The 55,527-nt window shown below is 65.6% G+C and carries 53 protein-coding genes (1 of these 53 only partly in view); 28 read left to right on the forward strand and 25 right to left on the reverse strand.

The window, feature by feature from the left end; genetic code table 11:
- Positions 1 to 388 (reverse strand): aldehyde dehydrogenase family protein (locus ACIP1U_RS29210; RefSeq protein WP_400322547.1); only part of this gene is annotated, 388 nt, incomplete at its 3' end.
- 237 nt (positions 389 to 625) lie between these two features.
- Positions 626 to 1,618, reverse strand: coding sequence for a LysR family transcriptional regulator (locus ACIP1U_RS29215; protein WP_400322549.1), 993 nt, complete (start codon positions 1,616 to 1,618; stop codon positions 626 to 628).
- 126 nt (positions 1,619 to 1,744) lie between these two features.
- Between ACIP1U_RS29215 and ACIP1U_RS29220 the strand changes: the two genes are divergently transcribed.
- Together ACIP1U_RS29220 and ACIP1U_RS29225 are read left to right on the forward strand one after the other, a co-directional pair.
- Positions 1,745 to 2,443 (forward strand): hypothetical protein, encoded by a 699-nt coding sequence (locus ACIP1U_RS29220; protein WP_400322551.1) that lies wholly within the window; start codon positions 1,745 to 1,747, stop codon positions 2,441 to 2,443.
- 27 nt (positions 2,444 to 2,470) lie between these two features.
- The gene (locus ACIP1U_RS29225) at positions 2,471 to 3,772 is read left to right on the forward strand and encodes an NAD(P)/FAD-dependent oxidoreductase (RefSeq protein WP_400322552.1); all 1,302 of its coding nucleotides are present in this window, start codon (positions 2,471 to 2,473) and stop codon (positions 3,770 to 3,772) included.
- A 138-nt stretch (positions 3,773 to 3,910) separates the two neighbouring features.
- Here the strand turns inward: ACIP1U_RS29225 and ACIP1U_RS29230 are convergent, their stop codons facing one another.
- The 7 genes from ACIP1U_RS29230 to ACIP1U_RS29260 form a co-directional block, all read right to left on the reverse strand.
- Positions 3,911 to 5,251 carry an MFS transporter gene (locus ACIP1U_RS29230; RefSeq protein ID WP_400322554.1) on the reverse strand — a complete coding sequence of 447 codons (1,341 nt, stop codon included), beginning with the start codon at positions 5,249 to 5,251 and terminating at the stop codon, positions 3,911 to 3,913.
- A 642-nt stretch (positions 5,252 to 5,893) separates the two neighbouring features.
- Positions 5,894 to 6,814 carry a LysR family transcriptional regulator gene (locus tag ACIP1U_RS29235; protein WP_400322555.1) on the reverse strand — a complete coding sequence of 307 codons (921 nt, stop codon included), beginning with the start codon at positions 6,812 to 6,814 and terminating at the stop codon, positions 5,894 to 5,896.
- A gap of 175 nt (positions 6,815 to 6,989) precedes the next feature.
- On the reverse strand, positions 6,990 to 7,838 hold the full coding sequence (gene phaZ, locus ACIP1U_RS29240) for a poly(3-hydroxyalkanoate) depolymerase (protein ID WP_400322557.1): 849 nt from the start codon (positions 7,836 to 7,838) through the stop codon (positions 6,990 to 6,992).
- A 62-nt stretch (positions 7,839 to 7,900) separates the two neighbouring features.
- Positions 7,901 to 8,332 carry a phasin family protein gene (locus ACIP1U_RS29245; protein WP_400322559.1) on the reverse strand — a complete coding sequence of 144 codons (432 nt, stop codon included), beginning with the start codon at positions 8,330 to 8,332 and terminating at the stop codon, positions 7,901 to 7,903.
- A gap of 62 nt (positions 8,333 to 8,394) precedes the next feature.
- Complete coding sequence (locus tag ACIP1U_RS29250) at positions 8,395 to 10,065, reverse strand: alpha/beta fold hydrolase (protein ID WP_400322561.1); 1,671 nt, start codon at positions 10,063 to 10,065, stop codon at positions 8,395 to 8,397.
- A 62-nt stretch (positions 10,066 to 10,127) separates the two neighbouring features.
- Positions 10,128 to 10,592 carry a MaoC family dehydratase gene (locus ACIP1U_RS29255; RefSeq protein ID WP_400322563.1) on the reverse strand — a complete coding sequence of 155 codons (465 nt, stop codon included), beginning with the start codon at positions 10,590 to 10,592 and terminating at the stop codon, positions 10,128 to 10,130.
- A 466-nt stretch (positions 10,593 to 11,058) separates the two neighbouring features.
- Positions 11,059 to 11,958 carry a LysR substrate-binding domain-containing protein gene (locus tag ACIP1U_RS29260; protein WP_400322565.1) on the reverse strand — a complete coding sequence of 300 codons (900 nt, stop codon included), beginning with the start codon at positions 11,956 to 11,958 and terminating at the stop codon, positions 11,059 to 11,061.
- Between the two features lie 167 nt (positions 11,959 to 12,125).
- Between ACIP1U_RS29260 and ACIP1U_RS29265 the strand changes: the two genes are divergently transcribed.
- On the forward strand, positions 12,126 to 12,968 hold the full coding sequence (locus ACIP1U_RS29265; protein WP_400322567.1) for a class II aldolase/adducin family protein: 843 nt from the start codon (positions 12,126 to 12,128) through the stop codon (positions 12,966 to 12,968).
- Positions 12,969 to 13,092: 124 nt separating this feature from the next.
- Positions 13,093 to 14,412: an MFS transporter gene (locus ACIP1U_RS29270; RefSeq protein ID WP_400322569.1), complete on the forward strand. Its 1,320-nt coding sequence runs from the start codon at positions 13,093 to 13,095 to the stop codon at positions 14,410 to 14,412.
- Between the two features lie 18 nt (positions 14,413 to 14,430).
- On the opposite strand, the gene ACIP1U_RS29275 is transcribed toward ACIP1U_RS29270, so the two are convergent.
- On the reverse strand, positions 14,431 to 15,114 hold the full coding sequence (locus ACIP1U_RS29275) for a GntR family transcriptional regulator (protein WP_400322571.1): 684 nt from the start codon (positions 15,112 to 15,114) through the stop codon (positions 14,431 to 14,433).
- A gap of 175 nt (positions 15,115 to 15,289) precedes the next feature.
- Between ACIP1U_RS29275 and ilvC the strand changes: the two genes are divergently transcribed.
- From ilvC to ACIP1U_RS29300, 5 genes are all read left to right on the forward strand, one after another.
- On the forward strand, positions 15,290 to 16,306 hold the full coding sequence (gene ilvC, locus ACIP1U_RS29280) for a ketol-acid reductoisomerase (RefSeq protein WP_400322573.1): 1,017 nt from the start codon (positions 15,290 to 15,292) through the stop codon (positions 16,304 to 16,306).
- Between the two features lie 126 nt (positions 16,307 to 16,432).
- Positions 16,433 to 17,989, forward strand: coding sequence for a Rieske 2Fe-2S domain-containing protein (locus ACIP1U_RS29285; protein WP_400322575.1), 1,557 nt, complete (start codon positions 16,433 to 16,435; stop codon positions 17,987 to 17,989).
- Positions 17,990 to 18,062: 73 nt separating this feature from the next.
- Positions 18,063 to 19,055 carry a PDR/VanB family oxidoreductase gene (locus tag ACIP1U_RS29290; protein ID WP_400322577.1) on the forward strand — a complete coding sequence of 331 codons (993 nt, stop codon included), beginning with the start codon at positions 18,063 to 18,065 and terminating at the stop codon, positions 19,053 to 19,055.
- Positions 19,056 to 19,531: 476 nt separating this feature from the next.
- Entirely contained in the window at positions 19,532 to 20,572 is a 1,041-nt protein-coding gene (locus ACIP1U_RS29295) for an isocitrate/isopropylmalate dehydrogenase family protein (RefSeq protein ID WP_400322578.1), read from the forward strand.
- Between the two features lie 391 nt (positions 20,573 to 20,963).
- Positions 20,964 to 21,143: a hypothetical protein gene (locus ACIP1U_RS29300; RefSeq protein ID WP_400322580.1), complete on the forward strand. Its 180-nt coding sequence runs from the start codon at positions 20,964 to 20,966 to the stop codon at positions 21,141 to 21,143.
- Between the two features lie 101 nt (positions 21,144 to 21,244).
- Here ACIP1U_RS29300 and ACIP1U_RS29305 read toward each other — a convergent pair whose 3' ends face one another.
- Positions 21,245 to 22,243, reverse strand: coding sequence for an AraC family transcriptional regulator (locus ACIP1U_RS29305; protein WP_400322581.1), 999 nt, complete (start codon positions 22,241 to 22,243; stop codon positions 21,245 to 21,247).
- A gap of 268 nt (positions 22,244 to 22,511) precedes the next feature.
- On the opposite strand from ACIP1U_RS29305, the gene ACIP1U_RS29310 reads away from it, so the two are divergent.
- The 4 genes from ACIP1U_RS29310 (at position 22,512) to ACIP1U_RS29325 (ending at position 25,692) form a co-directional block, all read left to right on the forward strand.
- Positions 22,512 to 23,567, forward strand: a complete 1,056-nt coding sequence (locus ACIP1U_RS29310; protein WP_400322583.1) for a 3-keto-5-aminohexanoate cleavage protein — start codon at positions 22,512 to 22,514, stop codon at positions 23,565 to 23,567.
- Positions 23,568 to 23,651: 84 nt separating this feature from the next.
- Positions 23,652 to 23,858: a DUF1289 domain-containing protein gene (locus ACIP1U_RS29315; protein WP_400322585.1), complete on the forward strand. Its 207-nt coding sequence runs from the start codon at positions 23,652 to 23,654 to the stop codon at positions 23,856 to 23,858.
- Positions 23,859 to 23,915: 57 nt separating this feature from the next.
- Entirely contained in the window at positions 23,916 to 24,590 is a 675-nt protein-coding gene (locus ACIP1U_RS29320) for a DsbA family oxidoreductase (RefSeq protein ID WP_400322587.1), read from the forward strand.
- A gap of 124 nt (positions 24,591 to 24,714) precedes the next feature.
- Entirely contained in the window at positions 24,715 to 25,692 is a 978-nt protein-coding gene (locus ACIP1U_RS29325; RefSeq protein WP_400322589.1) for a tripartite tricarboxylate transporter substrate binding protein, read from the forward strand.
- 257 nt (positions 25,693 to 25,949) lie between these two features.
- Here the strand turns inward: ACIP1U_RS29325 and ACIP1U_RS29330 are convergent, their stop codons facing one another.
- Both ACIP1U_RS29330 and ACIP1U_RS29335 read right to left on the reverse strand, forming a co-directional pair.
- Positions 25,950 to 26,408: an HU family DNA-binding protein gene (locus tag ACIP1U_RS29330; protein ID WP_029047420.1), complete on the reverse strand. Its 459-nt coding sequence runs from the start codon at positions 26,406 to 26,408 to the stop codon at positions 25,950 to 25,952.
- A 271-nt stretch (positions 26,409 to 26,679) separates the two neighbouring features.
- The gene (locus ACIP1U_RS29335) at positions 26,680 to 26,919 is read right to left on the reverse strand and encodes a hypothetical protein (RefSeq protein ID WP_400322591.1); all 240 of its coding nucleotides are present in this window, start codon (positions 26,917 to 26,919) and stop codon (positions 26,680 to 26,682) included.
- Between the two features lie 107 nt (positions 26,920 to 27,026).
- Between ACIP1U_RS29335 and ACIP1U_RS29340 the strand changes: the two genes are divergently transcribed.
- From ACIP1U_RS29340 to ACIP1U_RS29350, 3 genes are read left to right on the forward strand one after another with little or no spacing between them, the layout of a single operon-like run.
- The gene (locus tag ACIP1U_RS29340; protein ID WP_400322593.1) at positions 27,027 to 27,389 is read left to right on the forward strand and encodes a PepSY domain-containing protein; all 363 of its coding nucleotides are present in this window, start codon (positions 27,027 to 27,029) and stop codon (positions 27,387 to 27,389) included.
- 39 nt (positions 27,390 to 27,428) lie between these two features.
- Entirely contained in the window at positions 27,429 to 28,127 is a 699-nt protein-coding gene (locus ACIP1U_RS29345) for a response regulator transcription factor (RefSeq protein WP_400322595.1), read from the forward strand.
- The gene (locus tag ACIP1U_RS29350) at positions 28,128 to 29,480 is read left to right on the forward strand and encodes an ATP-binding protein (protein ID WP_400322597.1); all 1,353 of its coding nucleotides are present in this window, start codon (positions 28,128 to 28,130) and stop codon (positions 29,478 to 29,480) included. It abuts the gene before it with no gap.
- Between the two features lie 19 nt (positions 29,481 to 29,499).
- Here ACIP1U_RS29350 and ACIP1U_RS29355 read toward each other — a convergent pair whose 3' ends face one another.
- Positions 29,500 to 29,997, reverse strand: a complete 498-nt coding sequence (locus ACIP1U_RS29355) for a DUF962 domain-containing protein (RefSeq protein ID WP_400322599.1) — start codon at positions 29,995 to 29,997, stop codon at positions 29,500 to 29,502.
- 226 nt (positions 29,998 to 30,223) lie between these two features.
- Here ACIP1U_RS29355 and ACIP1U_RS29360 point away from each other — a divergent pair, with 226 nt between their 5' ends.
- The 5 genes from ACIP1U_RS29360 to ACIP1U_RS29380 all read left to right on the forward strand — a co-directional run bounded on the left by ACIP1U_RS29360 (position 30,224) and on the right by ACIP1U_RS29380 (position 35,661).
- Positions 30,224 to 30,949 carry a Crp/Fnr family transcriptional regulator gene (locus ACIP1U_RS29360; RefSeq protein WP_400322601.1) on the forward strand — a complete coding sequence of 242 codons (726 nt, stop codon included), beginning with the start codon at positions 30,224 to 30,226 and terminating at the stop codon, positions 30,947 to 30,949.
- 27 nt (positions 30,950 to 30,976) lie between these two features.
- On the forward strand, positions 30,977 to 31,831 hold the full coding sequence (locus ACIP1U_RS29365) for an arylamine N-acetyltransferase (protein WP_400322603.1): 855 nt from the start codon (positions 30,977 to 30,979) through the stop codon (positions 31,829 to 31,831).
- Between the two features lie 294 nt (positions 31,832 to 32,125).
- Entirely contained in the window at positions 32,126 to 32,890 is a 765-nt protein-coding gene (locus ACIP1U_RS29370; protein ID WP_400322604.1) for an SDR family oxidoreductase, read from the forward strand.
- Positions 32,891 to 33,020: 130 nt separating this feature from the next.
- A complete protein-coding gene (locus ACIP1U_RS29375) occupies positions 33,021 to 34,778 on the forward strand; it encodes a class I adenylate-forming enzyme family protein (RefSeq protein WP_400322606.1) in 1,758 nt (585 codons plus the stop codon).
- 40 nt (positions 34,779 to 34,818) lie between these two features.
- Positions 34,819 to 35,661, forward strand: coding sequence for a phosphatase PAP2 family protein (locus ACIP1U_RS29380; RefSeq protein WP_400322608.1), 843 nt, complete (start codon positions 34,819 to 34,821; stop codon positions 35,659 to 35,661).
- 15 nt (positions 35,662 to 35,676) lie between these two features.
- Here ACIP1U_RS29380 and ACIP1U_RS29385 read toward each other — a convergent pair whose 3' ends face one another.
- The 3 genes from ACIP1U_RS29385 to ACIP1U_RS29395 all read right to left on the reverse strand — a co-directional run bounded on the left by ACIP1U_RS29385 (position 35,677) and on the right by ACIP1U_RS29395 (position 37,106).
- Positions 35,677 to 36,153 (reverse strand): CreA family protein, encoded by a 477-nt coding sequence (locus ACIP1U_RS29385; RefSeq protein WP_400322610.1) that lies wholly within the window; start codon positions 36,151 to 36,153, stop codon positions 35,677 to 35,679.
- A 16-nt stretch (positions 36,154 to 36,169) separates the two neighbouring features.
- A complete protein-coding gene (locus ACIP1U_RS29390) occupies positions 36,170 to 36,655 on the reverse strand; it encodes an acyl-CoA thioesterase (protein ID WP_400322612.1) in 486 nt (161 codons plus the stop codon).
- Between the two features lie 169 nt (positions 36,656 to 36,824).
- Positions 36,825 to 37,106, reverse strand: a complete 282-nt coding sequence (locus ACIP1U_RS29395) for an HU family DNA-binding protein (RefSeq protein WP_029047409.1) — start codon at positions 37,104 to 37,106, stop codon at positions 36,825 to 36,827.
- 494 nt (positions 37,107 to 37,600) lie between these two features.
- Here ACIP1U_RS29395 and ACIP1U_RS29400 point away from each other — a divergent pair, with 494 nt between their 5' ends.
- Entirely contained in the window at positions 37,601 to 38,803 is a 1,203-nt protein-coding gene (locus ACIP1U_RS29400) for an ammonium transporter (protein ID WP_400322614.1), read from the forward strand.
- A 173-nt stretch (positions 38,804 to 38,976) separates the two neighbouring features.
- Positions 38,977 to 39,822 (forward strand): mechanosensitive ion channel family protein, encoded by an 846-nt coding sequence (locus tag ACIP1U_RS29405; protein WP_400322615.1) that lies wholly within the window; start codon positions 38,977 to 38,979, stop codon positions 39,820 to 39,822.
- A gap of 4 nt (positions 39,823 to 39,826) precedes the next feature.
- Here ACIP1U_RS29405 and ACIP1U_RS29410 read toward each other — a convergent pair whose 3' ends face one another.
- On the reverse strand, positions 39,827 to 41,044 hold the full coding sequence (locus ACIP1U_RS29410) for a Bcr/CflA family multidrug efflux MFS transporter (protein ID WP_400322617.1): 1,218 nt from the start codon (positions 41,042 to 41,044) through the stop codon (positions 39,827 to 39,829).
- A 410-nt stretch (positions 41,045 to 41,454) separates the two neighbouring features.
- Here ACIP1U_RS29410 and ACIP1U_RS29415 point away from each other — a divergent pair, with 410 nt between their 5' ends.
- A complete protein-coding gene (locus tag ACIP1U_RS29415; protein WP_400322619.1) occupies positions 41,455 to 42,051 on the forward strand; it encodes a hypothetical protein in 597 nt (198 codons plus the stop codon).
- A 299-nt stretch (positions 42,052 to 42,350) separates the two neighbouring features.
- Here the strand turns inward: ACIP1U_RS29415 and mdoH are convergent, their stop codons facing one another.
- The 3 genes from mdoH to ACIP1U_RS29430 all read right to left on the reverse strand — a co-directional run bounded on the left by mdoH (position 42,351) and on the right by ACIP1U_RS29430 (position 47,324).
- Positions 42,351 to 44,987, reverse strand: a complete 2,637-nt coding sequence (mdoH, locus tag ACIP1U_RS29420; RefSeq protein ID WP_400322621.1) for a glucans biosynthesis glucosyltransferase MdoH — start codon at positions 44,985 to 44,987, stop codon at positions 42,351 to 42,353.
- On the reverse strand, positions 44,960 to 46,555 hold the full coding sequence (locus ACIP1U_RS29425) for a glucan biosynthesis protein G (RefSeq protein ID WP_400322623.1): 1,596 nt from the start codon (positions 46,553 to 46,555) through the stop codon (positions 44,960 to 44,962). Before ACIP1U_RS29425 ends, mdoH begins: the two co-directional genes overlap by 28 nt.
- A 400-nt stretch (positions 46,556 to 46,955) precedes the next feature.
- Positions 46,956 to 47,324: a hypothetical protein gene (locus tag ACIP1U_RS29430; RefSeq protein ID WP_400322625.1), complete on the reverse strand. Its 369-nt coding sequence runs from the start codon at positions 47,322 to 47,324 to the stop codon at positions 46,956 to 46,958.
- A gap of 273 nt (positions 47,325 to 47,597) precedes the next feature.
- Here ACIP1U_RS29430 and ACIP1U_RS29435 point away from each other — a divergent pair, with 273 nt between their 5' ends.
- The gene (locus ACIP1U_RS29435; RefSeq protein WP_400322627.1) at positions 47,598 to 48,020 is read left to right on the forward strand and encodes an RT0821/Lpp0805 family surface protein; all 423 of its coding nucleotides are present in this window, start codon (positions 47,598 to 47,600) and stop codon (positions 48,018 to 48,020) included.
- A gap of 42 nt (positions 48,021 to 48,062) precedes the next feature.
- On the opposite strand, the gene ACIP1U_RS29440 is transcribed toward ACIP1U_RS29435, so the two are convergent.
- The 3 genes from ACIP1U_RS29440 to ACIP1U_RS29450 form a co-directional block, all read right to left on the reverse strand.
- Positions 48,063 to 49,802, reverse strand: a complete 1,740-nt coding sequence (locus tag ACIP1U_RS29440; RefSeq protein WP_400322629.1) for a mechanosensitive ion channel family protein — start codon at positions 49,800 to 49,802, stop codon at positions 48,063 to 48,065.
- Positions 49,803 to 50,146: 344 nt separating this feature from the next.
- Complete coding sequence (locus ACIP1U_RS29445; RefSeq protein WP_400322631.1) at positions 50,147 to 50,389, reverse strand: hypothetical protein; 243 nt, start codon at positions 50,387 to 50,389, stop codon at positions 50,147 to 50,149.
- A gap of 141 nt (positions 50,390 to 50,530) precedes the next feature.
- A complete protein-coding gene (locus tag ACIP1U_RS29450; RefSeq protein WP_400322633.1) occupies positions 50,531 to 51,094 on the reverse strand; it encodes a surface-adhesin E family protein in 564 nt (187 codons plus the stop codon).
- A 366-nt stretch (positions 51,095 to 51,460) separates the two neighbouring features.
- Here ACIP1U_RS29450 and ACIP1U_RS29455 point away from each other — a divergent pair, with 366 nt between their 5' ends.
- On the forward strand, positions 51,461 to 52,009 hold the full coding sequence (locus ACIP1U_RS29455; protein WP_400322635.1) for an acyloxyacyl hydrolase: 549 nt from the start codon (positions 51,461 to 51,463) through the stop codon (positions 52,007 to 52,009).
- On the opposite strand, the gene ACIP1U_RS29460 is transcribed toward ACIP1U_RS29455, so the two are convergent.
- The gene (locus tag ACIP1U_RS29460; RefSeq protein ID WP_400322637.1) at positions 51,984 to 52,895 is read right to left on the reverse strand and encodes a helix-turn-helix domain-containing protein; all 912 of its coding nucleotides are present in this window, start codon (positions 52,893 to 52,895) and stop codon (positions 51,984 to 51,986) included. The genes ACIP1U_RS29455 and ACIP1U_RS29460 overlap by 26 nt on opposite strands.
- 182 nt (positions 52,896 to 53,077) lie before the next feature.
- Between ACIP1U_RS29460 and ACIP1U_RS29465 the strand changes: the two genes are divergently transcribed.
- Positions 53,078 to 54,394 carry a hemolysin family protein gene (locus ACIP1U_RS29465; RefSeq protein ID WP_400322639.1) on the forward strand — a complete coding sequence of 439 codons (1,317 nt, stop codon included), beginning with the start codon at positions 53,078 to 53,080 and terminating at the stop codon, positions 54,392 to 54,394.
- A gap of 287 nt (positions 54,395 to 54,681) precedes the next feature.
- Positions 54,682 to 55,527, forward strand: partial view of a GGDEF domain-containing protein gene (locus ACIP1U_RS29470; protein ID WP_400322641.1) — the 5' portion only. 495 nt of this gene lie beyond the right edge of the window; the window shows 846 of its 1,341 coding nt (coding positions 1-846); its start codon is at positions 54,682 to 54,684; its stop codon lies beyond the right edge, outside the window.

Below are 55,527 nucleotides of genomic sequence, written 5' to 3' on the forward strand. Positions count from 1 at the left end.
TTCCGATCGTGGTAACGAACTCCATCTTCCGCAGCGCTTCGACCGCCGATTCCAGCAACTGCAGGCCCATCGGCGCCTGCCTGGCTTTGCTCAGCGACAACGGCGCACCGATCTCTTCACGAATCGCGGTGCTGATCTCATCAATCCGCGCCCTGTACAACTCAATGATGCGACCGAGCACTGCCGCGCGCTCCTCGCGCGTCGTCGTGGACCAGGCCGGGAACGCCGCGCGGGCGGCGTCGACCGCACGCTCCACATCCTCGGCGCTGCCCATGGCGAGCTTGCCAATGACCGCCTCGGTGGCCGGGTTGACGATATCGATGATGCTGCCTTCCTTCGCCGGAGCGACCCACTGGCCACCGATATAGAACTGCTTGAGGTTGTACATGCCCTTCGTCTCCATTTTGTGGCGTAAAGCCTGTTCTGTTCGCTCCTGGCTATTCTTGACCTGCTTGCACGGTGCGTCCAATGCATAGTGATGTCATTCCCGATAACTTGTAGTCATCGGGCGCCGTCCCCAGTGACGCCCTCTTGCCGCGAGCGGCCGCGCCGGCGGCACTCCTGCGACCGTGGGCAGCATCATTGCTACGCGAGCGCAAGCCTGGCGTTGACCGTGCCCGCTGGATCAACTGCGATGACCAGACCCGCGAGCGCGCCGGCGCGCGGCACGTGCGTGCAGTCGGGCGATGATGGCGTCAAAGCTCTCAAGCTGCCGGTGGATCTCCGCCTGCCCGTGCTCGACGAGAAACGACCGGAATGCCATGGCAACGCGGGGGATGCGCACTCCGGGGAGGTGCAGGACATACCAGTCGCGCTCGATCGGGTTGTCCTTGAGCGGCAAGAGTCCGATCAGCCCGGCCTGGAACTCCAGCGTGCAGGCATGCAGCGACAGGAACGCAACCCCTAGCCTGGCCGCCACCATGCGCTTGATGGCGGCGTTGCTCGACAACTCGGAGCCGATTGGCAGGCGGTGGCCCGCTTCCCGGAATAGCCGTTCCACCGTGTTGCGCGTGCCAGAACCTCTTTCCCGCACCAGCAGGTTGGCGTCCAGCAGGTCCTCCAGCGTAAGGTTCTTACGCCCCATCAAAGGGTGGTCAGGCGCGGCGATGAACGCCATCGGGTGCTTGGCAAACGGCGTCGCGTGTGTACGCAGGTCGGTAGGCGGCCGGCCGATGATGGCGAGATCGATCTCATGCATGGCAAGCATGCGGACGATCTCCTCGCGGTTGCCCACGTTCAGCTTGATCTTCACCTCGGGCCGTTCTCCCGTGAACGCCACCAGCATCGGCGGCAGCAGATACTCAGCCGTGGTAATCGCGCCAACCCGCAGCGTGCCGGCAAGGTCGCCCTTCAGCGCCGCCACCTCCTCGACCGCATCTCGCCACAAGCGCAGGATCTGACCGGCATAGCCCGCCATGACTTCGCCTGCCGGGGTCAGCGCCATGCCTCGCCCTATCCTTTGCACAAGCGGCGTGCCAGTCGCCTGCTCCAAAAGCCGCAATTGCAGTGACACAGTTGGCTGGGTCAGGTGCAGCTCTTCGGCCGCGCGCGATACACCGCCCAGGCGCGCAACGGCGTCGATGGCAGTCAGCTGCCGAAACGTGGTGATTCGATGCATATTTAAAAGCCTATGAGTTGTTTTGAATTACCAATTTTTCAGTATGAAACTGCCCCCGTATAGTGGCCATCACCGAAGCGCAAAACAAGCCATTCCTGGCGGATTGGCATCAATAAGGAGAAGGCAATGGCACTTGAACTGCTTGTACTGACGCTAGACGACATCGTGTCGTGGCATGGCGACCAGCACGGGGACCGCTTGGACTGCACTCGCCCTGAGCGCGCGGACGCCAGCGACGATCGGCATGCAGTAGCGCAGGCGAAGGCCCTGGCCGACACGTTCACCCGATGCCGCCATGAGGTGCGTCTCGCAAGAAGCGAGTCGGCGCGCGCGCATGCCGAGGCCCGCATGTTCGCCAGCGAGCAAGGCTTCATTGCCGCGTGCGCGGCGGGCGATTTTGATATCGAGCGGTGGGCGATGGCGTGGATGGAGGATGCCGACCGTACCGGCGGACGCCTGGCGCTTGCCTCGATGCTTTCGTCCCGAATGGTATGTGCCACGATGGAAAGCGCGCTGGGACAGGACTGGGCCGACCGATTCTCCATCGTCGCCACCGCCGATGCCATTCCCGTCCATGAGGCAGAGGACGAGCAATATCGCCTGATCCTGCGTACTACTGCCATACCGGCGCACCAAGCCCTGCTCGTTACCGCTTCAGCGCACTGCGAAGAGATTGCGCGCGGTATCGGCATGCAAGCCGTGCGGCTCGGTGCGCAGGCCAACCTGACCGTGCCCTCCCGCGACAACATCGATGCATCGTGGATCACGATTGATGTGCCGGAGCATTCCCGTACCGCAGGCATGACCGAATCCGCGGTTGGTTGAGTCCCAGATTTCTCACGAAAGGCTCTCATGAGAACGATCGTCATCGTCGGCGGCGGCGCCGCCGGTTTGCAAGTCGCCATCGGGCTGGGCCGCGCGCTGGGGAAGCGCCGCCGCGCCAGGGTGGTCCTGGTCGACCGCAGCCCCACGCACCTGTGGAAACCGCTGCTGCACGAAGTAGCGGCAGGCAGTGTTGAACCGACCATTCACCACACGTCCCTCGCGCTGCAAGCGCAACGCAACCATTTCCAGTTCATCCGGGGGAACCTCGTTTCGGTGGATCGCGCGCTCCGCACCGTCTCCGTGGATACAGGCGGCAACGCGGAAATCGCCGGCACTGATCCGCAGGTCATTGCATACGACAAGCTCATACTCGCCATAGGCGGTGTCACTGAGTACTTTGGCGTGGCCGGTGCACGCGAACATGCACTAGCGCTGGACAGCGTCAGCAGCGCCGAGCGTGTGCGCGACAGGCTGCACGCCGCGTTGCGCTCCAAGTCCGAGCAGGAGAGTTCCCTGGGAACGGTAGGAAAAGTGCGGGTCGCTATCGTCGGTGGCGGCGCGACAGGCGTCCAGCTTGCCGCTCAGTTGCGTCGAACCTCGCGACTGCTGAACCGCTATGGCGTGCATCAGCTCGACCCAGTCCAGGACGTGGACATTACTGTGCTGGAAGCCGCCCCGAGTATCTTGCCCGGAATGGATGGCGAGCTGGCGGCGCGCGTCGCCCGGCAGCTTGCCAGGCAAAACATCGGCATCGCGACCGGCCAGCGCGTAACCGCCGTCACCCCGGACGGCCTGAAGCTCAATGGCAATGAGCCGCTGAATGCCGATATCGTCGTCTGGGCCGCAGGCATTGCCGCGCCGGCCGAGGTCGCGGCAATGGGCCTGGCAGTCAACGGCAAGGGCCAGGCGTGCGTGGATGCGATGCTACTGTGCGTAGGCGACGAGAATATTTTCGCCATAGGCGATTGCGCAAGCTGCCGGCCTACCAATGTCGCGAAGGAGCTTCCCACACGCGCGCAGGTCGCTTTTCAGCAAGCCTTGTACCTGGTGGCGGCAGTTCCGCGGCACTTGGCGGGCAAGCCCGTGCGGCCGTTCTTTTACCGCGACTATGGGTCGGTGATCTCGCTCGCCGGCGCCGGCGCCGTCGGATCGCTGGCCACGGTAAAGGGCATTCCCGACTGGTACGTGGAAGGGCGCCTGGCCGCCTTGCTGCACCTTGCGATCTATCGCCGGCATATTTTTTCGATCAACGGCTGGCGGCGCGCGCTGGCGGTCTCGTTGTCGCACGGGCTCGAGCGATGGCTAGGTGCAGGGACGCGGCTGCACTAGGTCGTTCGCCGCGGAGCCCGAGCGGGCTCCGCGGAACGCCCTGCCCACATCGGTCCATGCGCCTTCGGAATGACCACTCACCGATTGGTTTCCTCGAGGCGCCGCACAATCCGCGTCTCGAGCGCATCGCCGGGCCACTCAGCCGCGCAAGCGCCGGATGGTGCGGTTAGGATGCTGGCCCACAATGCCGATCAGGCAGCCTGCCACCATCACCGCGCCGCAGACGGCAAAGCCAAGTTCGAAACCATGCGCGGCGCCGGCGCTGGCCCGTGTCTGCACCAGGCGACCCATCACCACCGGCGCGATGGCGCCCGCGCTTGTAGCCACCGCAGTGGCCAACGCGATCAACCCGCTGCGCTGGGAATCAGGCACGATCTCGCCGAGAACTGCCGGCCCCAGCGCAGCCGCAATCGTCGGCAGCGTGGTCGATACCGCCAGCAGTGCGACCTTGCCGACAGGCGGCAACGGCACGAACGGCAACAGCAGCATCGCCACACCGCCGACGCCCACGCAGACACAGCCGAACATCACGCGCGCGGTGCGCGATGATGCGCCGGCGCGCAGCATGCGCTGCGAACACCAGCTCAAGCCCATGCTGACGGGCATGCCGGCCGCGACAATGATGGCGAACATGGTGCCGGCCTGCGCCGCATCGAAACCCAGGCCCCGTTCGAGATAAGACGGCAGCCAGGTCAGCGTCAGCGCCAGGCCACAGTAGGCAGCGAACGCGGTGACGAAGCCGCACAGCACCGTGGCATCGGTCAGCAGCAGGCTGTACGGCACGCGCCGCGGCTCCTGCGCAGGCGCATTGCCGGCGGGGGTCGCTTCGGTGTGCAGCGTGCCTTCGCGGCCGTAGAACAGCCAGCCTACCGCCCACAGCGCCGACGCGGCGGACAGCACGATGAAATTCGCGCGCCAGCCCCAGTGATGCGTGATCAGCGGAACGGCGAGTCCCGCCAGCAGCAGGCCGACAATCGCGCCCTGATTGATCAGCGACACCGGCAGGTTGCGCTTCTCATGCGGAAACCACTTGTAGAGCGCATGCACCGAGACGGGAAAGCCGGGCCCTTCGCCCGCACCCAGGATCACGCGCGACAGCAGCAGCGTCCCGGCGGTGGACGCCAGCGCCACCGGGAACTGCACCAGCGTCCAAAGCACCGCCATGCCCAGCAGCAGCCAGCGCGTCGGCACGCGGTTGCCGATAAAGCCGACTACCGCTGCGGACAGCGAGAACAGCCAGAAGAAGCTGCCCGCGATCACGCCGAACTCGGTCGGGCTCAGGTTCAGTTCACGCATCAGCGGTACGGCCACCATGCCCAGCACCACCTTGTCCAGGAAATTGATGGCCGAGAACACCGTCAGCCAGCCGGCAATGGCCCACGCCCTGCGAGGCTGGTAGGTCGACGCAGCATTGGACACGCCGTGCGCAGTGGCCGGCGCGGCGCCTTGCGGCGTTGAAGTCGTCACTATGTCTGCCATCTTCCTGCTCTCCAAATGAGGTAATCGGTCGATTCATGCAAAACAATGGCGGGCGGGCCGCAGGGACAGGCGCGCCGATGCTTGTCGTGCCCGGCCGCCGGTGGCGAGGATCACGGTGGTTGCCTGTGGGGATGGGGCGCGGACCGGAAGAATTCGTCCGATTCGCGGCGCGTCTTACTCAACTGGCTCGATATCGATCACCTGCCCTATCGGTACTTCTGATTATCGAAAAGTACCATTGGACAGGATCACCGGTATCACGTCAACGAATCCAGTACCATTGAAGACCTAGGGATAACCCACCCCTGGTCGCGCCACAGGGACTCCACCACTTCTTTCAGGATGAGTGCCTTCGCGTCGCCGGAATGAGTTTGATTGGCGCGGCTGCCTGGAACAGGTCGGGAAGCCTAGGGTCGCGCCAAGGGCCTTGTACGCGTGTTGGATCAGGAAATTTGCCGAGTCAGCGATAAACGCGGCGGTGCGACAGTCGTGCTCCTACGGGCTCGATGCCGTGAATGCTCCCGATGTCGTGCCGGCAAAAAAGTGATAAAGGGGTATTCGCCAAGATGCTTGCGCGCGGTCAGTGCCGCGGCTCACAAGCGACCGCCATTTCACCGATGGGGACACACCCGACCGTTGCGGTCAGGCACAGTGGCGGTCAGCTGCTTTTGACGCAACACTGTGCAGCCGCTCGATCAACCATTCCGCGGCGGGCGACAGCGTCCAGCCGGCCAGGCTGACGATGCCGATGTCGAAAACCCGGTCCAGCGGCGGCGAGAGATTGAGCGCCACCAGCGACCCGCCGTCAAGTTCCGCGCGGACTGCCGTATTGACTGCTAGCAGCACCGCGTCGCTTTCAAGCGTCACACTGATCAGGAGCGGAACGAAGTCGCTGATCAGGTGCATGGGCAATGGGCGCGCCGTTTCCAGGCCGAAGTACCTGGCCAGCGAATCCTCCGACTCGGCCGGCCGTCGGCCGGAGAGGATCGGGTAATCGAGCAGGTCCTTCGGTCTCACCACCGGTCGGCCCACGAGCGGATGATTGGCGCGGCAATAGGCGCGGATGTTTTCCTCGGCAAGCCGTCGTGTGGCGATCCGGCTATCCTCTCCGAACGCGCTCAGGTCAGCGACGAAGAACTCGATCACACCATCGAGCAACATCTGCATCAGGACCGCGGCGCTGTGGTTTTCGATCTCGACCCGCAGGCGCGGGTGCTCGCGCGCCAACTCCGCCATCACGGGCGGCAGCAAGGCGGCGAGCGGCAGCGGGCCCGACCCCATCCTCACGTGGCCCACCTCGCGGCGCAGCATCATGTCTACCTCCTGCTGCAGACTGCGGGCGTCCATCAACAGTGCGCGCGCCCGCTCCGCCACCTGCCGGCCTACCGGCGTGATCCGCACACCCTGTCCGTCCCGATCGAACAGCTGGCAGCCTAGCTCGTCCTCGAGCGCGCGAATGCTGCGGCTCAGCGCCGGCTGTGTCAGGTGCAACGACATTGCGGCGCGCGCGAAATTCAGCTCTTCGGCCAGTACCAGTACATGGCGCAGCTTGCGCAGATCCATGATGCGTTCTCATTTTCGGGAAATGGCGCCAATCATTGCACCGGACTTCAGCCTCTGGCAAGCCCGGTGAACGGGATGTTTGCATGGGCCCTTGCGGAGCCTGACAAAGGCATCGCAAATGCTCGGGATTGGTCATGGTTGACGCAGCTGCGGGCAGGATCGGCGATGAACCTGTTTACCGATGCGTAGTGATGCGGCGCAGGAAGCCGTGGACAATGCCGGCCGCATGTTCCGGCCCGGTCACCAGGAAGAGGTGGCCATCATCGACCATCTGCAGCGTCGAGTCAGGGATGCGGGCCGCCAGGATCCTGGCATTGACCGGCGGCACGATCGGGTCGTCGGTGCCGTGCATGACCAGCGTGGGCTGCCGCAGCGCGCCCAGCCACGGCAGGCTGCTCCAGCCCCATGCCGCCAGCAGCTGGTAAAGATAGCCGCGCCCTGAAGGCGGTTGCATGTACCGGCCGTGTTCGTCGAGCAGGGAAGGATCGTGGCGCAAGGCGCCGCCGTAGAGGTCCGCGCCGACGCGGCGCAGGTAGTGCGGATCGGTATAGCGTCGCACGCCGATCATCCTGGCGAGCACCGACACTCTGCCCGGCACCATGATCACGCCGGGTGACGTTGCCGCCAGCACCAGGCGCCGGCACCGCGAGCCATAAAGACGAGCGAATTCCTGCGCCAGCGCCCCGCCCCACGACACGCCCAGCACATCGACCTGGCTCGTATAGCCAAGGTGCGACAGCAGGCGGTCGGCCAGCACGCAAAGACTGGAGAAGCGGTAGGGCATCGTCGGCGCGGGCGAGCCGCCCGCGCCAGGAACGTCGAAAAGAATGACCTCGATGCCCGGCAGGGCATCGACAAAGGGGGCGAGGAGTTCGAGGTTGGCGCCGATGCCGTTGAAGATCAGCAGCGGCGGTCCTGCATCGCTGCCGGGCCGGATACCGGCCCGCACTACCTGGCCGTCCAGGTCCACGGTCAGCACCTGCAGCGCTTGGCCGGCATGCGTGCCGGCGTCTGTTGTTGTCATCAGCTTGTCCTGGATAGGTTGCGTGGGGGGCATGGCCGGCGCGCGGCCATGCCCGCCGCAACTTATTGTTTCGGGCGCAGGATCCCCTTCATCTCCTCAACGTTCTCGGCGACGCGGCGTCCGACCACCGAAATGCTGTCCGCCTGCGCCTTGTACAGCGTGTCGGTCAGGCCGCGCACACCGGCAACGGCCTTCTGCAGCGAGCGCGGCAGGGCTTCCGCCAGCTTCGCGGGAGCCTTGCCATCGACAGCCTGGCCGCCGCGCGACAGCGCCTGCAGATCGGCGGTGGCATCGCACAGGTACTCGGCCTGCTGGCGCACCAGCGACTGCAGGCCACCGAGCAGCATGACGTTGACGCTGGCGAGCGCCTCGATGTCCTTGCGGCGCGATTCCAGGATCGCGGCTGGATCCAGGCGGTTGTTTCGCACGAAGTCGAACAGCTTCTTGTGCGGTGCCTGCGCGGCCGATGCGCCCGCGGTGTTGGTCGATTCCATCTTGATATCTCCTGACAGTTGGGGTTGGGGAATTCAGATTGCAGTGTTGCGGCGGTGGCGCACTACGCCTCGCTCACATAGCGGCCCGGTGCTTCGCCACAGGGGGCAAAGCGCAGGCTGCCGGGCTCGGCGGGCGCATTGCGCTTCGGGCCCGAGCGCTTCTTCAGCCACTGGGTCCAGTGCTCCCACCACGAGCCCTGCTCGGCGGTGGCGCCTTCCAGCCAGGTTTCTGGCTCCGCATCCGGCGTGCCATTGCGGAAATACTTCGCCCTGGAATTGCCAGGCGGATTGACCAGGCTCTGCACGTGGCCGCTGGAACTGAGCACAAACTCAGTGCGCCCGCCGAACGCTTGCGCCGAGCGGTACACCGCCTTCCATGGCGTGATGTGGTCGGCCATGCCGGCCAGCACGTACTTGTCGCAGTCCACGTCGGACAGCGAAATGGCATGGCCGAGCACGTTGAGCGCGCCCGGCGTGGCGAGCTGATTCAGCGTCAGCATGTCCAGGAACTGGCCATGCAGGCCGGCCGGCAGGCGCGTGGTGTCGTTGTTCCAGTAGAGGACGTCGAACGCCGGCGGGGCATTGCCGAGCAGGTAGTTGTTGACCCAGTAGTTCCACACCAGGTCGTTGGGCCGCAGCCACGCAAAGACGCGGCCCAGGGTCTCGCCGTCGAGCACGCCGCGCGAGGCGCTGCCGTGCCGCGCAGCAGTGACCGCCTCGGGCGTGCTGAACAGCCCGAGCTGCGACTCGGCATCGAGGCCGAACACCGCCACCATCAGCGTGACCGCATGCACGAGCTTCTCGCCACTGGCTGCGCAATAGCCCAGCAGCGCCGCCATCGTCATTGCACCGGAGCACGCGCCATGCAGGTTGACATCGGCACTGCCGGTGATATCGCGTATCGCATGAATCGCTTCGACCAGCGCGCCGACATAGGTATCGAGGTTCCAGTCGCGCTGCGCCGCCGTGGGATTGCGCCAGCTGACCACGAACACCTGCAGCCCCTGCCCCAGCATGTACTCGACCAGGCTCTTGCCCGGCGCAAGGTCGAACACGTAGAACTTGTTGACCTGCGGCGGCACGATCAGCTGGGGCCGGGCATGCACTTTCGCGGTAGTCGGCGCGTACTGGATCAATTCCAGCACCTCGTTGCGGAACACCACCGCGCCAGGCGTGGCAGCCAGGTTCTTGCCGACGCTGAACGCGTCCTTGTCGACCTGCGTGGGCATGCCGCCGTTGGTCAGGGCGTCGCTGGCCAGGTTAAACAGGCCGCTCACCAGGTTCATGCCGCATGACTCGAAGGTCTTGCGCAGCGCTGCCGGATTGCCCGCCAGCGTGTTGGTCGGCGCCAGCGCGTCGGTCAGCAGTGACATGAAGTATTGCGCGCGATGCTTGCTGCGCGGGTCCATCACCGAACGCCGCACCGTGCCCTCGAGCGCGTCTCGCCACGCCTGGTAGCCCTGCAGCGACATGCGGAACAGCGGATGCTCGCGCCAGGCATCGTCGCTGAATCTGCGGTCGTGCGCCGACGGCGTGGGTGCCGAGCCGTCCAGCACGCTGACCAGGTCATGGGTGAGCTGGGCCTGCTGCTCGAGTACCAGCACCGGCTCCCGCACGCACTGCGCGCCGATCTGCTGCGCGGCTGTGATGACGTCCTCGGGACGGATCCCGACAAAGGGATTGGGTCCTGCCAGAAAATCGGTTGGCGCCTCCATGTTGGCTGCACTTGTCATACTGCTTCTCCTGTCTCTTCCTTGCTTCCTTCCTTGCTTCCTTCCTTGCATCGGTTGCCGCTTCACGCCATGACAAGCGCCAGCGCTTCGGCCACCATGGCGGGCTTGGCTTCGCCCTCGATCTCCATCGTGTTTTCCGTGCGCAGCAGCACGCGGCCGTCGCCCTTGTTGTCGGCCGACATCAGCCTGACGCGATTGCGCACGCGCGCTCCAACCTTCACCGGCGCCAGGAAGCGCGTCTTTTCCACGCCATAGTTGACCGCGGCGCGCGCATCCGCTGGCACCACCCCCATGTCGACCATCTTCCCGGCCAGCAGCGACAGCGTGAGGTAGCCATGCGCGATGGTGCCGCCGAATGGGCTTTCCCTGCGCGCACGCTCTACGTCCACGTGGATCCACTGGTGGTCTCCGGTGCATTGCGCGAATGCATCGATGCGCGCCTGGTCCACTTCCAACCACGCCGAAACGCCGAGTTCCTTGCCGACGAATGCGCCGAGCGTGCCCATGCTGTAGCCTTCAATTGCCATATGCTTCCTTGCTCACCCTGGTTATCCGTGCATGCCGCACCGTGTCGGACGCACGCTTGTTTGTCTGCCGCATCGTAGTGGCGCGGCGCGCAAAGACAGCTACCCAAATCGGCCCAATTGCTGACAATGCTTGCCTGCTTTGCAGGGCTGTGGCACGGCGCGCGCGCGATGCGCAGCCGCGGTCGCACGGAATGGCAGGATTTGTCAGTCAGGCGGCCGGCATTGCCAGCCCGGTGCGGCGCTGCAGGAAGCGGAATTTGCGGGACTGGGGTGCAGCGGAGGGACTCGGTGCGGCCGGTCAGAAGAAGCGCTGTCGGCCAGCAGCGCCTTCTTGGCGCGACGAAGCGAAGGAGCCGTGCTCAGTACATTTTCTGCCAATCGTCCAGGTGGCGTTTCATGGCACCTTTCAGGTCTCGATGGCTCGATGGCTCGAAGGCACTTCGAGGAAATGAACTTGAGGAAAGCGCTACAGACGATCTCGCACGCCAAGCTGTTCGAGCAGCCACTGGACGAATGCGTTGACCTTGTGCAAATGCGCTTCGTTCTGCCGGTAAGAAAGGAAATGGGTCTCGCGCGCAACGTGGTCGAACTCCTCCTCGCCCAGTGCAATCAGGTCGCCCTTTGACAGCTCCCGCTCTGCCAACCGGATGCTCTCCAAAGCGATGCCCATGCCGTCGACCGCTGCAGAGATGGCAAGCGCCCCCCGGTCGAATGACGCCCGCGGCCGCGTCGGGCAGGTCATGCCGTTTGCACCGAACCAATCTGCCCAGGTCACCCGGCTCAGTTGCGAATCAATCAGCGGGAGCTTTTCCATCTGCGTGCGCAAGGGCTCGTTTGCATCGATCAGCGAAGGCGAACATAGCGGGAGGATGCGCTCCATTCCCAAGGGTCGAACGATCAGGCCCGCGCGGGAATGCGCTGAACCATAGGTAATGGCAAGGTCCACTTCGCGGGCGTGCGTCAGGTCGATGGCTTCAGCCCCCGACGACAGCCGGATCGTGATGTCGCCATGCGTCTGCATGAACTGCGGCAACCGAGGGCCGAGCCACTTCACGGCAAAACTGGGCGCGCAGTAGACCGCAAGCACTTGCGACTGAGGCGCGAGCGCGACCTCATTGCAGGCGGCCTCGATCACATCGAACACACGCGACAGGCTTTCCTGCAGGCGCTTGCCTTCCGGTGTCAGCTCAACGCGGCGCGTGCGCCGGTCAAAAAGCCTTCGTCCGAAGTACTCCTCCAATTCCTTGACCTGGTGGCTGATCGCCGATTGCGTCAGGTGAAGCTCCCTGGCGGCGAGCGTGAAGCTCTCCAGGCGCGCTGCCGCCTCGAAGGCGCGAAGCAGTACAAAGTTTGGAACACGTCTCATGGCAGAGCTTTTATACATGAGTGTGGTTCATGCTTTCATGAACACCCATCGTTTGTCAATCAACTCCCTCGCGACGACTATGAAGGCGTACCGCAGGCCTTCCGCACATGAAATGCGCGTCTTGCGAACACCAACCAGTCCCTACACATTTCTACCGAGGAGTCGACATGGCAGCAGTACTTGAGCGCGCCCCGCAGGTCTTCAACGACAAGGAGCGCACCTCCATCTACCAGCCGGAACAGATGGGGTTGATCTATCCCTCCGTCCCGACATTCGCCACGCCCGCCGAAGAGCGTCAGCATCGCAAGGAGCGCCTGGTCGCGGCCTGCCGTGCCTTTGCGCTGGAAGGTCTCGACTACGGCTTCGCCGGCCACCTGACGGTGCGCGACCCGGAGCATCCGGAGTTGTACTGGACCAACCCGATGGCGGTTCACTTTGCACAGGTGAATATCTCGAACCTCATCTGCGCCGACCACGAGGGCCGTGTGGTCGAAGGCGACTATGCCATCAATCGCGCCGGCTTCGTGCTGCACGCCGCGGTGCACGAGATGCACCAGGACATCGTTGCCATGTGCCACGCACACACCGAGTACGGCACGGCGTTTGCCTCGCTGGGCAAGGGACTGGACCCGATCACGCAGGACGCGGCGGCCTTCTACGAGGATCACGTGGTGATCGGCGACGAGGCCGGCAAGGTTGCCGTCGAAGTCAAAGGCGGCCACAAGGTGGCCAATGCCTTCAAGGGCGTCAAGGCGGCCATTCACCAGAATCACGGCCTGCTCACGGCGAGCCGCCACAGCATCGAAGCGGCTGCCTTCTGGTTCATCGCCCTGGAACGTTGCTGCAAGCAGCAACTGATGATCGAGGCGACGGGCATTACGCCCCGCCTGGTGACGCCCGAGCGCGCCCGCTACAGCCGCGAGCACGTCGGCAGCGACTACATCGGCTGGCTGCATTTCCAGCCGATCTGGGACCACCTGCGCGTGACCCAGCCAGACATGTTCGATTAAGCACCGGCATCGCACGCCGAGTCCGCGTCGGCGCGGACTTGGCAACCGGCCCCAACCCACCTTGGCGCAATGCCAGGGCCGGCTTCCCTCCAGATCGATAAATACAGCCCCAAGGAGACACCCCATGCAAACCACAACCAGCGTGGTGACGCCTTACGTCGCCACCGAATCGGCTACCTATGCAAAGGTCATGTGGCGGCTATTGCCGTTCCTGTTCCTCTGCTACATGTGCGCGTACCTCGACCGCATCAATGTCGGCTACGCCAAGCTGCAGATGATGCAGGACCTGAGCCTGAGCGACGCAGTTTACGGACTTGGGGCAGGCATCTTCTTTGTCGGCTACCTTCTGTTCGAAGTGCCAAGCAACCTGATCCTGCTGCGCGTCGGTGCCCGACGCTGGATCGCACGCATCATGGTGACCTGGGGCTTGATTTCCGCGGCCATGATGTTTGTGAAGACCCCGACAAGCTTCTACATCATGCGCTTCCTGCTAGGCGTGGCCGAAGCGGGCTTCATCCCGGCAATTCTGCTTTACCTGACCTATTGGTTTCCGGCATCGCGCCGAAGCAAGGTCACCGCGCTGTTCTTGACCGGCATCCCCATGTCTGGCGTCATCGGCGGCCCGCTGTCTGGCTGGATCATGAGCGCCATGCACGGCGCGCACGGCATGGCTGGATGGCAATGGCTCTTCCTGCTGGAGGGTATGCCCACCGTGCTCGTCGGCATCATTGCCTACTACTATCTGGACGACAAGGTCGCGGATGCCAAATGGCTCAGTGCCGAGCAGCGCACGATGATCGAGAAGAACCTTGCCGCGGAAAGCAAAGGGCATGCGCTGCATTCCGTTCGGGACGGGCTGACCAACCCCCGCATCCTGCTGCTCAGCCTGATCTACTTCTTCTTCACCATGGGGCTGTATGGCGTGAGCTTCTGGCTGCCAAGCATCGTCAAGGCCAGTGGCGTCTCGGATCCCCTCGACATTGGCTTGCTGTCTGCAATTCCCTATGCCGCGGCGACGGCTGCGATGATTCTGGTGGGCCAAAGCTCGGATACCCGCGGTGAGCGGCGCTGGCATCTGGCCCTGCCTGGGGCAATCGGTGCGCTCGGCCTATGCGTCAGTGTCGCGTACGCAAACAATACGACTTTGGCAATGCTGGCGCTGACGCTTGCCACGATGGGGATCATGACCACGATCTCGCAGTTCTGGACGCTGCCCCCGGCGATTCTCGGCGGCGCGGCCGCTGCGGCCGGTATCGCGCTGGCGAATTCCGTGGGCAGCATCTCCGGGGTCATCAGCCCGTACCTCATCGGCTGGGTGCAAACGAACACCGGCACGACGGGCAACGGCGTGCTGGTCCTGGCCGGAAGCCTGGTGATTGGCGGCCTGCTGGTGTTCACAGTGCCTGCGCGCCTGGTCAATATCGGCAGGCGGGACAACCGGTAATGCCCGATGCGAACCTGGCTATGCCGTCTGGCGCGCGTCGCCAAGATACTCGTCCAGGCGGCTGGTCAGGTTTTCCCTGGCGCGGGTGGTGTGCAAGTCAGTGAGTTCAGCGGCACGGGCGGGATCGCCCGCCGCAATGGCTTCGGCAATCGCTTCGTGTTCGTCCCAGATGGTTTTGCGTTGCTGGGCCGAGGATTGCAGAACGGCTCCCATGGCCCGCCGCAGATGCACCCAGTAGTTCTGGGCGCTCTGCTCCAGGAATGGATTGCCTGCCGCGCGGTAGATGGCGTGATGGAAGGCCATATCCGCATCGATCATGGCTTTCACATCCCTGCCCTGTGCCGCACGCCGGCCGTTCGCAATGAGCTTTGGATCGACCTTGAAATGCCGCTGTGCTGCGAGCCGCGCAGCCAGCGAGTCAAGCGAACCGCGGATTTCATAAAGATGCCCGATCGAGACCGCGTCCAGCGGCGTGACAAGTACACCGCGCCCCGGCGCGTCCTGAACAAAACCGTCCTTCTTGAGAATCCTCAGCGCCTGAATGACAGGAGAACGCGACACCTGCATCTGCTCGGCAATTTCTTCCTGCGTGAGGCGGGTTCCAGGCGCCAGAGAACCATCGCTGATGGCATCAAGAAGCATCTTGTACACCTCGTCCACGAAGTCGGGACGGGATTGAATCTTTGGAAAAGTGGTTGCCATGGCACTGCCCTTTGCACTCTGTATTCAATCCATTTTGGTGGAACGGCGCTCTCCATGCAATGCCATCGTGCCGGTTTCAACAACCTCCTTGACTTTGTTGGGCCTTGCCATCAACAATCTGAACTCTGAATACAGAGTTCAGATTTGAAAGTATAGTCATCGACAGGAACAGACCATGAAAGTTTTCTACGATAAAGATGCTGATATGTCACTTCTGCGGAACCAGCAGGTCGCCGTCATCGGATATGGCTCCCAGGGCCATGCCCATGCCCTGAACCTGAAGGACAGCGGCATCAACGTTGTGGTCGGGCTGCGCGAGGGGGGCGAGTCCTGGCGAAAGGCGGCCTCCGCAGGCCTGCAGGTCGCCACGATGGAAAAAGCGGCCGCCGCCGCTGACCTAGTCATTCTTCTCATCCCCGACGAGACCATTGGCAGGGTCTATCGGGAGGTCATCGAACCGGCCATGCGTCCAGGCGCCACGCTGGCATTCGCGCACGGCTTCAACATCCACTATGGGCAGGTGATACCGCGCACGGACCTCGATGTCGTCATGATCGCGCCCAAGGCGCCGGGTCACACGGTACGCGCGACGTACGCGGAAGGCGGCGGCGTCCCGGGCCTGATCGCCGTCGCGCAAGACCGCTCCGGCCGCGCACGGGATATCGCGCTGGCCTATGCCACGGCGATCGGCTGCGGCCGTTCCGGCGTGATCGAAACCAATTTCCGGGAGGAGACCGAGACCGATCTCTTCGGTGAACAGGCGGTGCTATGCGGCGGAACGGTGGAGCTGATCAAGGCCGGATTCGATACGCTGGTGGAAGCGGGCTACGCCCCGGAGATGGCCTACTTCGAGTGCCTGCACGAACTCAAGCTGATCGTCGACCTGATCTACGAGGGCGGCATCGGCACGATGAACTATGGCATCTCCAATAACGCCGAGTTTGGCGAATACCTGACCGGCCCGCGCATCGTCACCGATGACACCCGTGCCGCCATGAAGGCCGTGCTCGCAACCATTCAAACGGGCGAGTACGCGAAATCGTTCATTCTTGAGAGCCAGGCCGGAGGCCCGACTCTGCAATCCCGCCGGCGCCTGACGGCAGCGCATCCGATCGAAATAGTTGGCGAAAAGCTGCGCGAGATGATGCCGTGGATTCGCCAGTCTGCGCTGGTCGACAAAGCCAGGAACTGATCACTCAATAAGGCCCCCCGATTCAACGTATACCCCAGCTTACAGGGCGAAATCGCGCAACTAAACTCTGTATACAGAGTTCGGAACTCAGTAGTCAAAGATAGTCCGACACACAGGAGACCCACCATGACCACCACACCTTTCGACAAGCATGATGCCGGCAAGACCACCGGCGGCAATGCCGCCAACACCCCCGTCGTCAAGAAGCTGATCCCCTTCGGCGGCTACTACACCAACCGCGTGCCCGACCACGACCCGGAACTGACCGAGACCGGTCCCGGTACGCCGATGGGTGAATACATGCGCCGCTTCTGGCATCCGGTCTGCATGTCGATGGAGCTGACCGATACGCCCCGCTTCCTGAAGATCCTCAATGAGGAACTGGTCGCATTCCGCGATGGCAGCGGGCGCGTGGGCTTGCTGCATGCGCATTGCTGCCACCGCGGTGCATCGCTCGAATATGGCGCGATCCAGGAACGCGGCATCAAGTGCTGCTACCACGGCATGGTGTTCGATGTCGACGGTGCCTGCCTGCATGTGCCCTTCCCCGAAGGCGAGGAAAAAGAAGCGGAGAAGTACGCCTGCTCGATCCGCCAGGGCGCGTACAAGGCCATCGAGCGCAACGGGCTGGTGTTCGCTTACATGGGACCGCCCGAAGAAGAGCCGCCGTTCCCGGAGTGGGAGCAGGACTTCACGGTGCTGCCGACCGACGAACTGGTGGCCTACAGCAACTTCCAGCACTGCAACTGGCTCCAGGTGCAGGACAACGCCGCCGACAACTTCCACCCGACCGCGCTGCACGCCGCGAAAAACGTGGTGGGTGGCAAGTTCCAGAGCACGACCTTCGACGAGGTCGGCGCCGCATCGATGGAAGTCGCGCCCGACATGCAGTTCATCCCCGTCCACGGCGGCCGCGGCCTGGCCTGCGCCGGCGCGCGCCGCGTGGACAAGGACAAGATGTTCCTGCGCATCCAGCACCAGGTACTGCCCAATCTCAGCCTGCACGCGTACACATCGGAGGACGGCTCGCAGAAGAAGCTGTTCAGCCGGTTCCACATCATCCGCTGGACGGTGCCCGTCGACGACGAGAACAGCAAGATGATCGGCTGGCGTGTCATGGGTCCTGGCATCGACACGCGCGGCGTGGGCGACAAGCGCCTGGTCGGCTACGAGAGCATCGACTTTCTTGACGGCCAGGTCGCGATGCGTCGCCCTGAACGCTTCGGCAAATACACGCTCGAGGACATGCCGCCGATCCCGTCGAACCACCGCGAACGCGAGAACTACAAGAATGCGCAGTATGCCCCGGGCGACTATGAAGCCATCATCAGCCAGCGTCCGATCGCGGTGCATTCCCTGGAGAACCCGACCAAGTTCGACGCCGGCCTGTTTGCCTTCCGCAAGATGCTGCGCGATGCCGTGCGCGGCAACAACGCCGCCGCAGCAGCCCAGGGCTTCGCGGAATGGCTGCGAGAGGTCAACGGCGCCCCGAACAGCTACTGCTCGGGCAACGTCTTCGAGCTGCCTCAGGCCGACTCGATGGAGCAAGAGGTCGCCAACCGGCGCCTGCTGGCGCGCAAGGCGGTCGCCATCCTGACCGAGGCCGACAGGCTCAAAGGCGAGGCTCGCGCGGCGTTCGTCAAGGCGAAGTTCGACGAACTGGAGCAAAGCCTCAAGGCTTGAACGAGCCGTTGATTGAAATCGCCGGGCGGCACTGAACCGCCCGGCAGGTGTACCTGGAGACTTGAGGTTCCATATGAACGCCCCCACCAATGAGCGCGAAGCGCTGACCCACCTTGAACTGGTCCTCCGGCAGGTTCGCATGGAAGCCGCCGGGATCAATTCCTTCGAGTTCGTCGATCCCGACGGCAACGAGCTGCCCGCCTTCACACCCGGCGCCCACATCGATGTTCACATCGCCCCAGGTGTCATCCGTCAATACTCGCTGTGCAACAGTCCTGAAGAACGCCATCGCTATGTCGTGGCTGTCCTGCGAGATGAGTCAGGACGCGGCGGATCCCGCGGGATGCACGAAACCCTGCGTGTTCCCAACCGGGTCAGGGTGGGCGTGCCTCGCAACAATTTCCCGCTCGCCGAGGGTGCGAGGAAGGTCATCCTGATCGCCGGTGGCATCGGTGTCACGCCGCTTAAAGCCATGGTTCACCAGCTCGAGGCAGAGTGCAGGGATTATGCGTTGCACTATTGCGCCAAAGGCCCCGAGTACGCCGCCTTTGAAGCCGAGCTGCGAGGCATGGCGAGGACTGGCACGGTCCAATGCCACTTTGACGGCGGCGATCCAAAGAACGGTCTGGATATTGCGAAGCTGCTCGAGCACCTCCAACCCGATACCCATATCTACTACTGTGGGCCCGGCGGCTTTATGGAGGCCTGCAAGCAGGCTTCGGCGCACTGGCCGCCAGCCTCGGTGCACTGCGAACACTTCAAGGCCCCGGTGCAAAAGGCGCCCGGTGAAGGCGTCAACCCCACGGTAGGCTATGCAGTCGAACTGACCCGATCCGGCCTGACGCTGACTGTGGCACCGGACCAGAACCTGGCCGAAGTTCTCCAGCAGGCCGGTGCGCCCGTGGAGACTTCGTGCCAATCCGGCCTGTGTGGCACTTGCAAGGTCCGGCACATTTCAGGTGAAGTCGACCACCAGGACTTCATCCTGGATGATGGCGAGCGTGAAAGCTTTATGACGCCATGCGTGTCACGAGGTTGCGGCGGCACCCTTGTCCTGGATCTGTAGTCATGTTCGACGGAGCCCGGCCATGCGAAGCGACAGCAGCACATTCGCACTTGTTCTTCTTTTCTGTGGCCTGGCTTCCGCGGCCGCACCCGTGGTGGACCCCGCACTTGCACGTGCCACCTATTCAATGCAGGCGACCATTGAGCGTGCGCTTGACGAGCAGTCCCAACACTGCGACGCGGCGAGTTGCGCTCGGCTGGCCTTGCTCAAGGTTGCACTGCAGTCGCCCCAATGCAAACCGGCAAACCAGTCGCGCCGGCCTTCGTTCTGTCAAATTCAACCGGCATGATGGCCGTCACCGCCAGCCGCCCCTGCGGCTCGTTCCACACATCTCCGCGCTAACCTACGTTAACCCTGATAAGAAATCCGTGACTTTGACAGTTTGCTGACAGCCTTCCCCTCCTAGAATCTGGGCCCTGATCAGCTGGATCAGGCGACGCCGGCCAGCGACTCTCACTCTACGACAGGAGAAGCAAATGGAAGACGGTGCACGCGAACAGATCCCGGCCACGCTGATCCCCGGTGACGGGATCGGTCCCGAAGTAGTGGACGCCACCGTCAGGGTACTGGACGCGCTCGGTGCCCCGTTCGCCTGGGACCTCCGGCGCGCGGGCATGGCCGGCGTCGAATACAGCGGCGAGCCCATGCCGGAAGACACGCTCGACAGCATCCGCCGCACCGGCCTTGCGCTGAAGGGGCCGCTGACCACCCCGGTGGGCGGTGGCTTCCGCTCAGTCAATGTGCGCCTGCGCGAAGCCTTCAACCTTTACGCCAATGTGCGCCCGGTGCGAACGATCGTCCCCGGCCGCTTCGACAACATCGACCTGGTGCTGGTGCGCGAGAACGTCGGCGGCTTCTACGTGGCGCACGACTACTACATCCCGGTCGGCGACGACCCGCATGCGGTGGCAGTGTCCACGGGCACCAATACGCGCGACGCTTGCCGCCGCATTGCCCGCTTTGCGTTCGAGTACGCCGTCACGAACGGCCGCAAGAAGATCACGGTGGTGCACAAGGCCAATATCCTGAAGGCGCTCACGGGCATCTTCCTGGAAGCGGCGCGGGAAGTCGCCAGCGACTACGCCGGCCGCGTCGAGATGGACGACATCATCGTAGACGCCTGCGCGATGCAGCTGGTGCTCAACCCGTGGCGCTTCGACATGCTGCTCTGTACCAACCTGTTCGGCGACATCCTGTCGGACCAGATCGCCGGCCTGGTAGGCGGGCTCGGCATGGCACCGGGCGCCAACATCGGCGACGACGTGGCGATCTTCGAAGCAGTCCATGGCTCGGCACCCGACATCGCGGGCAAGGGCATTGCCAACCCGATCTCGCTGATGCTGGCCGCCGGGCTGATGCTTGACCACGTCGGACGCCAGGACCTCGCCACGCGGCTGCGCTCGGCCATCGAGCTCACTGTCAGAGAGGACCAGGTGAAGACCGGCGACCTGCACGGCACGGCATCTACGCTGCAGTTCGCGGACGCGGTAGTGAAACGCATTGTTTCCGCCGGCTGACTCCCCGCCCCGGCAGCACGCGGCATCCCCTGCGGAACGCGACAAGCCGCCAGCGCGGCGGCCCGCGTTCAGCACTGCCATCCTCCATGGTCATTTCATGCTCCGGCACGTGCACTGCACGTGCCGGCGGGATGACCTCGCCCTGAACTCAGTGCGCCAGTCAGGCGCACGCACATCCGTCCAGCCATCCACGCGGCCTGGCCGGCAAAGAGATATAGAAGACGATGTTGACCCTGCTCGCCTGGCCTTGACGAGAATGCGTTCGCTGCGCTGCCTGAAACTTGCTTCCGACGAAGCACGCAAAGGTTGCGTTATGCCGCAGACATTTCTGCCTTCTCCCGCTACGTTTCTTAAATGAAACTTAGAACAGTGGTGTAATGAACTGTGAGGGATGGCCGTGTACGATCGTGACTTGTTCTTTGCCGCGTTTGGGGTGATTGTGTTCCTGGGCTACTTGTTTTTCGGTGGTGTGCCGCTCTATGAGAAGGTGACTGCCGGCATCAATGCCATCAGTGCCGTCATCCAGACAGCAAATCAAGCAGGCGAAGACCGCGCCGGACGCGTGCGCTAGTCCCGGATATTGGCGCAAGGGGGGCCGGGTTGTGCAAATGCATGCCAGGTCCTTGTTTTTCTGGAAAACCCAGTCTCGCGAAATCCGATTCCTCGCAGGCCCTACGGCGTGCGGCGGTAGGCGTTTGGCGTGCTGCCGGTCCAGTGCCGGAAGGCCCGGTGGAAGGCCGTGGAATTGTCGAAGCCCACGTCGAAGGCAATGGCCGTGATCGCGTCATTGGTGCGCGTCAGGCGCTGGATGGCGATGTCGCGTCGTACGCCGTCCTTGATCGCCTGGAAGGTGGTGCCTTCCGCGGACAGCCGGCGGCATAGCGTGCGCACGGAGCAATGCAGCGCCGTGGCCACGGCTTCGATGGTCGGCGCTACGGGCAGGCAATCGGCCACATACTGCCTGACGCGATGACGGGTCATGGGCTCGGCGAACGTGACGAAGATCCAGTCCTCGGGGGCGCGAGCGAGGAACTTTTCAAGGTCGGCCTTGCGTTGCCGCACCGGCATGTCGAGGAATGCCGCGTCGAAGACAATGCCCCCGCGCTCGCAGCCGAAATGTACCGGGCCGGGGAACAGGTAGAGATGGTCGCTTGCCTGCTCAGGCTGCCCTGACGGCAATTGCACCGCCTGCAGCGGAATCTTGTGTCGGATCAGCCATGACGCCATGCCATGCACCAGCTTCAGCATCAGTTCGCGCGCCATCGGATTCACGGCCGGACCCGCTGCGGCCTCCACCAGTTCCACATACGCGGCATTGCCCTCGCGCCGCGACTCCACGCGGAACTCGTCCAGCAGCAGGCGGAAGAATTGCCCGAAGCGATGCAGCGCCACTTCGAGCCGCGGCGCATCCAGCAAGCTCAGGCACAGGTACTTGAGCGTGCCGTTGCGCAGCGGGCGGCTGAAGATGCCGGGCATCTCATCGTCTAGTTCGTGCGCCAACAGCCGGTACAAGGTCGAGAACTGCTCCTGCGTCACGCGCGCCGCGGGCTCGTCCATCAGCTCCGCCGCAATGCCCGAGCGCGCCGCCAGCTGCGCAATCAACGCAGGATCGGCACCGGGCAGGAAGCCGTGGACGAAGGAAACCGGGACGGTGGGGGACAGGCAATTCACTTGGAAACTGGCATCGTATGCGCGGCTGGGAATGAAAAGACAGCGCGTCTGCGCCATCGCTCCGACACTGTGCAACGTAGCCCTGGCCGCGCACATCGTGTTTTCCCTGACTGTCCCGAAATGTCAAATGATCGTCCCGGATCGTCAAATTGGTTCATGCCGTTGGCCGATACTTCGGGTCATCCGAAAGACGATGAAACTGGCTGACGGACCGCGAACCAGCAGGTTCTGGCCGGACCGCTTGCCAACAACACCCAGGAGCAACAGCATGCAATTCCTCGACGATTCCCTGCACCCCGAGAACATGGACAAGGTGGTCATCACCGTGGCGCCGTATGGGCCGGAATGGATGCCGGAAGATTTTCCGGAAGACATCCCCGTGACCATGGAAGCGCAGGTGCAGAAGGCCGTCGATTGCTATAACGCCGGCGCCACCGTGCTGCACCTGCACGTGCGCGAGCTGGATGGCAAGGGTTCCAAGCGCCTGTCGAAATTCAATGAACTGATCGCCGGCGTGCGCGAGGCCGTGCCCGACATGATCATCCAGGTCGGCGGCTCGATCTCGTTCGCGCCGGAAAGCGATGGTGAAGCCGCCAAGTGGCTGTCGGACGACACCCGCCACATGCTGGCCGAACTGACACCGAAGCCCGACCAGGTGACCGTGGCGATCAATACCACGCAGATGAACATCATGGAGTTGCTGTATCCCGAATACCTGAAGGGTACGTCGCTCGAGAATCCGGCCTATCAGGCGGCATACAGCGAAATGACTGTGCCGGCCGGCCCGCAATGGGTGGCCGAGCACCTGCGCCGCCTGTCGGCCGCCGGCATCCAGCCGCACTTCCAGCTCACTGGCATTCATGCGCTGGAAACGCTGGAGCGCCTGGTCCGCAACGGCACCTACATGGGCCCGCTGAACCTGACCTGGATCGGCATCGGCGGCGGCTTCGACGGTCCCAACCCGTTCAACTTCTTCAACTTCGTTCACCGCGCGCCGGATGGCTGCACGCTGACCGCTGAATCGCTGCTCAAGAACGTCCTGCCGTTCAACATGATGGCGATGGCGATGGGCCTGCACCCGCGCTGCGGCATCGAGGACACCATCATTGACCAGCACGGCAACCGCATGACTTCGGTGCAGCAGATCGAGCAATGCGTGCGCGTGGCCAAGGAACTGGGCCGCGAGATCGCCTCGGGCAAGGAAGCGCGGGAGATCTACCGCATCGGCACCTGGTACGACAGCGCCGAGGAAACCCTTGCGGCGCATGGCATGGCGCCCAACCGCAAGACCGGGCAGAAGAACCTGCCGCAGCGCGCGGCCTGACGCGCGTCGCCTGGCCGCGGGCACACCGCCCCGGCCGGGCGTTCACTGGCCCGCGCGCCGACCGAACCACGACACCCTGAAGTCATGAATCCTGCCGCCCCCGCCTTCGCCAACCCGTGCCTCAACATCTGCCGCCTGGACGTCGCTGGCAAGTACTGCCAGGGCTGCGGCAGGACACCGCTGGAAATCGGCACCTGGAACCGCATGACCGAGGCCCGGCGCGCCGAGGTACTGGCCGAGCTGCCAACGCGCCAGCCCTGGCGTCGCGCGCAGGCCGCGTCCGCGCCCTGATTCCCCATCGCCCCCCGCCAGTCACGCATGTGCCGGCGGGCGTCATTGAGCCTTGCCATGAACCACCCCACCACGCTTACGGTCGATGCCTACTTCGACCTGATCTGCCCCTGGTGCATGATCGGAAAGAAGCACCTGGCAACCGCCATCGAATGGCTCACCCGGGAGCACCCGGACGTTGCCGTCCGGATCGCCTGGCGCTCTTACCCATTGATTCCGGCCACGCCACCGGAGGGCACGCCTTACCGAGAGTTCTACCTGGCACGGCTGGGAGGCCCACAGGCCGTGGCCGCGCGCCAGGCGCAAGTCTGCGCCGCGGCACTGGACGCCGGCATCACGCTGGCGCTGGACCGCATCGAGACCTTTCCCAGCACGCTGCTGGCCCACCGGCTGGTACGGCACGCCGTGCGTCAAGCCGGCTCCGATGTCGCTTCGGCGCTGCTGGACGAGCTGTTCACGCGCTACTTCATCCGCGCCGAGAACATCGGGGACCCGCAGGTCTTGCGGCGCGCGGCGGCTGCCTGCGGCATCGCGTTGCGTGATGCAGGCGCCAACGCCGGCTCGCCTGACCTGGATTGGCTGCCCTCGCTGCACGACCCGGAGGACCGTCCGCTGCGCACCGGCTTCGGCGTGCCGCATCTGGTTTTCAATGGCACCCACAGTGTGTCGGGCGCTCGAGCGCCGGCCGTGCTGCTCGAAGCCATGCAGCGCGCCACACTGGCTGCCGGCTGAACCTGCCTGCGCCGGTACACGAGCCGGCGCGCGCCCCCGATCTCTTCAACCTGATCCCATGACCATCCCGCCACGAAGGCTGGCGTGGGCCAGTTCCATCTCATATCTTTAAACGGAGACATCCATGCCAACCCGCCCCACCCTGTTCCGTCCCCGCCACGCCGCGGTTGCCGCCATGCTGGCACTGGCGATGCCGGCCGCGATGGCCTGGACCAGCAAGCCCGTGCGCATGCTGGTGCCGGCGCCTTCCGGCGGCACCATGGACGTGATCGCACGCCTGCTGGCCGACCAGCTTTCGGCGGACCTCGGCACGCCTGTCGTGGTCGACAACAAGCCCGGTGCAGGCGGCGGCATCGCAATCAGCGCGTTGCTGGCCGCGCCGCCCGACGGCCAGACCATCATGGTGACCGCGACCAACGTGCTGACCGAAGTTCCGCACGTGCTGAAAACCCCCTACAACACCATGAAGGACATCCGCCCGCTGGCCGCCGTGGCGCGGTCGCGGCTGCTGCTGGTGGGCGCCCCAACGCTGCCTGCCAAGGACTTCACAGGCCTGGTGAGCTATGCGCGTGCCAATCCCGGCAAGCTCAGCTTCGCTTCCTACAGCGCGGGCACGGCGTCGCATTATGCTGGCGTGATCGTGAACCAGAAGACCGGCATGGACCTGCAGCACGTGCCGTTCGCCGGCTCGGCGCCTGCCCTGGCCCAGGTGATGGGCGGACAGATCGCGGTGATGTACGACGGCATGGTGACATCACTGCCGATGATCAAGGCGGGCAAGCTGCAGCCGTACGCCGTGGCGTCGAAGAGCCGCTCGCCGCTGCTGCCGCAGGTGCCGACCTTCGCAGAACTGGGCTACCCCGATGTGGAGTTCAGCAACTGGGTTGGCGTGATCGCATCCGCGCGCGTGCCTGTCGACCTGGCGCAAAAGATCCAGACCGCGACCTACAAGGCCGCGGCGACGCCGAAGGTGCATGAGCGGATGCAGGCACTGAGCTATGAGCCGATGCCGGCGCAGACGTTGCAGCAGCTTGGGCAGTCACTGCACGATGAATTCGAGCGCAATGGGGCGATTGTGAAGGCGTTCAATATCCAGCCTTGATCGGACGCTTCCGTTCGCACTTCTACACTCGGTGGGGCGCAAACAAAAAACCCGCGACCCTCTCGGGCCGCGGGCACCAGCTTCGGGGAAGACGCCGAAGCCTGTCACGGGGAGCGCCCCCGCACCCATGACGTCTGCGATTCTAGAGGGACACCCGCGCCGGCGGATTGACCTGGGTTAAATGCCCCAATTGTCCCAGCAATGAAAAAAGGAGCCGCGAGTGGCTCCTTTTTTCTTGGGACAGGCTGTGGCGCAGATCAGGCCGCCGCGTCCTTCAGCTTCTTCAGCGGGCGTACCTTCACCTTGACGCTGGCCGGCTTGGCCGGGAACCAACGCTCTTCACCGGTGAACGGGTCCTTGCCGAAGCGCTTCTTCTTGGCCGGGACTTGCTGCGCCGTCACCTTCAGCAGGCCCGGCAGCGTGAACTCACCAGCGCCCTTCTTGTTCAGCGCGCTGACGATGGTGTTTTCCAGATGGGCCAGAACCGTCTTCACGGTCTTGGCTTCCAGTTCCGTCTGGGCTACCAGGTGAGCGACCAGGCTAGACTTGTTGAAGGTGTCCTTCAGCGGGCGCGCAACGGGCGCAGCGGCGGGAGCAGCCTTCTTGGCCGGCGCGGCCTTCTTGGCGGCAGCCTTCACGGGTGCCTTGGTTGCCGCAGCCTTCTTGGCAGCGGGCTTGGTTGCAGTCTTCGCGGTCGGTTTCGCTTTGGTCGCCATATCGATATACGTAAGTTGAACGATGGATGCCGGCTCATCGTTTTGCATCGCTCAGCAGCGCTGCGCAAAACGCCTTGTCGGCGCCCACTGAATCATAGCGGAAACAGCCGTAAGTCAAGGGGTTTTCGTGCATGCGACGTGCAAAACCCCGTGAAAACCCCGGGTTTTGTCGCGGCTTTGCCTCAGTGAAAACGCGAAGAGGGCCTACGTACCCCTGTTTTGGCGCTTGCGAACACTGCGCGACGCGAACATGCCGACCGCATTCCGTGCCTCAGCCGCGGACCGAAAGCGCAAGCAACGGGCCTGCAAACAGGGCGCCGAGCGCCAGCAACGGCAGCGATGCATCGGCCTGCGCCCATGCGTGCAACAGTGCCGGCAAACTGGCCTGCATGCCGAACACGCTGGCCACGCACAGCAGCGAAACCGGTGCAACCGCGGCGAGCGCCAACGTGCGCAGGGGCCTGCCGCCAAGGGTCGACGAAACGCTGGAGAGGGTCTTTGGTCGGGGCATGTCGGCTTCCTTGGATGGGATGCGGGCATTGTCGGCGGCGCTGGCTGAACCCGGCCTGAGCATTTCGTTCAGCCTGCGTTCAGGCTTTTTGACGCAAACTTCGCGCCATGAAGCGTTTTCCCGCGCCGCTGCGGCGCCCCGCCCGCCTGCTGTCCGCTGCCGCATTGGCAGTGCTGCTGGCGCTCGCGGGCATGCCTGCTGCGCAGGCCGACAAGGATGCCGACCGTGCCCGCGCCGCGGTGCAGTCGGGTGAAATCCTGCCGCTGTCGCGCATCCTCGATACCGTCTCGCGCCAGTATGCCGGCGACGTGATCGGCGTCGAGCTGGACCGCGACGACGGCATCTGGCAATACGAAGTCAAGCTGTTGCTGCCCGGCGGCTCGGTGGCCAAGCTGGAATACGACGCGCGCACCGCCGCGCTGATCAAGGCCAAGGGCCGCGGCCTGGAAGAGGCGCGCAAGAAGCCGTGAGCGCGCGCCGCCCGCCAACCTGCCCACCGGAAGACACTGATGCGCATCCTGCTGGTTGAAGACGAAGCTGCCCTGGCCGCGCAGGTCCGGGCCAGCCTGGCCGACGCGGGCTACGCGGTCGACGTCGCCGCCGACGGCATCGATGCCTGCCACCTGGGCGAGCAGGAACCGTACGACGCCGTCATCCTGGATTTGGGCCTGCCCCGGCTTGACGGCCTGTCCGTGCTGCGACGCTGGCGCGCCGGGCAGGTCAATGTACCAGTACTGATCCTGACCGCGCGCGACAGCTGGACCGAGAAGGTCGAAGGCATCGACGCTGGCGCCGACGACTACCTCGCCAAGCCGTTCCGCATGGAAGAGCTGCTGGCGCGCATCCGCGCACTGATCCGGCGCGCGCACGGCATGGCTGTGCCCGAACTGCAATGCGGCCCGGTGCGGATGAACCCGCGCGCCGGCACCGTCACCGTCGACGGCGTGACAGTCGTGCTGACCTCGCACGAGTTTCGCGTGCTGGACTACCTGATGCATCATCCGGGCGCGATTGTCAGCAAGACTGCGCTGACCGAACACATCTACGCCCAGGATTTCGACCGCGACAGCAATACCATCGAGGTCTTTGTCGGCCGGCTACGCCGCAAGCTGGGCGTGGACGTGATCGAGACAGTGCGCGGCCAGGGCTACCGGCTGCGGCCGCCGCCAGGCCCCGGCAACGCTGGCGCGCCTTCGGCCCAGGCATAGATGCCCACCCGCCTGCGCCGTTCGCTTGCGCTGCGCCTGCTGGCGCTGGCCGCGATCTGGCTGGCCGCTGCGCTTGGCGGCAGCGGCTGGCTGCTGTCGGCCCTGTTCGAGCGCCATGTCAACGATACCTATGTGCGCCAGCTCGACCACCAGCTGGCCAGCCTGGCCGCGGCGCTGGACTGGAATGCCAGCGGCAAGCTGGTGCTGACGCGCGCCCCTGCCGATCCCCGTTATGAATTGCCTTACTCCGGCGCCTACTGGCAGGCGCGCGCACCGGGCGCGCTGCTGCGTTCGCGCTCGCTTTGGGACACCGAAATGGACACCGAAATGCCGACGGCAGTGGAGCGCCGCCTGGCCGGCACGCAGGCGGAAGTGCGCGCCGGGCCTAATGGTCAGTCGCTGCTGGTGGTGTCGCGGCAGCTGGTGCTGGCCTCGGCGGATACGCCAGTGAACGTCTCGGTCGCGCTGGACCGTACCGAACTGCGCGCCGCCCGGCGCAACTTCAACCGCATGCTGGCGTGGTCATTGACGGCACTGGGGCTGGGCCTGATGCTCGCCGTGGCGGCACAGGTGAAATTCGGCCTGGCGCCGCTGACACGGCTGCGGCGCGCACTGGAAGCGATGCAGTCACGCCGCGAAGCGCGCCTGGGTGGCGACTGGCCGACGGAAGTGGAACCGCTGGTCAGCGAAATCAACGCGCTGCTGGCTCGCAACGCGCAGGCGCTGGAGCGCTCGCGCCGCCAGGCGGCGGACCTCGCGCATGCCGTCAAGACGCCGCTGGCGGTGCTTGCCAATGAGTCCGCAGCGCTCCCGTACAGCGCCGCTTCGGCCGTTGCCGCGCAGGTGGAGGCAATGCGCCGCCAGGTCGACCGCCATCTGGCGCGGGCCCGTGCCGCGGGCGCGGCAGGCGCGCGCGGCGTGCGCATCGAGGCCACGCCCGCCGTGCGCGAGCTGGTGCGGGCTCTGTCGCGGCTGCATGCCGTGCGCGCGCTGGCGCTGGAAGTCGACGGCAATGGTCATTTTGCCGGCGACCGCCAGGACCTTGTCGAGATGCTCGGCAACCTGCTGGACAACGCTTGCCAGTGGGCGCGCACGCGCGTGCAGGTCACGCTGCGCGAGGCCGGCGGCGAACTGGAAATCCTGGTCGAGGACGATGGTCCGGGCATGCCGCCCGAGGCGCGCGAACTGGCCACCGCCCGCTTCGGCAGGCGGGACGAGGCGGCTGCCGGCAGCGGGCTGGGCCTGGCGATCGTCACCGAGATCGCCACTATGTACGAGGGCAGCCTGGCACTGGCGACCAGCCCCCTGGGGGGACTGTCGGCGCGTTTGCGGCTGCCGGCGGGCCTGCCCTGATCCGCTTCGGATTTCCCCGTCAGTGCGCGCGTGCCGCCATCGCGTCGCGCGTGTCGCGCGCCAGTCCCAGCGCGAAAGCGGTTTCGGCAACCAGGAACAGCGGGCCGATCAGCAGGCCCACCAGGTCGTCGACAAACGCCGGTTTGCGCCCTTCGTAGTAATGGCCGATGAACTGGATAATCCATCCGACCACAAACAGGCCAACGCCGATGACCAGCCACGCAGCGGTCGGCATGGCGGCAATATGCGCCCCGGCATAGAGGAACAGCGCCAGGATCGACGCCATCGCCACGCCGAAGCCCAGCGACAGGCGCAGGTAAAACAGGCACGACAGGATATACACCAGCATCGCCGGGGTCAGGTGGGCGGAGCCGTCACCCAGCGGCATGGCCGGGCGCGCCAGCAGCGTGGTCACCGCCAGCACGATCATCGGGATGCCGATGAAATGGGTGACGATATTACGCGGATCACGGTGATAGGCGGCGTAGTTGGCCAGGTGCTCGATCAGGGTTTTCACGGGGCATCTCCTTGTGTGCGCAGGCGTGCGCGATAGCTGCCGCCTGCTGCTGTCCGCGCTCAGGTCGCGATGTGGATTTATAGTAGTAGGCGCGTCCCGGCGGGTCTGTCTGGTTTTTGACAATCTGCCGGCACACCGGCTTTGCCACGACCGGCTTTGACGACCGGTTTTGACGACCCGCTTTGACGACCCGCTTTGACGACATTACGCCCCACAGGAGACCGGCATGGGATCCGCGCCCCCGCCGCACCGCCACGCACCGCTGCCGGATGACGACCCGCTGGCCGCGGTGCGCGCCGGCGCCTGGTTCAGCCAGCTGCCGCCGGCGTTGCGCCAGGCGCTGCTCGACGACGGCTGCCTGCGCCGGCTGGTGCCCGGCGAGACCTTGTTTGCCCGTGGCGACCGCTTCGACGGCCTGTACTGCGTGGCCAGCGGCACCGTGCAGATCCATGCCAGCGGCGAATCGGGCAAGGCGGCGCTGCTGGGGCTGCTCGAGCCCGGCACCTGGTTCGGCGAGATCTGCCTGTTCGACGGCCTGCCGCGCACGCACGACGCGCGCGCGGTCAGCGCCGCTACGCTGTGGCACGTGCCGCGCGCGCCGCTGGAGCGGCGCCTGGCACAGCATCCGGGATGGTGGCAGGCATTCGGGCGGCTGCTCGCGGCGAAGACGCGCCAGGCCTTCGACTATGTCGAGGAAACGCAGCTGCTGCCGCCGGCGGCACGCATTGCCCGGCGCCTGGCCGCGATCGCGCATGGCTATGGCAACCTGCCGGCGCATGCCGATGCGGGGCTGCGCGTGCGCATCCCGCAGGAACAACTTGCGCAGATGCTGGGGTTGTCGCGCCAGACCGTCAACCACGCCCTGCGCGAACTCGAAACCCGCGGCATGCTGCGGCTGGAATACGGCGGCATCGAGCTGCTCGACCTGGCCGCGCTGGAAGCCCTCAACTGAACCCGCCAGCATGGAGCCTTGCCTGCCATGACCACCCTCGATGCTGCCCAACTCGACGCCTATTGCGCGCGGCTGGGCATCGCCGCCCCGCCCTCGCCCACGCTGGAAGCGCTCGACGCCGTGCTCGGCGCGCAGCTGGCCAGCATTCCATTCGAGAACATCGACCCGCTGCTGCGGCGGCCAGTGAGCATCGATCTCGACGCCGTCTTCGACAAGCTGGTCGTGCGCGGGCGCGGCGGCTACTGCTTCGAACTCAATACGCTGCTGGCGGCAGCGCTAGGGGCGCTCGGCTTCAGCGTAACGCCGCTGGCCGCGCGCGTGCGCTGGGGCGTGCCCGATGCGGTCGAGACCGTGGTGTCGCACATGCTGCTGCGCGTGGAAGTGGCGCATCGCAGCTATCTCGCCGACGTCGGCTTCGGCGGACCCACGCCGTTCCGCGCGATGGCGCTGTCCACGCCTTCCGAGGACGACTTCCCCTACCGGCTCGCCAGCTCCCCGCCGGAAGCCGCTGGCAGCGCGTTCCACAGTTTCGACCTGGAGGCGCGCGGCGATGCGGGCTGGATCAAGGTCTACCGCTTCGACCTGACGCCGCAGCCATGGATCGATTTCGGGCCGCGCAACTGGTATGTCTCGACGCATCCGGACAGCGTGTTCCTGCGCCGGCTGATGGCCGCGCGCACCGATGGGGGCACGCGCGTGACGCTGGCGGATGGCGAGCTGGCCGAACGCGCGCCGGACGGCAGCGTGAGGCGCCAGCGGCTGGAAACGGCCGAAGCCGTGGTGGCGGTCCTGCACGAGCGCTTTGGCATACGGCTCGACGATGCACTGCGGCACGGGCTGATGGCGGCGCTGCCGCCGCTGCTCGCCGGCACGCGCCGCTAACCCGCGCACGTCAGCGCATGGAGTGTGCGGCTTGTGCGCGGCTAGTGCGCCACCTCCCAGTGATGCCATGCCGCACCGCACCAGACTTCCATGCACGCCGCGCATTGCCCGCAGAAAGAATGCTGATATGGCGGCCATCTGCACCGCGGCGCTGTGGACTCGGCCGCCGCGGCACCACCATAATGTCCTGGCGATGCAGCCTTTGCGCCGCATCGCCAGGACAACAGCGCGGCACACTCGCCGCCTGCATGAAGAGCCGGCCGCTGACGCCGGCGCAGCTATACAGGAGACTCCATGTCATTGTTCGATCTGACAAGCAAGGTTGCCATCGTCACCGGCTCCTCGCGCGGCATCGGCCGCGCCATCGCCGAGCAGATGGCGGTCCAGGGCGCCAAGGTGGTGATTTCTTCGCGCAAGGCCGAGGCCTGCCAGGAGGTGGTTGACGCCATCAATGCACGCCATGGCGCCGGCACCGCCATCGCGGTGCCCGCCAATATCTCGTCGAAGGAAGACCTGCAGCGGCTGGTCGACGAAACCAACCGCACCTTCGGCAAGGTCGACGTGCTGGTCTGCAATGCCGCGTCCAACCCGTACTACGGGCCGATGGGCGGCGTCTCGGACGACCAGTTCCGCAAGGTGCTGGACAACAATGTCATTTCCAACCACTGGCTGATCCAGATGGTGGCGCCGCAGATGATCGACCGCAAGGATGGCTCGATCATCATCGTGTCGTCGATCGGCGGCCTGCGCGGCTCGCCGACCATCGGCGTGTACAACATCTCCAAGGCCGCGGATTTCCAGCTGGCGCGCAACCTCGCAGTGGAATTCGGGCCGCACAACGTGCGCGTCAACTGCATCGCGCCGGGCCTGATCAAGACCGACTTCGCGCGCGCGCTGTGGGAAGATCCCGAGCGCTACAAGCAGTCCACGCAGGGCGCCCCGCTGCGCCGCATCGGCGAGCCCGTCGAGATCGCCGGCGCGGCCGTATACCTGGCTTCCGCTGCGAGCAGCTTCATGACCGGGCAGGCGCTGGTGGTCGACGGCGGCGTGACGATCTGATCGGCATCTGCGCCGCATCTGAGTTGTACCTGAGCTTCTGACACAAGCGTTGCGCGTGCGCCGGCCTGTCCGGCGCATGCCGCTTTCTTTGCATTGCCCTCAACCTGCAGCGCAGTTACGGGAGGCAGTCATGTCAAGCAATCCGCAAAATCCGCAAGCTGCCGGCAACTGGCCGGTCATGTCCCTGGCCGAGGCGCATGCCCGGCTGACCGCGCCCGGCTCGCCCTTCGAGACCGAGTCGCGCGTGATCCGCGGCATCCCCACCACCGTCTGGAAGCACGCACCCGCCACGCTGTGCGACCTGTTCCACGCGACCAGTGCCTTCGACGACCGCACCTTCGTGGTCTACGAGGATGAGCGCGTTTCCTACGATGCCTTCCGCCGCGCCGCCATCGCGCTGGCGCATGCGCTGGTGCGCGACGGCGTGCGCAAGGGCGACCGCGTGGCGCTGGCAATGCGCAACCTGCCGGAGTGGCCGGTGGCGTTCTACGGCGCGCTGCTCGCGGGCGCGATCGTGACGCCGCTGAACGCATGGTGGACCGGCGCCGAGCTGGAATACGGCCTGGCCGATTCCGGCAGCCGCGTGGCCATCGTCGATGCCGAGCGGCTCGACCGCATCCTTGAGCATCTGCCCGGCTGCCCGACGCTGGAACGCGTCTATGTCTCGCGCACCGGCGCCGCGGCCGGCAATGCCCGCGTCGCCGCACTGGAAAGCGTGATCGGCACCAGCGCCGACTGGGCCGCGCTGCCGCAGCAATCGCCGCCGCAGCTCGACATCGACCCGGAGGACGATGCCACCATCTTCTATACCTCGGGCACCACCGGCAAACCCAAAGGGGCGCTGGGTACGCATCGCAACGCCGCCACCGTCGCGGCCGCTGGCAGCTTCAGCCCGCTGCGCAACCTGCTGCGCCGCGGCGAGCCGATTCCGGCGCCGGATCCCGCGGCCCCGCAGAAAGCCATGCTACTGGCGGTGCCGTTCTTCCATGTCACCGGCTGCATGGCAGTGCTCAACGGCGCGCTCGCCACCGGCGGCAAGATCGTGCTGATGCAGCGCTGGGACGCGCTGCGCGGCATGGAACTGATCGAGCGCGAGCGCTGCACTGGCGCCGGCGGCGTGCCCACCATCGCCTGGCAGATCCTGGAGCATCCGGAGCGCGCGCGCTTCGACCTGTCTTCGCTCGAGAACGTCAACTACGGCGGCGCGCCGGCGTCGCCGGAACTGGTACGGCGCATCGGCGACGTGTTCCCGATGGCCGCACCTGGCATCGGCTGGGGCATGACCGAAACCTCGTCGACCTTCACCAGCCACAGCGCCGAAGAATACGTGCTGCGCCCCGACAGCAGCGGTCCGGCGCTGCCGATCGGCGAGATGAAGGTAGTCGACGGACGCGGCCAGGCGCTGCCGCCGGGCGAGGCCGGCGAACTGCTGGTACGCGGCGCCAACGTCGTGCGCGGCTATTGGAACAAGCCCGAGGCCACGGCGCAGACCTTTGCCGACGGCTGGCTGCGCACCGGCGACATTGCGCGGCTGGACGAGGAAGGCCATGTCTATATCGTCGACCGCATGAAGGACATGCTGATCCGCGGCGGCGAGAACATCTACTGCATCGAGGTGGAAAGCACGCTGTATGAACATCCGGCGGTGATGGACGCAGCGGTGGTCGGCATCGCGCACAAGACGCTGGGCGAGGAACCGGCCGCCGTGGTCAGCCTGAAACCAGGCATGCAGGCAACCGAGGCCGAGCTGCAGGAGTTCGTGCGCGAGCGGCTGGCGGCATTCAAGGTGCCGGTGCGCATCCTGCTGTACCAGGAGATGCTGCCGCGCAATGCCAATGGCAAGATACTCAAGTCGAACCTGCGCAAGCTGTTCGCCCCGGCAGCCTGACCTGCCGGCGACAATCCACAACAACAAGGAAAAGAAAAAATTGACGAACCAAGCAAAGCGGGATCGAAACCTCTCCAATCCCTTGCGCCTTGGTGCCACCGTGGCTGCAGCCGCGCTGCTGGCCGGCTGCGCGACTGGCGGCACCAACCTGTCCGCGGTGCCGGAACTGCGCCCTGGCGTGCCGGCCGGCTACCTGGCCGCCGATGCGCGCCCGGACAGCCTGAAGCTGCTGCCCGCCCCCCCGGCACAGGGCTCGCCCGCGCAGGCGCTGGATGACGACGCTGCGCGCCAGGCAGGCACGCTGCGCGGCTCGCCGCGATGGCAGGTTGCCAGTACCGACGCCGTGCTTACCTTCCCGCAGGCTGCCAGCGCGTTCTCATGCGCGCTGGGAGTGCCGGTCAGCGCCAAGGACACGCCCTACCTTAACATCCTGCTGCGCCGCAGCCTGGTCGATGCCGGCCTGTCCACCTACGGCGCCAAGGACCGCTACAAGCGCACGCGGCCATTTGTCGCCAACAAGACTGAGATGTGCACGCCCGCCGAAGCCGCCAAGCTGGAGAAAGACGGGTCCTATCCGTCTGGCCACAGCGCCATTGGCTGGGCCTGGGCGCTGATCCTGGCCGAGGTGGAGCCGGCCCGCGCGGACGCCATCCTGGCGCGCGGGCGCGCGTTCGGCCAGAGCCGGGTGGTCTGCAACGTGCATTGGCAGAGCGATGTCAACGAAGGCCGCATGATGGCTGCCGCGACCGTGGCGCGCCTGCATGCCGACCCGACTTTCCAGGCAGACCTTGAACAGGCGCGCCGCGAAGTGGCCGCCGCGCGTGCCGCCGGTGCCCGCGCGCCGGGCGATTGCCAGGCCGAAGCCGCGGCGCTGGCACCCTGATCGAGCCGGCAGCGTTTACTTGACAGGAATCGTCGTGCCGGCGGGCACCGGCACGGCGGTCACGCTGTTCTGCGGGCTGCCGCTGACGATGCGGTCCGAATAGGTCAGGTAGACTAGCGTATTGCGCTTGCGATCGACCGCGCGCACCACATGCAGGGTCTTGAACAGCACCGACATGCGCTCGGAAAAGACATGGTCCTGCTGCTTCAGCGGCCCCTTGAAGGCGATGGTTCCCACCTGCCGGCACGCGATCGAGGCTTCCGGCGGGTCTTCCGCCATGCCCAGCTGGCCCTTGATGCCGCCGGTGCGGGCACGCGACACGTAGCAGGTGATGCCGTCGACTTGCGGGTCGTCATAGGCTTCGATCACGACCTTGTCGGAGCCAGTCATGCGGAAATTGGTGCTGACGCTGCCGATCTCCTCGGCATGCGCGCCGCCCGTGGCCGCCGCGCAGGCAGCCAGGGCCAGGATCGTACAGGATCGCTTGATCATGGTGGATGCCAGCGTGTCAGGTCACCGGCGACTTGATGTCGCCGTGGCGCCTTTCCATTTCCTGGCGCAGCGCACGGCGCTGCTGGGCGGCCTCAAAACGCTGGCGCTCGACCTCGTCGCGCGGCTGCAGCGGCGGCACTTCAGCCGGCGCGCCGTTGTCGTCGACCGCCACCATGGTGAAGTAGCAGCTGTTGGTGTGGCGCACCAGCTTGCTGCGGATATTCTCGGTCACGACCTTGATGCCGATTTCCATCGAGCTGCGGCCGGTAAAGTTGACCGAGGCCAGGAAGGTCACCAGCTCGCCCACGTGGATCGGCTGGCGGAACACCACCTGGTCCACCGACAGCGTCACCACGTAGCGGCCGGCATAGCGGCTGGCGCAGGCATAGGCGACCATGTCCAAATACTTCAGGATAGTGCCGCCGTGGACGTTGCCGGAGAAATTGGCCATGTCCGGCGTCATCAGCACGGTCATGGAAAGCTGGTGGGACTGGTCGTTCATGATGCGGGGGAGTTCGGATTGCGGGGGCGGTCGCCCGGGCCGGCTGGCGGCATCCGTGCGCCGGCAGTTTAACCCGGATCGGCCCCGCCGTTGCCGGTCATCGCGGCACGGCGCGGAAAACAAAAAAGCGGCCTGCCTGGCCGCTTTTCACGCTGTGGACGCAAACTGCTTACTTCTTCTTGTTCACCGCGTCCTTGAAACCCTGTCCGGCGGAAAACTTGACCGTCTTGGCGGCGGGGATCTTGATGGTTTCGCCGGTGCGCGGATTGCGTCCGGTACGCGCGGCGCGTTTGCCGGCGCTGAAGCTGCCAAAACCTACCAGCGTGACCGAATCACCCTTTGCCACTGCCTTCTTGATGCTGTCCAGCGCTGCGTTGAGCGCGCGCTCAGCGGCGGCGTTGCTCAGTTCTGCTTCCGTGGCGATGGCCGATACCAGTTCACCTTTATTCATGGCTGATTTCCCTTGTTGGTCGTCGTCACCGATGTGCCTGCCTGGCGGCAAAACATCGATCGGCGCAGTCTAATCTGCCCCTTGTGCGTTGAGCAATCCCCAGTGGCATCAATGCAACGAAAAAACCCGCAAATCCTTGCTTGAGGCCGGTTAGCAGGCAATTTACCGCTCTTTTTGCGCTTGTCACGAGCCGGATTTGCCTGGCTGCGGCGTTGTGCCGCAAGGCGCGGCTGGCGCGGACCCGGATGGGAAAAATGCCCGGAATTGGGGCGTCGCACCATAACGGGTCAGCCGAGCATGCGGGCGAAGCGCCATTCTGGCGCATTTCCGGCACAGCCCTTGACGCCTCCCTCCTGACGTACTGCGCACCCGGTCGCCTGCGCGCGGCATTCCGGTGCGGATTCTGCCCACGCCGGTGCAGTTGGCACCAGGATGCAGCCGGAACTGGAATGTTTTTTGCATACCCATGCGCCCATTTTGAGCATGAGGTCACTATGGACAACTGGAAGACCGGCACCGACGCCATGTTTATCCTGCTTGGCGCCATCATGGTGCTGGCCATGCACGCCGGCTTTGCCTTCCTTGAGCTAGGCACGGTGCGCAAGAAAAACCAGGTCAATGCACTGGTAAAGATTCTGGTGGATTTCGCAGTTTCCACGATTGCCTATTTCTTTATCGGTTACACCATTGCCTACGGCGTGCAATTCATGTCCGGGGCAGAAACGCTGGCGCAGAAAAGCGGTTACGACCTGGTCAAATTCTTTTTCCTGACTACTTTTGCCGCCGCCATTCCGGCGATTATCTCGGGCGGAATTGCCGAGCGTTCGCGCTTCAATCCACAACTGGTGGCGACATTCGTGTTGGTCGGTTTTGTCTACCCATTCTTCGAAGGCATTGCGTGGAACCAGCGCTACGGGGTCCAGGACTGGATCACGCAGGTTGCCGGCGCGCCCTTCCATGACTTTGCCGGCTCGGTGGTCGTGCACGCGCTAGGCGGCTGGATCGCGCTGCCGGCGGTGCTGCTGCTCGGCGCGCGCCGCGGGCGCTATCAGAAGGACGGGCGCATCAGCGCCCATCCGCCCTCCAATATCCCGTTTCTCGCGCTGGGCGCGTGGATCCTGGCGGTGGGCTGGTTCGGCTTCAACGTGATGAGCGCGCAGACCGTCGACAAGATCAGCGGCCTGGTCGCGATCAATTCGCTGATGGCGATGGCTGGCGGTACGCTGGCGGCCTGGGCCGCCGGCCGCAATGATCCGGGCTTTGCCTACAACGGCCCGCTGGCCGGGCTGGTGGCGGTATGCGCCGGCTCGGACCTGATGCACCCGCTGGGCGCGCTCATCACTGGCGGTATTGCAGGCGCCCTCTTCGTCTATACGTTTACGCTGGCACAGAACAAGTGGCATATCGACGATGTGCTGGGCGTCTGGCCGCTGCACGGGCTGTGCGGCGCCTGGGGCGGCATCGCCGCGGGCATCTTCGGGGCCAAGGCACTGGGTGGACTGGGCGGCGTGTCGCTCGGCGCGCAGCTGATCGGGACGGTGCTGGGAATCGTGGTGGCACTGGCGGGCGGCACACTGGTATACGGGGCGCTCAAGAAGCTGGTCGGCATCCGGCTCGATGCCGAAGGCGAATTCAACGGCGCGGACCTGACGCTGCACCGCATCTCCGCCACGCCGGAGCGCGAAACCAACTGGTAAGGCGGATGCGCCGCCCGGCGGCGCCTGGGCAAGCGGGCCTGCCGGACCGCTTGCCTTGACAATTATTTGCTTGCACTTCCAGGCACGGCATTCCAATAATTGCCGTGCCCACGTATTGCGCCGCGTCAGCGCGCAGGGCTTGCACCACTCACCCAAACCGAGAGGACACGCCGATGGATGCCACGACTTTCGACAATCTCAAGACCCTGGTGGTCGCCTATGCAACGCAGTTCGGGGTCAAGATCCTGGCAGCGCTAGCGTTCTGGGTCATCGGCCGATGGCTGATCCATTTTGTGGTACGGATGGTGCAGAATGCGCTCACCAGGCAGAAGGTCGACCCGACGCTGCTGCGCTATGTGGGTTCAATCGTCACGGTCACGCTGAACGTGGTGCTGGTGATCGGCATCCTGGGCTACTTCGGCATCCAGACCACCACCTTTGCCGCGCTGATTGCCGCGGCCGGCGTGGCCATCGGCATGGCGTGGTCGGGGCTGATGTCGAATTTCGCGGCGGGCGCCTTCCTGGTGGTGCTGCGGCCGTTCAAGGTGGGAGACTTCGTTACCGTCGGCGGCGTCACCGGCACGGTACGCGAGATCGGGCTGTTCGCCACGTCGCTCGATACACCGGACAACGTGCAGACCGTGATCGGCAACAACAAGATCTTCAGCGACACAATCCAGAACTTCACCGCTAATCCGTACCGGCGCGTGGAACTGAAGGCCCAGCTGGCGGGCAGCACCGACGTGTCCGATGCGGTGGCGCTGCTGAAGTCGCGCATCGCGCAGATCCCGAACGTGCTGCCGGAACCCGCGGTCGACGTGGAGATCCTGGAATTCACGCTGGTCGGGCCGGTGCTGGCGGTACGCCCGTATTGCCACAACGACAATTACTGGCAAGTCTATTTCGACACCAACCGCATCATCCGCGAGTGCTTCGGCCAGGCCGGCTATGCGGCGCCGATGCCGGCACACATGGTGGTCGTACAGCAGGCCGCCGCCTTGCAGCAGGCCGCCGCCTGATTTGTCAGGCAGCCGCCCGGCCGGCGCCGGAGCGGCCGTAGTAACGCATCAGCACCGCGCCAGCGCCGCATAGCGCCATCACCACGGCCAGCGGCAGCGCGGTGCCGTCCCGCCATACGCTGACGGCCGCCCCGCCGAGCGTGCCCAGCGAAAACTGCAGCGTACCCATCAGTGCCGATGCCGTACCGGCGCGATGCCCCTGGTGCGCCAGCGCCAGTGCGGAGGCGTTAGGCGTGACGCAGCCCAGCGCACCGATAAAGACGAAGAATGCCGCCAGCAGCATCGGCAGCGTCGCCTGCCCGGCCAGCGCCGCCACGGCCAGCACCACCCCGGCCGCGCAAGGCGCCAGCAGCGCCCATCCCAGGACCTGGTCGAGCGTGCGACCGCGCACCAGCCGGCTGTTGAGCTGCGACATGACAATCAGGCCCAGCGCATTGGCGCCGAACACGAAGCCATAGTGCGACGGCGCAATGCCGTGCAACTCGATCAGCACGAACGGCGAACCCGAGATATACGCGAACATCCCCGCCGACCCGAAACCTGCCGACAGCGAGTAGCCAACGAATTCACGGTCGCGCAGCAGCTCGCCATAGCTCCTGGCCACCGCGCCAAGCCGCAACGGTGCCGCCTGGCGCCGGTCCAGCGATTCCTCCATGCGCCAGTGCACCAGCAGCAGGATGGCCAGGCCGGCCGCCGCCAGCACCCAGAAAATCGTGCGCCAGCCGGCAGCTGTCTGGATCGCGCCGCCAATGACAGGCGCGAGAATCGGTGCCAGTCCCATCACCAGCATCAGCGACGAAAACGCGCGCGCCGACTCATGCGCCTCGAGCCGGTCGCGGATCACGGCGCGCGCCATCACCATGCCGGCACAACCGCCCAGCGCCTGCAGGAAGCGCCACAGCATCAGCGTCTCGGCGCTGCGCGCCAGTGCGCAGCCGATCGCCGCCACGACATAGACGCCAAGTCCCAGATACAGCGGTGGCTTGCGGCCAAAGCGGTCGCTGAACGGCCCGTAGAACGCCTGCCCCAGGGCAAGGCCGACCAGGAACGTGCCAAGGGTCAGCTGTACCTGGCCGATATCGACGCCAAGATCGACTGCAAGTGCGGGAAAGCTTGGCAGGTACATGTCGATCGACAGCGGCGCAATCGCCATCAGCGAGCCACAAATCAAAAGCCAGGCAGGAAAGCGCGCGGTCGAGGCAGCGCTCGGGGAACGGGACATGGAAGAGATCCGGTGCATACGGTTGCGTGGCGCGCACCGCCGTGGGCGATGCCGGGGCGCGGTCGCAAGCCGTTGGAAAGGGCCAATTGTTGCACAGCATAACGAAAGCGATCCCGCAGCAGGTTGCACAGGTTTGAAACACTCGTTCAGGAATATTGCCCTGCCAAGGTCGGGTTCGATGAAGTTGGCAGGCTTGGCAAACTTGCCAGATGGCGGAATCCAGCGAGCATCTGCCCGGAATGCATGACTTGCGTGCGCTGACGCGGACTATGATGGCAAGCGTGGCGCGCCTTTCACGCCTGGCAAGGTGGAGGGTACAATGCCAGCCTGTCGGCGTGAGTGTTGCGTGACATGCGCCGCCGGCCACGCAGAGACGGACGACAGTACCGCTCCCGGCAACGTTAGCCTGCATGAGAACACGACACACGCCGATTTCCGCTTCGCCTGGCCTGGCCACCCTTGCATGGGTGGCCGCGCTGCTGTTGCCGCTGCCGCTGCATGCGGCGCCGGTGCCGGTGCCGCCGCGCAATGCCGCCGCGGCGTCGGCGCCGGCTCCCGCGGTCGACGAAGCCGAACCCCTGTCGCGCATGCTCAAGGGGGCGGCCACGGGCCAGAATACCGGCGCCGCCGGCGTGCCAGAACTGTTGCGCAACACCACTCGTCCCGACAACGTGCTGGCGCGCGCCTGCCGCCAGCTCAACGATGCCCTGCCGATCGAAATTGACGGCGAGACGCGGCTGCGCCGCTGCCAGTCGGTGCCCGGCAAGCATGTGCTGTTCCAGCTGGAACTGACCAATTACCGCGGGCCGATGCTGGATCTCGCCAGCTTCGAGGTCAACTATGCTGCGCCGTTGCAGCGCAATATCTGCGCAAACCGCGACGTGGAAATCCTGACCAAGCTCGGCGTCAGCCTGATGTTCCGCTACATGACCCGCAAGGACCGCGGCGAGCGCCGCATCGGCGATGTCTACATCAACGCGCCGATCTGCACGTCGGCGCTGCGCTGAAGCAGCAACCGGTCAGGAAACAAGCGTCGATGGCACGGCCCGCATCAGCGGGCCACAGATTGCGGACAAAGGGAGGTGCCAGGTTGTTTGCTCCCCTCTCCCGCTTGCGGGAGAGGGGCTGGGGGAGAGGGCCAGCGCATGGCAAGCACCGTGGCGCCTTACTTCGTGGCAACTCCTGCCCTCTCCCCCGCCCCTCTCCCATAAATGGGAGAGGGGAGACAACATTCGCTGCCTTTGACTTTGTCAGCAGCCACGGCCCGCATCAGCGGCCGTTTCTTGTTCAGCAGAGGCAATCTGCGTCACGCCGCGCGAGGGCGCAATGGCAGCACGTTGGCCGCCCTGCGCACCAGCATGCGCGTATCCTTCCAGCCGGCATCGGCCAGTGGCGAACCCCACACCAGCTCATGCAGCCGGGCCAGCGCGAACGGGTTGCCCAGCAGCAGGTGCTTTTGCGCCGGTGTCAGCGCGCGCGGGCCGTGGGTCAGCGCATGTTCGACCAGCGTTTCGTGGCGCCGGCGTGCCGCTTCGGGCTGCACCGGCCGCGCCGTCGCGGTCGCGCACATCAGCGCATTGGTGACAGGATCCACCACCGCATCGACAAAGTCGGGCGTGTCCGCGGCGTTCTCGACATGCTGCTGCGTCTCGACGATCTCGCGCGGCACCAGCGTTTCTTCCGGGATCATGAACAGGCCCGCATTGCGCGAGGCACGGCCCAGGGACACGCGCGACAGCATCACCGACAACGGGATCGACAATGCCAGCGACCCGACAATCGGCAGCAGCCACAACACGTACGACGGGTTCAGCCAGTAGACCAGCCCGCCCCACGCAAGTCCCAGCGCGGTATGCCAGCCGTGGCGGCGGAACGCCTCTCCCCAGGTGGTCTCGGCGTCTTCGCGCGGCGGCGATTTCCACGAGATGCCCCAGCCGCTGTAGGCGGCGATCACGAACTTGGTATGGAACAGCATCCGCGTCGGCGCCAGCAGCGCTGACAGCAGCACCTCGACCAGCATGCTGGCAAAGAGCTGTACCGCGCCGCCGTAGCGTCGCGCTTGCTTCATCAGCAGCACCACGCTGGCGAGCTTGGGCAGGAACAGCAGCGTGGCGGTCGCCGAGAATAGCGCCAACGCCTTCTCCGGGTGCCATTCGGGCCAGGTCGGGAACATCTGGTACGGTTGCGTGAAGTACTCCGGCGGCACCAGTGCATGCTTGGCCAGCATTGCCGTGGACAGCAGCAGGAACAACAGCCACAGCGGGGCCGACAGGTAGGCCATGATGCCGGTCAGGAACACCGCGCGGTGCACCACGTGGAAGCCCTGCTTGAACCACAGCCGGAAATTCATCAGGTTACCCTGGCACCAGCGGCGGTCGCGCTTGACCTCATCGAGCAGGTTCGGCGGCAACTCTTCATACGAGCCTTCGAGGTCGTAGGCGATCCACACGCCCCAGCCGGCCCGGCGCATCAGCGCGGCTTCGACGAAATCGTGCGACAGGATTTCGCCGGACAGCGGGCCGCGGCCCGGCAGCGGCGCCAGCGCGCAATGCTCGATGAACGGCTTGACGCGGATGATGGCGTTATGGCCCCAGTAGTGCGATTCGCCCAGCTGCCAATAGTGCAGGCCCGCGGTGAACAACGGCCCGTACACGCGCGTGGCGAACTGCTGCACGCGCGCATACAGCGTCTCGCGGCCCACGGCCAGCGGCGCGGTCTGGATAATGCCGGCACCGGGGTTGGCCTCCATCAGCCGTACCAGCGTTGCCAGGCAGTCACCGCTCATCACGCTGTCGGCATCGAGCACCACCATGTAGCGGTACTTGCTGCCCCAGCGGCGGCAAAAATCGGCGACGTTGCCGGTCTTGCGCTTGACACGGTGGCGGCGCCAGCGATAGAAGATGCGGCCGAAGCCGCCGACCGCGCGGCACAGCTCCATCCACGCGTCGTGCTCGGCGGTGCGCAGGTCCGGGTTGCCGCTGTCGGACAGCACGATGAAATCGAAATTGGACAGATGGCTGGTGCGCGCCAGCGATTCATAGGTCGCGCGCAACCCCGCGAACACCCGCGTCACGTCCTCATTGCAGATCGGCATGATGATCGCGGTGCGCGCCTCGGGTGCGAGCGGCCCGTCGGGTGCGGCGGAGCGCGAAATCAGATGCCGGTCGCCCCCCTTGGCCAGCACCAGGAAGCCCATCATAGCCGTCCAGAAACCCGCCGACACCCATGAGAACAGGATGGCGAACAGGCCCAGGATCGCGATCTCGAGCGGATCGGCGCCGTGGTACGGCAGCACGCTGGTCATGAAGTAGGTGGCGAGCACGGTCTGGATCACGACCAGCGCCAGCAGGAACCAGCGGCGGTGCGAACCGGCCGGGTGCCACTTGCCTTCGGCATCGGGGCCGTCGTGCAGCGTGTCCCAGGTTTCGGGCACGGGCGGACGGCCCAGCATGCGGCGCCAGGTGTTGCGCAGCCAGCCGGTAACGATATGCGGCGGCCACTGGCGCGGCACCATCGAGCTGCGCTCGGGCTCGGGGCCGGTGTCGACCTTGACGGTGCCATCTTCGCGCCGCTGCAGCAGCGGCTCGCCGCCAACCTGCGGGTTGCCGTAAGCGATGGTGAAACGGCGGCCGACCGAAGCGTACGCGCCGCCGCCCTGCGCAGCGGGCGCGTCCTTGGCGGCAAGGCGCGACTGCAGGCGCGAGATCGCTTCCTGCGCATCGCGGCCGCTGCCACCGACCGGGCCGACCGGGCCGACGGGGATGACCGGGCTGACTGGACTCAGCGGTGCCAGCGATGCCACCGACGCCGCGGCCGCGCCGGGCATATCGGCCAGCAGTTCGCTGCGGATTTCAGGCGATACGGGCAGGCGGTCGACATAGCGCTCGCATGCCGCTGCCTGAGCCGGTCGCTGCTTTAGCCTGGGGGTAAGATGTAGCTCCACGTCTCGGATAGGGTTGTATTGCCGTTGCGAAGATAGCCGCGCAACTCTACCGGCTTGGTTTCATCCTTGCGGCGCATCACCATGGTCATGCGCCAGCCGCCGGTCGCTTCATTTTTTTGTACCGACGTCTTCAGCAGTTCACCGTTGGCATCGGCCGAAACCACCGGGTCGATGCGAACGTCCGCGGGCAGCTTGCGGAAGCCTGGGCCTTCGAAGTCCACCACCAGCGAAAAGCTCGTGTCCTCCTTGCTCGCCGACTGGCCCTGGCCCAGCCGGGTCTGGCTCACCCACGACAGCGGCGGCAGTTGTTCGCCGTCCTTCTGCCACAGCAACCGGTACTCGTAGTCGAAGGGCTGCTTCGGCTTGGGCGGGTTGTCCGGCACCCAGTACGCGACGATGTTGTCATTGGTCTCGTCCGGCGTCGGGATCTGCACCAGCTCGACCCGGCCCGAGCCCCAGTTGCCGCGCGGCTGCACCCAGCCGCTCGGGCGGCGCTCATACCATGCGCCCAGTTCCTGGTAGCTGTTGAAGCTGCGATCGCGCTGCATCAGCCCGAAGCCCTGCGGGTTGGTCGCCGCAAAGGACGTCACCAGCAGGCGCTTGGGATTGACCAGCGGGCGCCAGACCCATTCGCCGGTACCCAGGTGAATCGAGAGGCCGTCCGAGTCATGCACCTCGGGGCGGAAATCCTGCGCCGGCGCCGGCTGGTTCTCGCCGAACAGATACATGCTGGTCAGCGGCGCCAGGCCCAGCTTGGTCACGTTCTCGCGCAGGAACAGGCGCGACTTGACCTCCATCGCGGTCTCGGCGCCCGGCTTGATGGTGAAGCGGTAGGCGCCGCTCATGCGGCGCGAATCCATCAGCGCGTAGACGGTGATCTCCTTGGCATTGGGGCCAGGCCGCTCGATCCAGTATTCAACGAAGCGCGGGAATTCCTCGCCGGAATTGAGCGCGGTGTCCACCGCCAGGCCACGGGCCGACAGCCCGTACCACTGGTCCTTGCCGAGCGCACGGAAATAGCTGGCACCAAGGAACGACGCCAGTTCGTCCTTGCGCTTGCCCTGGTTCAGCGGATACAGGATGCGGAAGCCAGCGAAGCCCAGGTTCTTGAGCTTGGCGGCGTCGACCTTGTGCGGCCCGTAGTTGAACGCAGCGGGATCGAAGCGGAATTCACGCACGCTGTTGCCCACCACTTCATGGATGCGCACCGGCTGGTCGAACACCATGCCCTCATGGAAGAACGACAGTTCGAACGGCGAGCGCGTGCCGCGCCAGGCGAAACGCTCGGGCTTGTATTCGATCTCGCGGTAGCGCTCGTACGAGAGTTCGCGCAGTTCGCGCGGCAGGTTCTGCGGCGGGGCCTTGTATGGCGATGCTGCGAGCTGTCTGGCACGCGCGGCGACGGTATCGAAGTCAAACGCCTGCGCCGTCATGGCGCACAGTGCCAGCACGCCGCCGCCCAGCCATGCCGCGATCCGCACGCCGGCGCGCGCGCTGCGGCGAAGGGCCGGCCCGGGGGCAGGCACGGTAAACATTGCGGACAAGCGTGGCGTGGCGATCTGTGACATGTATGCCAGTGGGAACAGTTAAAACGGGGTGACCGGCATCGGCGGTCGGGACGAAGGCCTTGCAGGCGGCGCAGCAAGGCACGACACAGCAAGAGACGGGCCCGGCCAAACGTGGCGTGGCCCGAACACGAGTCTCGGCGCCCGCTGGGCACTGTGTCCGGTTTGTTGCGATGCGCAATAAACCATAACAATTCGAGACGCGAAAGTCACGTTTCGATCACGCAAGGTTTGAAACAAAATGTTGGTGAGGTTGCCCGAAAGCCGCTCCGGGCAAGGCTTTGCGGGCTTTCAGGTCACACCGGCGCAAGCGCAGGCGAGCACCAGGTTCGCCGGACCTGCGTACCAGCGTGATTGGCGGGGTACCCTGCAGCACCCCGCGCTCGGCACTTTTAATGCAGTGTTACTTTTTAGCGCCTTCGCTGTAGGGATCGAACTTGCCGCTCTTGGCGCCTTCGGAATACGTATCGAACTTGCCGCTCTTCATGCCGCCCTGACTGAATGAGTCGAACGATTTCTGCGCACCGCCCTGGATCGGTTCCATCTGATCAGGCCGCGCGCCGGGGTTGAGCGAGGTCACGTTGTCGCTTTTTGCGCCATCCGAATAGGGACTGAACTTGTCCTGCTTGGCCCCATCGGTGTACGTGCTGAATTTGTCCTGCCTGGCGCCGTCGGTATAGGGATTGAACTTGTCGGCCTTGCCGGTCTGGGCATGCAGCGTGCCGATGGCACAGGCACCGGCCAGGCCGATGATGAGATAGCGCAGCTTCATGGGATCTCCTCTCGGGGGGAAAGGCGCTTGCCTTTGCGGCGTGGACCGCAGACAGCCGCTGCGGAACAAGGGATGGCAAGCGTTGGGGCAGCAATCAACGCTAGGTCAGCGCTACGCCGGTGTCAACCGCGCCAGCGCCGCCGCAATGCGGCAAAGTGGTCGTGCGCAGCCCGGCATTGCGCTTACAATGCCACCCAAACGACCCATCCGGCTTGCCCGCGCAATGCCTTCCCCCGGCTCGCGGCACGCCAACATGAAGCCAAAGGAATCGTCATGCTGCCTCGGCAAACAGACCGCACTGCCCGCCCCGCCATCCGTGCCGCCATCGCCTGCGTGCTCGGTTCCACGCTGCTGCTCGCCATGGCCGCGCCGGCCCATGCGTATTTCGACAACTATCTGAGCGGATCCATCATCGGCACGCTCAACGAGAAGGAAGGTGCCTCGCTGTCGCAATCGGTGCGCAAGGCGCTGAACGATACCGCCGACGGCCAGTCGGTGACCTGGACCTATCCGGCCAACGGCCGGCGCCCGCAAGTCGATGGCACCATCACCCCTGTTGAAAGCAAGACGGACAAGGGCCAGCAGTGCCGGCGGCTGGAGTCGGAGCTCAAGCGCGGCAGCTCGCAGGAGCACTGGAAAGGCTGGTTCTGCAAGCAGCCCAGCGGGCAGTGGAAGGCCCGCCACGTCGACAGCTGAGGCAGGCACCCCGCGCGCGTACGACCAGTGCGCCGGCCGCGCTCATGCGGCGCGCGGCGGGGTCCGCTGCGGCCGCGCGGCCGGATTGATCTGTGCGCTGCCCGGCTGCTCGAACCATTTGGCTTCAGGCACGTAGACAGCCTGCTCCGGCTGCGCCATGAAATGCGGCGACATGATCTGCACGCCGTGCGTGTTGAACTGATCCTGGATCGCCGCGTGCAGCGCGGATAGCGCATAGAAGCGGTTGTGCGGGTCATCCAGCGCGGCAAACAGTTCATATTCGACATAGAAATCCGACAGGCCACGCTGCAGCACAAACGGCGTCGGTGACGCTGCCACGTGTTCGGCCTGCGCGGCGGCGGCGAGCAACATGGCATGAACCTGCCGCCACGGCGTGTCATAGCCGATGGTGACCGAGGTCGAAATCATCGCGGCCTGCCAGCCCTCATTCGTGCCGGTATCGCGCACGCTGCCGTGCCGGGTGTAGTTGTGGATCGCGCTGCCGACCACCACCGCATTCGGCAGCGTCACCTCTTCGTTGCGAAGGTTGATAACCTTGACCGACAGCGCGTCGAGCGAGGCCACCGTGCCGACGGTATCGCCGATGCATACCATGTCCCCGCGCCGCAGCGCGCGCGAGTACACCACCACCATGCCACTCATCAGCTGATTGACGACGTTGGCCGAGCCCAGCGTCACCATAAAGCCGAGCAGCACCGACAGACCCTTGAACACATCGCTGTCCGAGCCGGGGATATATGGGTAAGCGAAGGTGAAGCCCAGCGCCCAGATCAACGCCGCGGCCAGGCGCCGCGTGGCGCCGGCGGTCTCGGCATGCAGCCCGGGCACCGAGACCTGGCCCCTCTGCACCGCCTTGAAGATATTCGACACCAGCCGCTGCACCGCGCGCGTGATCAGCAGGATCACCACTACCGTCACCAGCCCTGGCACCGCCCCAACCATCGACAACGCGATGCCCGACAGCAGGTGCAGGACGAACGCGCCCATGCGGTCGCCCATCGGCTGCGTCAGTGGAAACTGCTCGAGCGCGAACTCCAGCCAGACGAAGGCCAGCACCAGCACCACGCCGACGGCAACGATCTGCACCGTGCGCGCGACCAGCTGGTAGAGCGTGCCGGTCCAGTCGAACTGTCCGGCTCGCCGTTCGAGGTGCCGCGCCACGTGGCGCCGCAATGCCGTGTGCAGGTGCGCGCGCAGCGTCGCGCTGGCGCGCGAGACGCCCCAGGCCAGCGCTGCCAGCACGCCCAGGCCGAGCAGGCTCAGCGCGGCCCCGCGCATCAGGTTTGGCCAGTGCAGGTGCGCGCGCCGCGCGGCAATGGCCTGGCGCAGCGCCGCCGCGGCCTGCGCGCCGGCAGCTTCCAGCGTGAGGTTGTCTTCCGGGGAAAGGTCTTGTGCAGCCAGGGCAAACAGCAGCCGGTCGCCGAGCCGGAACGCGACCATCGGCGCATCACCGAGGTTGCCGCTGAGTTGCCCGAGCGGCTGGGCCAGTTCAGCTTCGGAGAGACCGTCGAACAACTGCTGGGCGCGCGCTACGCGCATGGCCGGCGTCGCGCCGCCGATCGCCGCGCGCAGCGTGGCAATGGGACGATCCATCAGCCGTAGTTCCGCGACTTCACCGCTGGGCACGGCGATCGGCACTGGTGCTGTTGCCGTTGCCGTTGCCGTTGCCGGCGCCAGCGTGGCCGCCCATGCCGGCAGGCATAGCAGCGCCAGCGTCCACTGGATTGCGATTTGCCGCCACCATGTTGCAACCGCTGCCATAGACGCTCCTGTACAAGGGTTGCCTGGCGCCGGCGCAGCGCCGCACGCCAGGCCGGGCACGATGTCCGCTAGCATAACGTGCGCGGCTGCGCACAGCAAAGCTGTCGCGCAAGAACAAAAAAAGGAGGCCGTAGCCTCCTGTCTCGATCCGCCGCAACGACCCTTGCCTTTCCCCCGGAAGGCACGGCATGGCGTGCCACAGGCTGTCGTTCGCGCGGCAGGAACATGCCTGGCATGCCCCGCCGTCGTGCCACGCCATCGCAGCGCAGCGGCATGGCAGTACGGACGCCTCCTGTTTCCCCCCTTGCCGGGGAGCCGGGCGCCCGCCGCCATCGGCAGCGCGCTCAGGCGCCTTTATTCGTCATCGGGTCCTTGGCACCGGGAGCGTGGCTCTTCTTTTTCTTGGCGCTGGCCTTCTTGGCCGTGGCCTTGTGCTTGCTGTCAGCCTTGGCCGGTGCAGCCTTGTCGGCAGCCGGTGCCGCCGGCGTGGCGGGGGTTGCCGGCGTGGCCGGCGTGGCCGGCGTTGCCTGCGCCATCGCGCCTGCACCGAACATTGCCAGTGACAGCATGACGATCCACTTCTTCATTTCGCTCTCCTCGTGAGCCCTGCATGTGGGAATGCCTGCAATGACCGGCACGCGATTCGCGCCGGGTCATTCGCATCAACGAGGACGGTTTGCACACGGTTGACCGGGACAAACCCTGACAGGGACGGCGCTCAGCTCCACTCAGCGGCACAGCCTGCGCAGCAGTTCACCCGCGATCGTGCCGGGGCCGGCAGGCTGGAAGGTGCCGTACTGCGGCGCGCGGATCGTATAGAGCGAGTTACCGCGCGCGTAGCGCTTGCTGTACAGCGTCTGCTCGACCACCGCGAACATCGACGTGGCACAGTCGAGCACCATGCGCCTGAGCGACGAGCGGATCGGTTCGCCGTTGGCGGTGCGGATCACGCCCGACGGAGAATTGCGCATCAGCACGACACCGACCTGCGCGCCCTGGCGCCGGGTCGCGGACTGGTCGAAGTACGAGATCACGCCGTTGGCACCCATCAGCGGCAGCCAGCGTTGCGGGTCGGGTGCGCCAGGGTCGGGCGCTGCCACCAGATGGCAGCCTTCCCTGGGCGTGGCGCGGAACACGGTGCCGGCGCCCGGCACCTGGCACTCGTAAAGGCCGGCGGCCGCGGCCGGACGCTGGGCCGGCATGGCGCTGCCTTCGGCATGCGCGGTCGGCACGGCCAGGCCGAGCATGCATCCTGCCAGCGCGGCAGCATGCCTAAAAATGCGGAACGTCATGGAATTGCCCTCGTATAGACGGGAAAAGCGAGCGGCATTGTCGCACACCAGACGCACGATGTGGCCGCTATGCATAGGTTGCGCACACGCGCGCGAATGGGCGTCGCAACTCCCCCGGCACTGCAATGTGCTAACTCGTGTACTACAAATAGGTATGGAGGCCGGCCATGAGTGGCGACGCCCGTTGCGGCACCACCCCATGCGAAAGTCCGACAGCAACGCAGCACCCAAGCCTTGCTTCCCATGCCACGACAAGACCAAGAAGCCAGACAAGACCGCCCTGCAAGTTGTTTGGACCTCCTGCCCGCGCCGCCAGCGCGCGCCAGGCACCCGAGGCATCGACAGCGGCGCTTTATAGCGCGCTCAATGCCGCGCGTGGCGCGCCACGCCGCCGCGGCGAACCTGCTGGCCCTCCTTCCTTGCTTCGGCACCGCCTACGCCGCGCCGGCCGTGCAGCTGGGCTACAGCTTCGACGAGACCCATCACGTGCAGAAGGCCGAGGTCGCCATGCTGTGGGATTCAGGTTTTGCGTGGGGCAATCCGCAGGGCTGGCTGATCGACCTCCAATGGGAGGTCAATATCGCGCGCTGGAACAGCAGCAGCGACAACAATCCGCATGACCTGTGGGAGTTCGGCGCCTCACCGGTGGTCCGCATCGGCTGGTGGAAACACGCGTGGGCGCCGTTCCTCGAACTGTCGGTCGGTCCACGCTTGCTGACGGGAACGCGCACCTCGGACGACCATGTCATTTCCACGGCGTTCCAGTTCTCCGAATACGCGGGGCTGGGCGTCACCTTTGGCTCGGGCCGGCGCTTTACCGCGGGCTACCGTTTCCAGCACCTGTCCAATGGCGGCATCAAGGAGCCCAATCCTGGCATCACCTTCCACGTCATCTACCTGCGCTACCGCTTCTGAGCGCCGGTGGCTGCGCGGCGCCCAGCGTTTCAAACAGGGTGCGCGTGGGTTCGTCGGCAGGGAAGAAGGACTCGATGCGCAGTTCCTGCAGCGTGATGTCCTGCGGAATACCAAGCGTGGTCAGCGTCGAGAACAGCGACGCACGGAACGCGCCGGCATGCAGCACCACCGGCAGCACCGGCGGCGGCGGCCCTTCCGCGCCGTCGTCCTCGGGGAGCAGCACACCGCCGGGGCCGACCATGTCGGGATGCCACGCGGCGATGCGGCGGAAGATCTCGCGCGCGGCCTGGTCATGCGCCTGGCTCTGCAATTCCTGCCAGACGCGCCGCAGCAGGTAGCGTCCGACCTGGCGCGCGTTCTCGATCACCGGCCACAGCCCTTGCGGATCGAACACCGACAGCATCAGGTTGACCCGACGCGGACCGCCGCCCTGCCCGCTTTCGTCTTCCAGCGACGCGGGCGCGCGTCCGTCGAGCAGCGTATCGAGCATGCGCCGGTACGCCTGGTTGGCGTCGACCAGGTTCCAGAACCGGTCCAGCACCACGGCCGGGTACGGCTCCTGCTTGGACAGGATCAGTGCGATCGCCTGCTGCACCATCTGCAACGGCGGCGAAGCCAGCGCATGCTCGCTGTAGGCCGGGGCGAAGCCGCCCGCCAGCAGCATGCGGTTGCGCTGGCGCAGCGGCACGCCGAGGCGCTCGGCCAGCGCCAGCACCATTTCGCGGCTGGGGCGGGCACGGCCGGATTCCAGGAAGGAGATGTGGCGCTGCGACACCCCGGCGGCCAGCGACAGCGCCAGCTGGCTGTAGCCGCGCTTGCCGCGCCAGTAGCGCAGCAGCCCGGGGAAGTCGAGAGTGGCTTCGGAAGCAGGGGTCAGCGTTTCCATGCGCGTATTACAGCATGGCCTGGCGCCGGGAGCGACTACCTGCCAGGTAATAGCGGCAATTCCCTGTCGACCATTGCCTTGCCGGCACTGCGACGCAGGCGTCACTGTGACGACTTCCTGTAACACCCGAATGGTATGCTTAACCTCTTTGAACACCCGGCGCGCAAAGGGCGCGCACTTTGATGGAAATTGCCATATTACTGGCGCTGATCCTGCTGAACGGCCTGTTCGCGATGTCCGAGATCGCGCTGGTCACCGCGCGCAAGGCGCGCCTGCAGCGGCAGATCGAGAACGGCGACCGGGGCGCGATCGAAGCCGCCAAGCTGGGCGAGGATCCCACACGCTTCCTGTCGACGGTGCAGATCGGCATCACGTCGATCAGCGTGCTCAACGGCGTGGTCGGCGAATCGACGCTGGCGGAGCCGTTCGGCGCCTGGCTGCACAGCAGCATCGGCATGGCAGAGTCCACCGCCAGCTACGTCGCCAGCGCGACCGTGGTGGCGGGCCTGACCTACTTTACCATCGTGCTGGGCGAGCTGGTGCCCAAGCGCCTGGGCCAGATGGCCCCCGAAGCGATTGCGCGCATGGTGGCGCGCCCGATCTCCTGGCTCGCGATAGCGTCCACCCCCTTCGTCAAGCTGCTGTCAAGCTCCACCCGGCTGGTGCTGCGCCTGCTCGGCACCAAGACCGATAGCGGCCCCGGCGTTACCGAGGAAGAAATCCACGCACTGCTGGTCGAAGGCTCCGAGGCGGGCGTGATCGAGCAGCATGAGCACACCATGGTGCGCAACGTGTTCCGCCTCGACGACCGCCAGCTGGCCTCGCTGATGGTGCCGCGCGGCGACGTCGTCTACCTGGACGTGGATGCGCCGCTGGAGGAAAACCTGCGCCGTATCGAGGAATCCGACCACTCCCGATTCCCGGCGGTGCGCGGCGGCATGCACGACATCGTCGGCGTGGTCAGCGCGCGCCAGCTGCTGGCACGCCGCCTGCGCGGCGAAGAGGCCGACCTGATGGCCGTGGTACAGCCAGCGGTGTTCGTGCCCGAAAGCGTGACCGGGATGGAGTTGCTGGAAAACTTCCGCGCCTCGGGTGGCCAGGTGGCCTTTGTCATCGACGAATACGGCGAAGTGCTGGGGCTGGTGACGCTGCAGGACCTGATCGAAGCCATCACTGGCGAGTTCAAGGGCGAAGTCGCCGGCGAGGAATGGGCAGTGCAGCGCGACGATGGCTCATGGCTGCTCGACGGCCTGATCCCCATCCCCGAACTGAAGGACCGTATCGGGCTGCGCCAGGTGCCGGAAGAAGAAAAGGAACGCTACCACACGCTGTCGGGCATGCTGCTACTGCTGCTCGGACGGCTGCCACAGATCGCCGACCGCGTCGAGTGGGGCGACTGGCGCTTCGAGATTGTCGACATGGACGGCAAGCGCATCGACAAGGTGCTGGCCTCGCGCCTGCCCCCCGAAGACGGCCCGGAGGAAGAGACGACCAGCTAATGCCGCGCGCAGGTACAGTCAATCTCATCCATTGACGCGCCAGCGCCGCCTTGATCTTCGTCAAACGACAGGTGCGTATTCCGCAACTTGTCGCAACTTGCAAGTTTCTGCCGCCCAGCTTGCCTTATGATCTGGCCTTGCAGCCCGTTGCGGCTGCAGCAGGCGTGCGCAGTCACGCCTGACGAGAGCAGCCGGCCCGCGCCAGCGGTCCTGCCAGACGTAGAACACTGACAACGGGGAGATGCGGGACAGCGCCGTGAGCACGGCCGCCGCCCGCAACACGATTCATGCATCCAGACGCCGACGATCCCGGCGGGACGCCATCGGACGGCTCACAAGCGCCGACCGATGGCAACGTCCCGGCGCGGCCAGCCGGACTGCTGTCCGCGCTGGCCGCGCGACGCGCCATCGGCGCGCCGCCGGCCGCCGTGCTGGCGGTCCGGCTCGACCGATTTGCCAGCGCGTGCGAGACCCTTGGCCCGCGCCGAGCCGCCCGCCTGCAGGCGTTGGTGCAGACCCGCATTGCAGCGCTGCTGCCGCAGGGAGCGGTCATGCACTGGGTGGCCGTGTCTGACCTGGGCGTCGTCACGGCACTGCCGGCCGGCAGCACGGATGCAGCGCCGATTGCCAAGCGCATTGCCGCCGACCTGTCCCGTCCGTTCCTGCTGGACGGCTTCGAGCTGTTTATCTCCAGCAGCATCGGCGTGGCTACCGACCACCCTGACATCCCCGCCGAGCGCAGCGTGCAGCAGGCCTTCGATGCCATGCTGCGCGTCGTCCGCCAGGGCGGCGACGGCCTCGCGCGCGCCGACAAGCCCGCCGCCCCGCTCACCGCGCCGCTGCTGGCCGCCCTGCCCGAGGCGCTGGAACGCGGCGAACTGAGCCTGCAACTGCAGCCGCGCGCCAACTTTGCCGGCGCCCGTGTCAGCGGCTATACCGTGCGCCTGCGCTGGCACAGCCCCGTGCTGGGTCGGGTGGCGCCGCAAGACTTCCTGCCGCTGGTGGATACGCTCGGGCTGGTCGGACGCATCGGCGTATGGATGCTCGACAGCGTACTGCCGCTGGTGCGAAGCGCCGAAGCGCTTGCGCCGCTGCAATTTACCCTGCTGGTCCCAAGCGGGCAGCTGCACCGC

Source organism: Cupriavidus sp. NPDC089707 (assembly GCF_044748965.1).
Lineage (GTDB): Bacteria > Pseudomonadota > Gammaproteobacteria > Burkholderiales > Burkholderiaceae > Cupriavidus.

Bases quoted from the DNA above. Each gene is read 5' to 3' on its own strand.
- ACIP1U_RS29345 (WP_400322595.1), top strand. From the start codon at position 27,429: ATGCGCATCCTGCTGGTTGAAGACGAAGCTGCCCTGGCCGCGCAGGTC.
- ACIP1U_RS29255 (WP_400322563.1), bottom strand. From the start codon at position 10,592: ATGGCAATTGAAGGCTACAGCATGGGCACGCTCGGCGCATTCGTCGGC.
- ACIP1U_RS29235 (WP_400322555.1), bottom strand. From the start codon at position 6,814: ATGGATCTGCGCAAGCTGCGCCATGTACTGGTACTGGCCGAAGAGCTG.
- ACIP1U_RS29315 (WP_400322585.1), top strand. From the start codon at position 23,652: ATGAATCCTGCCGCCCCCGCCTTCGCCAACCCGTGCCTCAACATCTGC.
- ACIP1U_RS29275 (WP_400322571.1), bottom strand. From the start codon at position 15,114: ATGGCAACCACTTTTCCAAAGATTCAATCCCGTCCCGACTTCGTGGAC.
- ACIP1U_RS29320 (WP_400322587.1), top strand. From the start codon at position 23,916: ATGAACCACCCCACCACGCTTACGGTCGATGCCTACTTCGACCTGATC.
- ACIP1U_RS29215 (WP_400322549.1), bottom strand. From the start codon at position 1,618: ATGCATCGAATCACCACGTTTCGGCAGCTGACTGCCATCGACGCCGTT.
- ACIP1U_RS29310 (WP_400322583.1), top strand. From the start codon at position 22,512: ATGCAATTCCTCGACGATTCCCTGCACCCCGAGAACATGGACAAGGTG.
- ACIP1U_RS29225 (WP_400322552.1), top strand. From the start codon at position 2,471: ATGAGAACGATCGTCATCGTCGGCGGCGGCGCCGCCGGTTTGCAAGTC.
- ACIP1U_RS29445 (WP_400322631.1), bottom strand. From the start codon at position 50,389: ATGAAGAAGTGGATCGTCATGCTGTCACTGGCAATGTTCGGTGCAGGC.
- phaZ (WP_400322557.1), bottom strand. From the start codon at position 7,838: ATGACAACAACAGACGCCGGCACGCATGCCGGCCAAGCGCTGCAGGTG.
- ACIP1U_RS29455 (WP_400322635.1), top strand. From the start codon at position 51,461: ATGCCGCGCGTGGCGCGCCACGCCGCCGCGGCGAACCTGCTGGCCCTC.
- ACIP1U_RS29295 (WP_400322578.1), top strand. From the start codon at position 19,532: ATGGAAGACGGTGCACGCGAACAGATCCCGGCCACGCTGATCCCCGGT.
- ACIP1U_RS29460 (WP_400322637.1), bottom strand. From the start codon at position 52,895: ATGGAAACGCTGACCCCTGCTTCCGAAGCCACTCTCGACTTCCCCGGG.
- ACIP1U_RS29435 (WP_400322627.1), top strand. From the start codon at position 47,598: ATGCTGCCTCGGCAAACAGACCGCACTGCCCGCCCCGCCATCCGTGCC.
- ACIP1U_RS29395 (WP_029047409.1), bottom strand. From the start codon at position 37,106: ATGAATAAAGGTGAACTGGTATCGGCCATCGCCACGGAAGCAGAACTG.
- ACIP1U_RS29260 (WP_400322565.1), bottom strand. From the start codon at position 11,958: ATGAGACGTGTTCCAAACTTTGTACTGCTTCGCGCCTTCGAGGCGGCA.
- ACIP1U_RS29350 (WP_400322597.1), top strand. From the start codon at position 28,128: ATGCCCACCCGCCTGCGCCGTTCGCTTGCGCTGCGCCTGCTGGCGCTG.
- ACIP1U_RS29285 (WP_400322575.1), top strand. From the start codon at position 16,433: ATGACCACCACACCTTTCGACAAGCATGATGCCGGCAAGACCACCGGC.
- ACIP1U_RS29365 (WP_400322603.1), top strand. From the start codon at position 30,977: ATGACCACCCTCGATGCTGCCCAACTCGACGCCTATTGCGCGCGGCTG.
- ACIP1U_RS29430 (WP_400322625.1), bottom strand. From the start codon at position 47,324: ATGAAGCTGCGCTATCTCATCATCGGCCTGGCCGGTGCCTGTGCCATC.
- ACIP1U_RS29330 (WP_029047420.1), bottom strand. From the start codon at position 26,408: ATGGCGACCAAAGCGAAACCGACCGCGAAGACTGCAACCAAGCCCGCT.
- ACIP1U_RS29360 (WP_400322601.1), top strand. From the start codon at position 30,224: ATGGGATCCGCGCCCCCGCCGCACCGCCACGCACCGCTGCCGGATGAC.
- ACIP1U_RS29450 (WP_400322633.1), bottom strand. From the start codon at position 51,094: ATGACGTTCCGCATTTTTAGGCATGCTGCCGCGCTGGCAGGATGCATG.
- ACIP1U_RS29265 (WP_400322567.1), top strand. From the start codon at position 12,126: ATGGCAGCAGTACTTGAGCGCGCCCCGCAGGTCTTCAACGACAAGGAG.
- ACIP1U_RS29400 (WP_400322614.1), top strand. From the start codon at position 37,601: ATGGACAACTGGAAGACCGGCACCGACGCCATGTTTATCCTGCTTGGC.
- ACIP1U_RS29230 (WP_400322554.1), bottom strand. From the start codon at position 5,251: ATGGCAGACATAGTGACGACTTCAACGCCGCAAGGCGCCGCGCCGGCC.
- ACIP1U_RS29465 (WP_400322639.1), top strand. From the start codon at position 53,078: ATGGAAATTGCCATATTACTGGCGCTGATCCTGCTGAACGGCCTGTTC.
- ACIP1U_RS29425 (WP_400322623.1), bottom strand. From the start codon at position 46,555: ATGTCACAGATCGCCACGCCACGCTTGTCCGCAATGTTTACCGTGCCT.
- ACIP1U_RS29440 (WP_400322629.1), bottom strand. From the start codon at position 49,802: ATGGCAGCGGTTGCAACATGGTGGCGGCAAATCGCAATCCAGTGGACG.
- ACIP1U_RS29415 (WP_400322619.1), top strand. From the start codon at position 41,455: ATGAGAACACGACACACGCCGATTTCCGCTTCGCCTGGCCTGGCCACC.
- ACIP1U_RS29410 (WP_400322617.1), bottom strand. From the start codon at position 41,044: ATGTCCCGTTCCCCGAGCGCTGCCTCGACCGCGCGCTTTCCTGCCTGG.
- ACIP1U_RS29290 (WP_400322577.1), top strand. From the start codon at position 18,063: ATGAACGCCCCCACCAATGAGCGCGAAGCGCTGACCCACCTTGAACTG.
- ACIP1U_RS29245 (WP_400322559.1), bottom strand. From the start codon at position 8,332: ATGGAATCGACCAACACCGCGGGCGCATCGGCCGCGCAGGCACCGCAC.
- ACIP1U_RS29375 (WP_400322606.1), top strand. From the start codon at position 33,021: ATGTCAAGCAATCCGCAAAATCCGCAAGCTGCCGGCAACTGGCCGGTC.
- ACIP1U_RS29390 (WP_400322612.1), bottom strand. From the start codon at position 36,655: ATGAACGACCAGTCCCACCAGCTTTCCATGACCGTGCTGATGACGCCG.
- ACIP1U_RS29250 (WP_400322561.1), bottom strand. From the start codon at position 10,065: ATGACAAGTGCAGCCAACATGGAGGCGCCAACCGATTTTCTGGCAGGA.
- ACIP1U_RS29385 (WP_400322610.1), bottom strand. From the start codon at position 36,153: ATGATCAAGCGATCCTGTACGATCCTGGCCCTGGCTGCCTGCGCGGCG.
- ACIP1U_RS29270 (WP_400322569.1), top strand. From the start codon at position 13,093: ATGCAAACCACAACCAGCGTGGTGACGCCTTACGTCGCCACCGAATCG.
- ACIP1U_RS29335 (WP_400322591.1), bottom strand. From the start codon at position 26,919: ATGCCCCGACCAAAGACCCTCTCCAGCGTTTCGTCGACCCTTGGCGGC.
- ACIP1U_RS29220 (WP_400322551.1), top strand. From the start codon at position 1,745: ATGGCACTTGAACTGCTTGTACTGACGCTAGACGACATCGTGTCGTGG.
- ACIP1U_RS29300 (WP_400322580.1), top strand. From the start codon at position 20,964: ATGGCCGTGTACGATCGTGACTTGTTCTTTGCCGCGTTTGGGGTGATT.
- ACIP1U_RS29340 (WP_400322593.1), top strand. From the start codon at position 27,027: ATGAAGCGTTTTCCCGCGCCGCTGCGGCGCCCCGCCCGCCTGCTGTCC.
- ACIP1U_RS29405 (WP_400322615.1), top strand. From the start codon at position 38,977: ATGGATGCCACGACTTTCGACAATCTCAAGACCCTGGTGGTCGCCTAT.
- ACIP1U_RS29325 (WP_400322589.1), top strand. From the start codon at position 24,715: ATGCCAACCCGCCCCACCCTGTTCCGTCCCCGCCACGCCGCGGTTGCC.
- ilvC (WP_400322573.1), top strand. From the start codon at position 15,290: ATGAAAGTTTTCTACGATAAAGATGCTGATATGTCACTTCTGCGGAAC.
- ACIP1U_RS29370 (WP_400322604.1), top strand. From the start codon at position 32,126: ATGTCATTGTTCGATCTGACAAGCAAGGTTGCCATCGTCACCGGCTCC.